The organism is Opitutaceae bacterium (assembly GCA_041395105.1).
Lineage (GTDB): Bacteria > Verrucomicrobiota > Verrucomicrobiia > Opitutales > Opitutaceae > B12-G4.
This window is the reverse complement of sequence record JAWLBB010000002.1, coordinates 1,094,091-1,151,761: the sequence shown is the minus strand read 5'-3', so window position 1 is coordinate 1,151,761 and position 57,671 is coordinate 1,094,091. Positions and strand designations below refer to the sequence as shown.

48 protein-coding genes (2 of these 48 cut by a window edge) are annotated in these 57,671 nt (G+C 60.3%); 25 read left to right on the top strand and 23 right to left on the bottom strand.

The genetic code is table 11. From position 1 onward, the window contains the following. Positions 1-1,829, top strand: the 3' portion of a protein-coding gene (locus R3F07_11540) for a hypothetical protein (GenBank protein ID MEZ5277004.1). It extends 526 nt beyond the left edge of the window; only the last 1,829 of its 2,355 coding nucleotides appear in the window; its start codon lies off the left edge, out of view; it ends in the stop codon at positions 1,827-1,829. Positions 1,830-1,894: 65 nt separating this feature from the next. On the opposite strand, the gene R3F07_11535 is transcribed toward R3F07_11540, so the two are convergent. Next, positions 1,895-2,746, bottom strand: a complete 852-nt coding sequence (locus R3F07_11535) for an AraC family transcriptional regulator (GenBank protein MEZ5277003.1) — start codon at positions 2,744-2,746, stop codon at positions 1,895-1,897. Between the two features lie 89 nt (positions 2,747-2,835). Here R3F07_11535 and R3F07_11530 point away from each other — a divergent pair, with 89 nt between their 5' ends. Continuing rightward, a complete protein-coding gene (locus tag R3F07_11530) occupies positions 2,836-3,753 on the top strand; it encodes a phytanoyl-CoA dioxygenase family protein (protein MEZ5277002.1) in 918 nt (305 codons plus the stop codon). A gap of 39 nt (positions 3,754-3,792) precedes the next feature. Here the strand turns inward: R3F07_11530 and R3F07_11525 are convergent, their stop codons facing one another. After that, a complete protein-coding gene (locus R3F07_11525; protein MEZ5277001.1) occupies positions 3,793-4,425 on the bottom strand; it encodes a TetR/AcrR family transcriptional regulator in 633 nt (210 codons plus the stop codon). Positions 4,426-4,475: 50 nt separating this feature from the next. On the opposite strand from R3F07_11525, the gene R3F07_11520 reads away from it, so the two are divergent. From R3F07_11520 to R3F07_11505, 4 genes are all read left to right on the top strand, one after another. Continuing rightward, the gene (locus R3F07_11520; GenBank protein ID MEZ5277000.1) at positions 4,476-5,501 is read left to right on the top strand and encodes an NAD(P)-dependent oxidoreductase; all 1,026 of its coding nucleotides are present in this window, start codon (positions 4,476-4,478) and stop codon (positions 5,499-5,501) included. Between the two features lie 210 nt (positions 5,502-5,711). After that, positions 5,712-7,214 (top strand): sugar ABC transporter permease, encoded by a 1,503-nt coding sequence (locus R3F07_11515; protein ID MEZ5276999.1) that lies wholly within the window; start codon positions 5,712-5,714, stop codon positions 7,212-7,214. After that, complete coding sequence (locus R3F07_11510) at positions 7,207-8,067, top strand: carbohydrate ABC transporter permease (protein ID MEZ5276998.1); 861 nt, start codon at positions 7,207-7,209, stop codon at positions 8,065-8,067. The genes R3F07_11515 and R3F07_11510 overlap by 8 nt, the downstream gene beginning before the upstream one ends. Positions 8,068-8,249: 182 nt before the next feature. Beyond that, on the top strand, positions 8,250-8,591 hold the full coding sequence (locus tag R3F07_11505; GenBank protein MEZ5276997.1) for a four helix bundle protein: 342 nt from the start codon (positions 8,250-8,252) through the stop codon (positions 8,589-8,591). A 14-nt stretch (positions 8,592-8,605) separates the two neighbouring features. Here R3F07_11505 and R3F07_11500 read toward each other — a convergent pair whose 3' ends face one another. After that, a complete protein-coding gene (locus R3F07_11500) occupies positions 8,606-11,272 on the bottom strand; it encodes an alpha/beta fold hydrolase (protein MEZ5276996.1) in 2,667 nt (888 codons plus the stop codon). Between the two features lie 167 nt (positions 11,273-11,439). On the opposite strand from R3F07_11500, the gene R3F07_11495 reads away from it, so the two are divergent. Then, positions 11,440-12,753: a hypothetical protein gene (locus tag R3F07_11495; protein MEZ5276995.1), complete on the top strand. Its 1,314-nt coding sequence runs from the start codon at positions 11,440-11,442 to the stop codon at positions 12,751-12,753. 150 nt (positions 12,754-12,903) lie between these two features. Here R3F07_11495 and R3F07_11490 read toward each other — a convergent pair whose 3' ends face one another. Continuing rightward, positions 12,904-14,142: a DegT/DnrJ/EryC1/StrS family aminotransferase gene (locus tag R3F07_11490; protein ID MEZ5276994.1), complete on the bottom strand. Its 1,239-nt coding sequence runs from the start codon at positions 14,140-14,142 to the stop codon at positions 12,904-12,906. Between the two features lie 240 nt (positions 14,143-14,382). Beyond that, on the bottom strand, positions 14,383-15,636 hold the full coding sequence (locus tag R3F07_11485; protein ID MEZ5276993.1) for an AGE family epimerase/isomerase: 1,254 nt from the start codon (positions 15,634-15,636) through the stop codon (positions 14,383-14,385). A gap of 90 nt (positions 15,637-15,726) precedes the next feature. On the opposite strand from R3F07_11485, the gene R3F07_11480 reads away from it, so the two are divergent. The 3 genes from R3F07_11480 (at position 15,727) to R3F07_11470 (ending at position 23,883) form a co-directional block, all read left to right on the top strand. After that, positions 15,727-16,986 carry a DegT/DnrJ/EryC1/StrS family aminotransferase gene (locus R3F07_11480; GenBank protein ID MEZ5276992.1) on the top strand — a complete coding sequence of 420 codons (1,260 nt, stop codon included), beginning with the start codon at positions 15,727-15,729 and terminating at the stop codon, positions 16,984-16,986. A gap of 409 nt (positions 16,987-17,395) precedes the next feature. After that, positions 17,396-17,956 (top strand): hypothetical protein, encoded by a 561-nt coding sequence (locus tag R3F07_11475; GenBank protein MEZ5276991.1) that lies wholly within the window; start codon positions 17,396-17,398, stop codon positions 17,954-17,956. 50 nt (positions 17,957-18,006) lie between these two features. Next, positions 18,007-23,883 carry an RHS repeat-associated core domain-containing protein gene (locus R3F07_11470; GenBank protein MEZ5276990.1) on the top strand — a complete coding sequence of 1,959 codons (5,877 nt, stop codon included), beginning with the start codon at positions 18,007-18,009 and terminating at the stop codon, positions 23,881-23,883. A 916-nt stretch (positions 23,884-24,799) separates the two neighbouring features. Here R3F07_11470 and R3F07_11465 read toward each other — a convergent pair. Beyond that, positions 24,800-25,144: a helix-turn-helix transcriptional regulator gene (locus tag R3F07_11465; GenBank protein ID MEZ5276989.1), complete on the bottom strand. Its 345-nt coding sequence runs from the start codon at positions 25,142-25,144 to the stop codon at positions 24,800-24,802. A 147-nt stretch (positions 25,145-25,291) separates the two neighbouring features. Here R3F07_11465 and R3F07_11460 point away from each other — a divergent pair, with 147 nt between their 5' ends. After that, positions 25,292-26,050 carry a CHC2 zinc finger domain-containing protein gene (locus R3F07_11460; protein MEZ5276988.1) on the top strand — a complete coding sequence of 253 codons (759 nt, stop codon included), beginning with the start codon at positions 25,292-25,294 and terminating at the stop codon, positions 26,048-26,050. An 11-nt stretch (positions 26,051-26,061) separates the two neighbouring features. On the opposite strand, the gene R3F07_11455 is transcribed toward R3F07_11460, so the two are convergent. Further along, positions 26,062-26,250, bottom strand: a complete 189-nt coding sequence (locus R3F07_11455; GenBank protein MEZ5276987.1) for a hypothetical protein — start codon at positions 26,248-26,250, stop codon at positions 26,062-26,064. 359 nt (positions 26,251-26,609) lie between these two features. Between R3F07_11455 and R3F07_11450 the strand changes: the two genes are divergently transcribed. The 3 genes from R3F07_11450 to R3F07_11440 are packed head-to-tail and all read left to right on the top strand — an operon-like array spanning position 26,610 to position 29,699. Then, entirely contained in the window at positions 26,610-28,214 is a 1,605-nt protein-coding gene (locus R3F07_11450; protein MEZ5276986.1) for a hypothetical protein, read from the top strand. A gap of 12 nt (positions 28,215-28,226) precedes the next feature. Further along, positions 28,227-29,261 (top strand): site-specific tyrosine recombinase XerC, encoded by a 1,035-nt coding sequence (gene xerC, locus R3F07_11445; protein MEZ5276985.1) that lies wholly within the window; start codon positions 28,227-28,229, stop codon positions 29,259-29,261. Positions 29,262-29,312: 51 nt separating this feature from the next. After that, complete coding sequence (locus R3F07_11440; GenBank protein ID MEZ5276984.1) at positions 29,313-29,699, top strand: hypothetical protein; 387 nt, start codon at positions 29,313-29,315, stop codon at positions 29,697-29,699. 327 nt (positions 29,700-30,026) lie between these two features. On the opposite strand, the gene R3F07_11435 is transcribed toward R3F07_11440, so the two are convergent. Then, positions 30,027-30,311 carry a hypothetical protein gene (locus tag R3F07_11435; GenBank protein ID MEZ5276983.1) on the bottom strand — a complete coding sequence of 95 codons (285 nt, stop codon included), beginning with the start codon at positions 30,309-30,311 and terminating at the stop codon, positions 30,027-30,029. Between the two features lie 1,237 nt (positions 30,312-31,548). After that, positions 31,549-31,686: a hypothetical protein gene (locus tag R3F07_11430; protein MEZ5276982.1), complete on the bottom strand. Its 138-nt coding sequence runs from the start codon at positions 31,684-31,686 to the stop codon at positions 31,549-31,551. Between the two features lie 150 nt (positions 31,687-31,836). Between R3F07_11430 and R3F07_11425 the strand changes: the two genes are divergently transcribed. The 6 genes from R3F07_11425 (at position 31,837) to R3F07_11400 (ending at position 36,159) form a co-directional block, all read left to right on the top strand. Beyond that, positions 31,837-33,024 (top strand): toprim domain-containing protein, encoded by a 1,188-nt coding sequence (locus tag R3F07_11425; protein MEZ5276981.1) that lies wholly within the window; start codon positions 31,837-31,839, stop codon positions 33,022-33,024. Continuing rightward, a complete protein-coding gene (locus R3F07_11420) occupies positions 33,021-33,851 on the top strand; it encodes a hypothetical protein (GenBank protein ID MEZ5276980.1) in 831 nt (276 codons plus the stop codon). The genes R3F07_11425 and R3F07_11420 overlap by 4 nt, the downstream gene beginning before the upstream one ends. 3 nt (positions 33,852-33,854) lie before the next feature. After that, positions 33,855-34,403 (top strand): hypothetical protein, encoded by a 549-nt coding sequence (locus tag R3F07_11415; protein MEZ5276979.1) that lies wholly within the window; start codon positions 33,855-33,857, stop codon positions 34,401-34,403. A gap of 306 nt (positions 34,404-34,709) precedes the next feature. Next, positions 34,710-35,060 carry a tyrosine-type recombinase/integrase gene (locus R3F07_11410; protein ID MEZ5276978.1) on the top strand — a complete coding sequence of 117 codons (351 nt, stop codon included), beginning with the start codon at positions 34,710-34,712 and terminating at the stop codon, positions 35,058-35,060. Positions 35,061-35,085: 25 nt separating this feature from the next. Further along, entirely contained in the window at positions 35,086-35,436 is a 351-nt protein-coding gene (locus R3F07_11405; GenBank protein ID MEZ5276977.1) for a tyrosine-type recombinase/integrase, read from the top strand. A gap of 51 nt (positions 35,437-35,487) precedes the next feature. Then, positions 35,488-36,159, top strand: a complete 672-nt coding sequence (locus R3F07_11400; GenBank protein ID MEZ5276976.1) for a hypothetical protein — start codon at positions 35,488-35,490, stop codon at positions 36,157-36,159. 576 nt (positions 36,160-36,735) lie between these two features. Here R3F07_11400 and R3F07_11395 read toward each other — a convergent pair. The 7 genes from R3F07_11395 to R3F07_11365 all read right to left on the bottom strand — a co-directional run bounded on the left by R3F07_11395 (position 36,736) and on the right by R3F07_11365 (position 41,552). Next, positions 36,736-38,208, bottom strand: coding sequence for an IS66 family transposase (locus tag R3F07_11395; protein ID MEZ5276975.1), 1,473 nt, complete (start codon positions 38,206-38,208; stop codon positions 36,736-36,738). A 42-nt stretch (positions 38,209-38,250) separates the two neighbouring features. Further along, a complete protein-coding gene (tnpB, locus tag R3F07_11390) occupies positions 38,251-38,595 on the bottom strand; it encodes an IS66 family insertion sequence element accessory protein TnpB (protein MEZ5276974.1) in 345 nt (114 codons plus the stop codon). Positions 38,596-38,599: 4 nt separating this feature from the next. Beyond that, complete coding sequence (locus R3F07_11385) at positions 38,600-38,953, bottom strand: hypothetical protein (protein MEZ5276973.1); 354 nt, start codon at positions 38,951-38,953, stop codon at positions 38,600-38,602. 162 nt (positions 38,954-39,115) lie between these two features. Next, positions 39,116-39,553, bottom strand: coding sequence for a type II toxin-antitoxin system VapC family toxin (locus tag R3F07_11380; protein MEZ5276972.1), 438 nt, complete (start codon positions 39,551-39,553; stop codon positions 39,116-39,118). After that, positions 39,550-39,825 (bottom strand): type II toxin-antitoxin system prevent-host-death family antitoxin, encoded by a 276-nt coding sequence (locus tag R3F07_11375; protein MEZ5276971.1) that lies wholly within the window; start codon positions 39,823-39,825, stop codon positions 39,550-39,552. The genes R3F07_11380 and R3F07_11375 overlap by 4 nt, the downstream gene beginning before the upstream one ends. Positions 39,826-39,978: 153 nt before the next feature. Then, positions 39,979-40,749: a hypothetical protein gene (locus R3F07_11370; GenBank protein MEZ5276970.1), complete on the bottom strand. Its 771-nt coding sequence runs from the start codon at positions 40,747-40,749 to the stop codon at positions 39,979-39,981. After that, positions 40,749-41,552: an amidohydrolase family protein gene (locus R3F07_11365; GenBank protein MEZ5276969.1), complete on the bottom strand. Its 804-nt coding sequence runs from the start codon at positions 41,550-41,552 to the stop codon at positions 40,749-40,751. Before R3F07_11365 ends, R3F07_11370 begins: the two co-directional genes overlap by 1 nt. A 101-nt stretch (positions 41,553-41,653) precedes the next feature. Here R3F07_11365 and R3F07_11360 point away from each other — a divergent pair, with 101 nt between their 5' ends. Together R3F07_11360 and R3F07_11355 are read left to right on the top strand one after the other, a co-directional pair. Further along, positions 41,654-42,436, top strand: coding sequence for a hypothetical protein (locus R3F07_11360; protein MEZ5276968.1), 783 nt, complete (start codon positions 41,654-41,656; stop codon positions 42,434-42,436). Positions 42,437-42,509: 73 nt separating this feature from the next. Continuing rightward, the gene (locus tag R3F07_11355; GenBank protein MEZ5276967.1) at positions 42,510-43,829 is read left to right on the top strand and encodes a ferritin-like domain-containing protein; all 1,320 of its coding nucleotides are present in this window, start codon (positions 42,510-42,512) and stop codon (positions 43,827-43,829) included. 110 nt (positions 43,830-43,939) lie between these two features. Here R3F07_11355 and R3F07_11350 read toward each other — a convergent pair whose 3' ends face one another. The 5 genes from R3F07_11350 to R3F07_11330 form a co-directional block, all read right to left on the bottom strand. Next, positions 43,940-44,326 (bottom strand): hypothetical protein, encoded by a 387-nt coding sequence (locus R3F07_11350; GenBank protein MEZ5276966.1) that lies wholly within the window; start codon positions 44,324-44,326, stop codon positions 43,940-43,942. A 72-nt stretch (positions 44,327-44,398) separates the two neighbouring features. Next, a complete protein-coding gene (locus R3F07_11345; GenBank protein ID MEZ5276965.1) occupies positions 44,399-45,784 on the bottom strand; it encodes an FAD-binding oxidoreductase in 1,386 nt (461 codons plus the stop codon). Between the two features lie 420 nt (positions 45,785-46,204). Continuing rightward, entirely contained in the window at positions 46,205-49,501 is a 3,297-nt protein-coding gene (locus R3F07_11340; GenBank protein MEZ5276964.1) for an AAA family ATPase, read from the bottom strand. A gap of 179 nt (positions 49,502-49,680) precedes the next feature. Next, positions 49,681-50,793 carry an N-acetylglucosamine-6-phosphate deacetylase gene (locus R3F07_11335; GenBank protein ID MEZ5276963.1) on the bottom strand — a complete coding sequence of 371 codons (1,113 nt, stop codon included), beginning with the start codon at positions 50,791-50,793 and terminating at the stop codon, positions 49,681-49,683. Positions 50,794-50,900: 107 nt separating this feature from the next. Next, entirely contained in the window at positions 50,901-51,686 is a 786-nt protein-coding gene (locus tag R3F07_11330) for a glucosamine-6-phosphate deaminase (GenBank protein MEZ5276962.1), read from the bottom strand. Positions 51,687-51,791: 105 nt separating this feature from the next. Between R3F07_11330 and R3F07_11325 the strand changes: the two genes are divergently transcribed. From R3F07_11325 to R3F07_11315, 3 genes are all read left to right on the top strand, one after another. Beyond that, positions 51,792-54,380: a family 78 glycoside hydrolase catalytic domain gene (locus R3F07_11325; GenBank protein MEZ5276961.1), complete on the top strand. Its 2,589-nt coding sequence runs from the start codon at positions 51,792-51,794 to the stop codon at positions 54,378-54,380. A 79-nt stretch (positions 54,381-54,459) separates the two neighbouring features. Then, positions 54,460-55,062: a hypothetical protein gene (locus tag R3F07_11320; protein MEZ5276960.1), complete on the top strand. Its 603-nt coding sequence runs from the start codon at positions 54,460-54,462 to the stop codon at positions 55,060-55,062. Positions 55,063-55,077: 15 nt separating this feature from the next. Further along, the gene (locus R3F07_11315) at positions 55,078-56,340 is read left to right on the top strand and encodes a mandelate racemase/muconate lactonizing enzyme family protein (GenBank protein MEZ5276959.1); all 1,263 of its coding nucleotides are present in this window, start codon (positions 55,078-55,080) and stop codon (positions 56,338-56,340) included. A 176-nt stretch (positions 56,341-56,516) separates the two neighbouring features. Here the strand turns inward: R3F07_11315 and R3F07_11310 are convergent, their stop codons facing one another. Both R3F07_11310 and R3F07_11305 read right to left on the bottom strand, forming a co-directional pair. Further along, the gene (locus tag R3F07_11310) at positions 56,517-56,744 is read right to left on the bottom strand and encodes a hypothetical protein (GenBank protein ID MEZ5276958.1); all 228 of its coding nucleotides are present in this window, start codon (positions 56,742-56,744) and stop codon (positions 56,517-56,519) included. A gap of 306 nt (positions 56,745-57,050) precedes the next feature. Continuing rightward, positions 57,051-57,671 carry the final stretch of a hypothetical protein gene (locus R3F07_11305; protein MEZ5276957.1) on the bottom strand. Its footprint extends 1,383 nt past the window's final position, so 621 of the gene's 2,004 nt are visible here — the last part of the coding sequence; its start codon lies beyond the right edge, outside the window; it ends in the stop codon at positions 57,051-57,053.

Below are 57,671 nucleotides of genomic sequence, written 5' to 3'. Positions count from 1 at the left end.
CGACGGCGACGGAGTTCTACCCTCAGTTCTACACCTATGCACCGGGTCTGAACCATTTTGTGGATACGGAGCTGACCCGGGGGCTCTGGCCGTCCCATTATCTCGAAGCGAATATCAACCGGGTGCGGAAACTGGCCGCCCTCGCGAGGAAATACGGTCTCAAACCGGGTCTGGTCTGCTTCGAACCCCGCAGTCTGCCCGAGAAATTCTTCGTCCGCTACCCGACCCTGCGGGGCGCCCGGGTTGATCACCCGTTCCGATCGCGCATTCCCCGCTACTGCCTGGCCCAGGACCACCCGGTCAGCCGGCGCCATTATCGCGATCTCATCCAGAACATGATGCGGCAGGTCCCGGATCTGGCCTATCTCTCGGTCTGGTCGAATGACAGCGGTTCAGGATTCGAACACACCGCCTCGCTTTACGTCGGACGCAACGGTGGTCCCTACATGATCCGGGAATGGCGCAATCACGAGAAGATCGCCCAGGTCGCCGGCGAGAGTGTCGTGCGCTATCTCCATCTCCTGCGCGATTCCGCTGCCGAGATCAACCCGGAGTTTCGGGTGCTCCTGCGGATCGAGCCCTTCAAGGTCGAGCATGACACCATCATGAAGGGTCTGGGGAACGGGGTGGACTTCGAGGCGGGTTCCCTGCTCGTGCGGGGCTACAGCCTGCCTTACGCCCATCCGCACTATCCGGAGCAGACCGGGATCGCCGGGATGTTCTTCCAGACCTGGATGGACCCGAAGGAAAAGGAGGTGCTGGCGTCGATGCGGTCGGGCGGAGTCGAGCCGGTGATCCAGTATGCGCCCGGCGGGGTCTGGAATCACGAACCCTTGCTGGGGATTCCGTTTCCCCGGATGCTTCATGCGCGCCTCAAGAGCATGGCCGAAACCGGCATCCGGCAGGTCAGCGCCTTCGGCGGTCTGCTCAATACCATCAAGGCGCCCTGGTGGCCGAACGCCGAGGTCATCCGTGCCTTTCAGTTTGAAAGGACGCGACCGGTTGAGGACATCCTCGAGTCCTGCGCGGTCCGCTGGGCGGGAGAGGTGTTCGGACCGACGGTCAGCCGGCTCTGGGCGCATTTTGAGGAGGCGCTCGGCTACCAGCCTCACGTTTTCCACTACACCGGATTCGGCTTTGTCTGGCAACGCACCTGGGACCGGCCGTTTGTCCCGGACATCGAGGCCATCCCGTCGAAGGATCGCGCCTACTACGAGCGTTTCGAGTGCGTGCAGCCCAACAATCCCGCGATCAATGATTTCGGAAGGGACGTCCTCTTTGCGCTGGTCGAGAAGGGGCCGGCCCGAAAGCAGATCGATGCCTTCGACCGGAATCTCTTCCCCCGTGTCGATGCGGTGCTCGAGGAGACCGGAGAGGCCCTGAGGCAGGCCGAGGCCGCCGATGACGCCAGGGCGGTCGCCGTTCTCGCCGACCTGCTCGATCGGCTGACCGCTTACCGGTGCTGGGCCATGACCGTCCGCAATGTCTGCGCCTGGGTGGAGGGAGTCCATGGGTATCTCGAATCCGACGACGAGGTCGAAAAACAGGCGCGGGTGAAGATCGTCCAGGATGCCATCGATCTTGAACTGGCCAATACCCGGCGACTCCTCGAACTCTGGGAGAGCGGCCGGACGGAGTTCATGATCATCTCCGATGTCGGCGAAAACGGTTTTGTCTATGGCGAGAACTTCGGTGAGCTGCTCCGGAAGAAGATCGCGCTGACCGAGCAGTACCGTCACCTCCCGCCGCGCATTGACCGCGACATCATCTGGCGGATCGAACCACTGGTCACGCTGGCAGGGAATCAGGAAACAGGGACAAGGAAGTAAGGATCGCCGGGATCCGGTGCGGCCTCGTCGTCTTCGCTCATCATTCTGAAATCCCGGTTGATGGGTTATTCGCCGGCCAGTCGCCTGCGATAGGTGGAGGGGGGCTGCCCGACGACCTGCCTGAAGGCCTTGGAGAAGTGAAATTCGTCGAAAAACCCGAGGTCTGCGGCGAGCTGCTTGAGGCTGCGCGGTCCGTGGTAGAGGGCGGCACAGGCCCGTTCGATCTTCTTCTGTTTCTGAAAGCGGGCGGGCGGAAGGCCGACTGCCCGGGCAAAGCGTTTGCGGAAGGTTTCCTCCGACAGGCCGACCCGTTGGGCGGTTTCGGCGGTGGTCAGCCACCGCCCTTCCTGCGGACCGGTCAGGAGGCCGATCGCCATGGCCATCACGGGATCTTCCTCCGGACCGGAGCGGCCGGAGGCGGGATTTCCCGCGGTTTCGAAGAGAAAGCTGAGGAAACCGCCGAGGGCCTTCATCGGATTGAGCGGGCCCTGGCGTTCCGGCGGGTCGAAGAGAGCCTTGAGCTGAGCGTAGGCGTCGACCACCGAAGGACACCGGTCAACCGGCCGGTCGCCGGAGAGGAGGCCGTGCTGGCGCAGGGTTGAGAAAACGGGGCCTTCGAAGACCACGTAGATTTCGTCCCACTCCTCCTCGGGACCGGGCCCATAAGCGTGGGGCAGCTCGGGAAAAACATGAATGACATCGCCGGGGGAGAGAAGCGCCCGCTCGCCGCGGGCGTCGCGGTAGCGACCGCTTCCGCGCAGGAGCAGAACGAGGGCATGGCTTCCCAGAATTCGCATGCGCCCGCTACCAATCCCGCGACTGTTGCGGAGCGTGCCGGCCAGCAGCAGGGTGCCCACCGGGGTCCTGAGGGGACTTTCCAGCCACGGCGTTGATTCGAAGTTTTCGGGAAGGTGCATGTCCTGACCAGATTTTACATGGGTTTTCCCATTTCCGCCATTCACTGTCCAGATTCTTATGCTAATATGAATCGTTTCTAATATCCATCATGAGCACCGCCACCTTACCCCCCATTTTCTCCTACGGACATCAGCTCGATACCGATCCCTCCGTATTCGGAATGCTCCGCGAATCGACGGATGTGGCCGACGATTTTGATGCGTTGCGGGCGCGGTTTCAGGAGGACGGTTACCTCTATCTGCCGGGTTACCTCGATCGGGAGGAGGTTCTCGAGGTCCGGAAGACCTTGACCGATCGCCTGGCGGAGCAGGGCCTGCTGCACCCGGATTACCCGACATTTGAGGGGGTGGCTCATCCGGAAAAGCGGACGGCCTTCAAGCCGGACCTGGCCCGGGAGAACGACAAGCTCAAGAAGCTGATCTATTCGGGGCGCCTGATCGATTTTTACACCGGTTTCTTCGGAGAGAGTATCCGCCACTACGATTACACCTGGTTGCGGGCCATCGGTCCGGGCAAGGGAACCAATCCCCATTGCGATCTCGTTTACATGGGGCGGGGGACCAAGCAGCACATGACCTGCTGGATCCCCTACGGCGACGTTTCCTTCGAGCTGGGTGGTCTCATGATCCTGGAGGACTCCCACAAGAAATCCGATCGCCTGAAGAACTACCTCGAGCGCGATGTGGACGAGTTCTGTGAAAATCGTCCGGACCAGGTGGAAAAGGCAAAGAACGAGCAATGGGTCTTCTCGGGTTCCCTCTCCCACAATCCCCCCGTTCTGCGGGCCAGCCTGGGAGGTCGCTGGTTGACCACGGAGTACCGGGCCGGGGATTTCCTGACCTTCGGGATGAACCTGGTCCATGCCAGCCTCGACAACCGCACCAACCGGATCCGCCTTTCAACCGACAGCCGTTATCAGCGGGCCTCGGAAGCGATCGACGAACGCTGGATCGGGGCCAACCCTCCGGGGCACGGCCTGGCCGGGAAGCGCGGCCGGATCTGCTGACTGGCAGAGGGCAGAGGTCGGAGGGCAGAGGTCGGTCTCTCAGGCCATGATCCCGTTCAGGAGCAGATCGATGGCCTGCTTCTTACCCTCGCGCAGGACCCGTGGAGAACCCAGGTCCATCCCGAGAGCCTGTGAAAGGGTGTGTCGGTTCGAGGTGTAGATCTGGCAGAGTGCGATCAGGTGGATCAGGAGGTGTCGGGCATGGATCTCCCTGCGGACCACGCCCTTGGCCTTGGCCCGCTTCAGGGCCCGATCGAGCAGGTGGAGGACCGGATTCTTGGTCAGCTGGGGTCTGGCGCTCTTCAGACCGCGCCCTTCGTTCAGGTTTTCCCAGAGGACGAGACGGGTGAAGTCGGGATTGGCCCGGAGGAAATCGAAGTAGAGGGCCACGATCTCACGGAAATTCTCCTCGATATCATCGGAGTGCCGGAAGGTCTCCACTTCGAGGAGACTGAGGCGCTTGTAGATCTCGACGAGGGCGGCCTTGTAGAGCTTCTCCTTGCTGCCGAAATAGTGGTAGACCATCCGCTTGTTCACCTCCGCGGCCTGCACGATGGCATCGACGGTGGTGCCGTGAAAACCGTGGGCGGCAAACAGGTCCATCGCGGCGGAGAGGATCCGGCCCCTGGTGTCCGTCTTCCCGGTGCGTTCAATCATATAGTGCTTGCGCATGATGCGAGGTAACTGTTTGGTTACAATCCTTTTGAGTCACCCTGAATTTCATGACGGTGCCGCTTGATTTACCTGCGGTCGAGGAGTTCCTCGCCGCGCCCACCGCCGGGGCCATCAGCGCGGTTCAAGAACGTCCCGGTGACTTCATCGTCCTGGGGGCCGGGGGCAAAATGGGCACGACCCTCGCCCTCATGTTGCGGCGGGCCCTGGATCGACTGGGCCGGACCGACCGCGTCATCGCGGTCTCCCGTTTCAGCCAGGCTTCCAGTCGGGCAAATCTTGAAGCGTTCGGGATCGAAACCCGTCCCTGCGATCTTTCGGATCGCGTCGCTTTGGCCGGCCTGCCCGACGCCCCCAATGTATTTTATCTGGCGGGAACGAAGTTCGGGACGTCGGATCGACCGGATCTGACCTGGCATGCCAATACGGTGATCCCCGGCCTGGTGGCGGAACGCTATGCCCGGGCGACCATCGTTGCCTTCTCCACGGGTTGTGTCTATCCGTTCGTCCCGGTGGCGAGCGGTGGTGCGACCGAGGATACCCCGGTGGAACCACTTGGTGAATACGGAGCCTCCTGCATCGGCCGTGAGCGCGTCTTCTCCTTTTTCTCCCACCGGTTCGGAACCCCCGTCTGCCTCTACCGGCTCAATTATTCCGTCGAGCTGCGTTATGGCGTGCTCGTTGACATCGGGACGAAGGTCCTGAAGGGGGAGCCGGTCGATATCAGTGCCGGCTACGTCAATCTGATCTGGCAGGGAGAGGCCGTCGCCCGCGCCATCCAATGCCTCGGGGTGGCCGCAAGCCCGCCGGCCGCTCTCAACGTGACCGGTCCGGATATCCTGCGGGTCCGCGACCTGGCGGAAGCTTTCGGTCGGGTCCTCGGACGGGAGCCGGTCTTTACCGGCGAAGAGAGCGATGTCTGCTGGCTGGCCAATGCCTCCCGTTCGATCGATCTGTTCGGGCCGGTCACGATCGGTGTCGATCAGATGATCGATTGGATCGCGGAATACCTTCAGCGAGGAGGGGGGCTGCTCGGCAAACCCACCCATTTTGAATCCCGTACCGGCAAGTTTTAGGGCGGCAGATCAGATGAAAGTGAACACCTTCTCCAGGCGTTGGCGGTCGCGCTGGAGCACGACCCTCCATCTGGAACCCGGTGGAGGGCGGTCCTTTTGGCTGCGCATGGCGCGGCCGGGACAGGCCCGGGCCGCCGCAGGCAGAATCCGGACGTCCCTGTCGTTGTTGCAGAACCCGGAGACTCATTTCACGCGGGCCGGAGGGCATCCGTGAACGCGGCTCCGCAAGATGCATCCGGTCTGGTCTGGCGCCGGCGCCGGCGATTGCTCGTCGGGCTGGCCTTCATCGGTCCGAACCTCGTCGGTTTCCTCGTCTTCACCCTGGCGCCACTCATCATCAGTTTCGCCTTCGCCTTCACCAATTGGGACCTGCAACTGCACAATATATTCCGCAGGGAACCCCTGGTCTTTGTCGGGCTGTCCCACTTTCGCGAGCTTCTCGGGCATCCCGAGTTCCGGCAGTTTCTCGGCAATACGCTCTTCCTGATGATGGGGATCCCGTTTGCCATCGCCGGAAGCCTGGGGGCTGCCCTTCTGCTCTCCTCGCCGATGAAGCGCCGTCCGGGCTGGCGGACCCGGCCCCTCGTGATATCGGGATCGGTGCTCCTGGTCAGCCTGGCGGTGCTCGGGCTTTCCGGCTTTTCCGTTCCCGCGATCGGATGGTTCCTTCTGCTGCTCTTCCTCAGCATCCTGGCCGGCGGCATGTTGACCGGCAATACGGTCTACCGAACCCTCTTCTACACCCCCCACTTCACGGCCGGCGTGGCCACCTATGTCCTCTGGAAGAAGCTCTACGATCCGCAGGCCGGGCCGGTCAATGCGCTCCTCGAGCCCTGCCTCCGTGGAGTCGCGTGGGTGGTCCGACGCCTGCCCGAATGGGCCTTCACCCTTGGCCCCGTCCTGCTCTTCCTGCTCGCGGCGGAAACGGTCCGGCGGTTTGTCCGCTGGAGCCTGAAGAACTGGTATGGGGGCGAAACCGGCTGGCTGGCGCTCCTCCTCTCTTCCGTCGCCTCCTCGATCATCTGCCTTTTGTCCATCCGCTGGGTTCCCGGCCCTTTCGGCTGGCTTCCCGCAGTGGGGTTTCTTGCCGGATTGTGGGTCCGCCCCGAGGCACGGGTCCGGGGGAGGCGGAGGCCCCTCGCCGATCGCGGTCTGGGCGGGACGGTCCTGCTCGGTCTTCTCACCACCGTTTCCGTCCTTGCCCTGATCGGATTGGCCCGCCTGGGGGGGGCACTTCCTTCCATGGCCTCGGACGGCCTGCAGCCCCCACTCTGGCTGGCGGACTATTACTGGGCCAAGCCCTCCATCATGATCATGGCCCTCTGGGCGGCGATCGGTTCGAACAACATGATCCTCTACCTGGCCGGACTCTCCAATGTACCGACCGAACTTTATGAGGCGGCTTCGATGGACGGGGCTTCGGGTCGGCAGCGCTTCTGGCACGTGACCTGGCCGCAATTGGCACCGGTCACCTTTTTCATCTTCATCATGAGCATCATCCAGGGACTCCAGGGCGGGTTCGAGATGGCGCGAACCATGACCCAGGGCGGACCGGCCGGGGCCACCACCACCCTGAGTTACTTTGTCTATATCGAGGGTTTCGAGACCGGGCGTCTCGGCTTTGCCTCCGCCGTGGCCTGGGCGCTCTTTGCCCTGGTTTTTGCGGTGACCGCGATCAATTTCAAGTTCGGCAGCCGCTACACCAATGACTGACGGGGACGAAATGGTGCATCCGCGCAGACCACGATCCGAGCCAGGCCAGGCCCGGTGGGCCCTGCACCATGCACTTCTCGCGTTTCTCGGACTGATCATGATGGTGCCGTTCATCTGGATGGTCCTGACCAGCCTGAAACCCCTGGCCGAGGTCGGGGCCAGCTGGTGGATTCCGCAGATCTGGCAATGGTCGAACTACGGCGAAGTCTTTTCGGTCATCCCGTTCGCCCGCTTCTTCTGGAACAGTCTCTTCGTGGCGGCCTGGGTCACCTTTCTGCAGGTCACGACCAGTTCGATGGCGGCCTTCAGCTTCGCCCGGCTCGACTGGCCGGGGCGCGACCGGGTCTTTCTCCTTTACCTCGGGACGATGATGCTGCCGGGCCTGGTCATGCTCATCCCCAACTACCAGCTGATGGTGCGTCTTGGACTGGTGGATACGCTCCCGGGCCTGATCCTGCCGGCCGCCTTCAGTGCCTTCGGCACCTTCCTCATGCGGCAGTTCATGCTGACCATCCCCCAGTCCCTCGATGAAGCGGCGGAGATCGACGGCGCCTCCAAGTGGCGGGTCTTCTGGGATGTCATCATGCCCCTCAGCCGCCCCGGACTGATTACCCTGACCATCTTCACCTTCATGGGCAATTACCACAGCTTCTTCTGGCCCCTGGTCATGCTGCGAAGTGTCGAACGTTACACCCTTCCGGTCGGGCTCCTCTTTTTCGACTCGGAGCGCGGCCAGTCGCCCCATCTGCTCATGGCTGCCGTCACCATGTCGGTGGTTCCCCTCATCATCCTCTTTGTCTTCCTCCAGCGTTACCTGGTCCGGGGAATCATGCTGGGCGGAGTCAAGGGATGAGGAAGGGGAGATGGGAGATGTGAGATGGAAGATGTGAGATGGAAGATGGGAGATGGAAGATGTGAGATGGAAGATGTGAGATGGAAGATGTGAGATGGAAGATGTGAGATGGAAGATGGAAGATGGGAGATGTTGATCGGCGACCTTGAAAGGGCATGGTTTCGGGTATGACACCTGAAGAGATGTGTGAACGAACCATGCAGTTCGCATTGCGGGTGATGCGACTGGTTGACGAACTACCCGGCACGCCTGCTGGACGGAATGTCGGTGGACAATTGGTCCGTAGCTCTTCGTCGGTCGCCTCGAATTACCGCGCAGCGCAACGCGCACGATCGCACGCGGACTTTTCCAACAAGATCGGGATCGTGCTGGAGGAAGCAGACGAATCCGGGTTCTGGCTGGAGTTGATCGAGCGGGGGAGTCTGCTCCCGGCAGAACGTCTGAAGTCCCTTCAGCTTGAAGCAGACGAACTCACGGCCATATTCGTTTCCATGAAGAAGACGGCGCGCAGCGATCGTCGGTAAATACCATCTACCATCTACCATCTACCATCTACCATCTGCCATCTGCCATCTGCCATCTGCCATCTCCCATCCAACACCTTGTCCAGTTCGCGGGCCACAATCCGGACGTCGGGTTCCCGGAAGATGGAACCGTGATCCCCCGGAACCTTGATCAATCGGAGGGAGTCACCGCAGAGTTCGCGCCAGCCCTGGTCGCCCTGGTCCCGGCGTGCTTCGGATCGGAACAGAATGATTGGTCCGGGGTAGGATTTTGCCCGGTAGCGCCGGCCCATGTAATGCGTGGACCAATACGCATAACAGCGCCGCCATGAGACCGGTGGGGAAAGACGGAGGCGGAGCATCAGTTCGTAAAGGCGGACGTATTTCATCCGCCATGACCAACGGCGCCATTCTGCCCGACCGCGCATCCACCACTTCAACGTGAAAAACCGGAGGGGGGAGGGGCGTTGGGGTCCGGGCCGGCTTTCAACGGGTCCGGGTGGGGCGTCTGATGGCCCCGAATTCCACGGGGTGACCGACGGGTGCAGACGGGGAGGGGCGGAGTCAAAGAGGATGGTCTGGACCACCTCACGGCCGGCGGCCGTCAACTGGCGCGCCAGTTCATAGACAACGGTTCCGCCAAAGGAATAGCCGGCCAGGGTCACGGGCCCCCCGGGTTGGTGGCGGCCGATGATTTCGGCGTAGTACCGGGCCACTTCCTCGATTCGGGTATGTTCGGTTCGCCGGCCGGACAGGGTGTCGGGTTCGAGGGCGAAGAGGGGGCGGGCGCACTTGAGGTGGCGGATGAGCTGCCGGCAGAAGAAGATCTCTCCGGTCATGCCGCCGACCAGAAAGAGCGGGTCTCCGATTCCATCGGGCCGGACGGCAATCAGGCCGGATCGAATAGTCCGGTCGGAACTTCGGTCGAGGTATCGGGCCAGGCTCTGGATGGTCGGGTGTTCGAAGAGAATGGACAGGGCGATCTGCCGTTGAAAGAACCGCTCCACTGAGGCCAACAGGCGGATCGCGGTCAGCGAGGTGCCTCCGAGATCGAAGAAGCCGACGTCCACGGGCACCGAGTCCCGATCAAGCACCTCAGACCAGAGTTCGGCCAGGTTTCTCTCGGTCCGGGTTTTCGCAGGTTGAGCCTCCTCCTCAGCCTGTGGGGCCGCCGTTCTCAGTGCCTTCGAGTCGATCTTGCCGTTGACGGTGCGCGGGAGGGCCTCCAGTTCGACCAGCCTCTCGGGAACCATATAGTCGGGGAGTTCCGCCAGGAGCCGGGTCCGAAGTCCGGGACCGGAAATGGGTTGATCCGGGTCGGTCACGTAGTAGGCGGCGAGGAAGACCTCCCCGGAGCTGCGGGTCAGGGCAACGGTGCAGGCCTCGCGGATCCCGGGTTGGGCGAGGAGGCGGGCGTTGACTTCCCCCGGCTCAACCCGGAAGCCCCGGACCTTGACCAGATCGTCGTTTCGACCCGCCCCGTGGAGGCAGCCGTCGGCATCGAGACGTCCGAGATCGCCGGTCCGGTAGAGCAAAGACCCGCCACCCTCCGGATCCGGGATGAATCTCTCGGCGGTCATTTCCGGCTTTTTCCAGTATCCACAGGAAAGGTAGCGACTGCGGATGCAGATCTCCCCTGTCTCTCCAGGCGTCAAGATCCGCTTCTCCGGATCCAGCAGAATCACCTCGACCCCCTCCACCGCCCTGCCGAAGGGGATCCGGCCGGTCGGCAGCTCGGTGTCCGCATCGATCGGAAAGACCCGCACCGAATTGATTTCGGTTGATCCGAGTCCACAGAGAAAGCGCTTGGAAGCTCCGAAGACCCGTCGCCCGCCCTCAATATCACGTCGATAGGCCTGTTCGCCGCCCAGGACGACAATGCGCAGGTCGGGGAATTCCTGGCCGGGTGCGACCTGGTTGATGATTTCCCTGAAGAGGGAGGTCACGCTGTGGCAGATGGTGATGCGGTGTTCGCGCAACCAGTCCGCCAAGCCGTTGAAGCCCTCAGCCTTGAAGTTTCTCGGGTGGAGGCTGGCCCCGCTGAGGAGGGCATAGGTCACCGCGGAAAGCCCGCCCATGACGCTGGCCGAGTAAAAGAGGGTGAAGGCGTCCGAAGGCCTGGTCTCGAGTATCCGGGTACGTCTCCTCGCCATGTGGGCGATGGAGCGATGGGTGTGCAGGACGCCCTTCGGCGATCCGGTCGAACCGGAAGTGTAGAGGATGACCGACGGGTCGTCCGGGGCGACGGTGGGCCGTTGCGTCCCGTGGGAGGTCTTCGCATACGCCTCTATCGGGCGGGCGTCGATCGGTCGATCGAAGAGCTCGCGCGCGGCCGCCTCAAGGTGGGGGGCGGTGATGACGAGGTGAGGATCGGCATCCTCGAGGATCAGCCGGTTGCGTTCGGATGGGTAGCGTGGATCCACCGGGATCGTCACCCAGCCGGCCTTCCACGCGCCAAAGACCACTGCAAGATGTTGAAAGGAATTGCCGAGGTAGACCATGACCCGGCCTTCGGGTTGGATTCCCTGCAGGTGTCCGGACACCCGGTCCGAGGCCTCGGCCAATTCGCGGTAGGACCAGGTCCGGCCATCCTGGCAGAGGGCGGGGCGATCGGCCATGAGCGTGACCACCCGATCGAAACGCCGGCCGATCACGAGTTCATCTTCATCGTTGGGCCAGGGGATTGGATCCGGGTAGGGCATGAACTCGATTCAGGTTATCATGGATGGATCCAGGAGGCTATCAGGGGAATCCTGATTCGTGCGCCCCGATGCCTGCGCCTCATCAACAGCATGAGATTTGTCCGAGCGCGATGAAATAGGTCGCTCGGGGTTTGGAGTCCGTGTTAGGGTTTCAGAGATTTGGAATCATGAAGTCTGAACCTGCCGGTTTTCCCATTCACGATCGGCCTTTTGCAGAGGGGCACGTTGCAGCGGGGCCCGCCCTCAGGGACCGGGAGATCCTTCGTTCTCTTGGTCGGCAGATGGCGGAGGAAGTCATGCGGCAGGATCGCGCGGCCAAGGCCGAGATGTGGCGTCGGAACAACGACCGGGATCCCGTTCGCAAGATGGTCTGGCTGACCGAGGTGCCCTGGCACGAACTGCGGCCCCATCGTCAGGAGTTGGTCTGCCTTTGCACCGAGCCCTGGTTGCGGGAACTGGAAGATGAGCTGCGCCGGACGCTCTACCAGTGGAGGCACTTTCCGGTTGATATGATCCTCGATGATCACATCCCCTGCCGCAAGGTCTGGCACAGCACCGGCATCGGCCTGGTTCCGCGCGACCGGACCCTCGCCCAGCACGATCTGGGAGGCATTCAGGCGCATCACTGGGAATCCCAGATCAGGGGGCCCGACGACATCGGGAAAATCCGGATGCCCACGGTGACCTATGATGCCGTGGAGACAGCCCGCCGTTTCCATGTGCTCTCCGGCATCTTTGAGGGAATCCTTCCGGTGAAGATCGTCGGTATCAAGCACATCTGGTTCACCCCATGGGATCGCCTCTTCTCCCTGGTGGATATGACCGAGATGATGATGGCGATGATAGAAGCCCCCGATTTCGTCAACGCACTGGTCAGTCGCTATGTCGATGCCTCCATGCACGAATTGGACCAGGTGGAGGCCCTGGGCCTCCTTGGCAATGGAGTGGACAATATCCGGGTGGGGTCGGGTGCCTATGCCTACACTGGTGATCTCACCGGGAAGGGCGCCGAAGCCGACCCTGTCCGTTGCCGGGACATCTGGGGGTGCGGGAATGCCCAGATCTTCTCGGAAGTTTCTCCGGACATGCACTGGGAGTTTTCCCTGAAGCACGAACTGCGGTGGCTGGAACGATGGGGCATGAACTACTACGGGTGTTGCGAGCAATTGCATGGAAAGATCCACCTGCTGGATCGCATCCCCAACTTGCGCAAGTTTTCCCTCAGCCCGCGGTGCGATATCCGGAAGGCGAGGGAGGCGGGCGCGGACAAATACGTCCTCTCGATCAAACCCAATCCCGCGCTTGTTGCGGTCGACGACTGGTCACCCGAGCGGGCCCGACGGCAGATCCGGGGCATTCTCGAGGCCACGGAAGGCGCCACTGCCGAATTGGTCTTCAAGGACATCTCAACCGTACGCAATGATCCTCAGCGCCTGGACGACTGGGCCCGGGTCGCGATGGAAGAAGTGGAACGTGCCTGACCCGGTAGAAGGCGCTTTGCGCCCCGACCCGACAGGATCTGTAGGAGAGGCTTTACGCCTCGATCCGACGGTTGAGTTTTTCCCGTAGGGCCGGACCTTGGTCCGTGCCGTCCTGGCTACAAATCCCGTGGAATGAGGCGTCTCTGATGCCTATTTCGCGTAATACCGCGCGACCCGTCGGATGGCCTGGCCGCACTTCGTGCCGTAGTCGTCGCTCATGGCCTCGTTGACGGGGATGATCAGGCAGGTGTCGAGAATCGCCTCCGCCTCCGGGCAGCTGACCTTCGTATAGTCCATGCCGGTCAATCCGAGTTCGCGGATCGGCCAGCGGCCGGCGAAAAAGGCGTGGTTGGCAAAAACCGGATACTTGTAGACCGGAGCCGGGATATAGCCGGCGCTGGCGCTCAAACCCTCCGCCTTGAGGGCGGCGACGAAGGTGGCCCGATCGACCTTCAGGCGGTCCGGTTCGATCCGCAGCATATAGAACCAATAGCTGTGCCAGTCACCATCAACCACCTCGGGAGGAACCACCCCGGGGGCATCGCCGATCGCCTCGGTGATCCGCGTGCCGACGGCGTTGCGCCGTTCGCAGATGTGTTTCAGTTTTCCCAATTGGGCGGCCGCGACGGCCGACTCCGGTTCACTGATCCGGTAGTTGGGGGCCAGGGCTTCGGGCATCCGGCTGCCGGTCACCCGGTCGTAGTTCTTGTCGCCCCACTTCTGGAGGCCGGGCCCCAGCTTTTCATCGTTGGTGGCGACCATGCCGCCGTCGCCGCAGCTGATGTGTTTGAAGTCGTTGAAGGAATAGCACCCGAGCGTTCCGATGGTTCCGACCGGACGACCCCGGGAGAGGGCGCCCCAGGTCTGGGCACAGTCCTCGATCACCGCGAGACCGTGCTCTCCGGCAATGGCCATCAGTTCATCCATGCGGCAAGGATTTCCGGCGAGGTGAATGGCCATGATGGCACGGGTCTTGCCGGTGATCTTCCGCCGGACATCGGCCGGATCCATATTGTAGGTGTGGGGCTCAAGGTCGGCGAAGACGGGGACGCCCTGCTGGTAGAGGACCCCGATCATCGAACCCATGTCGGTGATCGGCGACATGATGACCTCGTCGCCGGGGGCCATTTCCAGTGACGCCACCGCCATGTGCAGGGCGGCTGTTCCGGAAGAGCAGGGCGCGCAGTATTTGAGCGGGTAGTGCTTTCTGAAAGCCTCGAGCAATGCCCTGGTCTGGGGGCCATTCCAATAAAGCAGGGAGGACTGACCGATCATCGCGGTCAGATTGGCCAGCTCGGCTTCGTCCCAGCGAACGCGGGTGGGGACAGGCTCGGTCAGAATGGCGGCGCCGCCTTCAGCAACCGGGAGTTCAGATGGTGTGGTGGTCATGATGGAAGAGACAGCCTTCAGGATAAGCCGATTCGTTGGCTCAGAACTGGTATTTCCTGTTCGTAGTTTTGTCTGTTGTAGTCGCCCCAGTCTCTTGGGGCGTATCAGCGTGGGTTTGCGGCAAGAGACTGCCGCAGCGACAACTCAGGATCCCTCCCGAATATCCCTGTTATCAGGACCATTCAGAACGGCCTCTCCCGTTGGTAGGCATCCCGCGGTCGCGGGTCTGTGTCGAAGTGTTCATTTGAGATTGGCGGGTCGATTGTGCTCAATCGCCTCCAGCCACTCCAGGCAGAGCATGAGCCGCCGGGGCAGATGGTAATTGCCCATCCGGCTGACCCTGGCCGGTGGACGGCCGTTGTCGTCGGCCTCGAGCGCCCAGACCGGACCCGACCGGCCGGAAACCCTGAAGGTCTTTGTCGTGTAATCGTCGATACGGAAGAACTCCTCGAGGGCGCGGGCCTCGCCGGTCAGCGCGTAAAGCATGAGGTTGCCGATGAGAGCTTCGTCATGGTGCCAGAGGAGGCGGCCGGGCAGGGGACCATGGGATAGGCTGACGGCAGTCCGGAAGCCCCCACGGGCCTTGTCCCAGGATGCGTCGCCGTGACGACGGAAACGCTGGATGGCCGTGTCCTGGATGGACGGGTCCTTCAGCAGGGGTACGGCGTCGAGGATCATCCACATCGTCTCCATGGCGTGGCCAAGAAGGAAGAAATCTTCGTTGGCGTCGGCCGGGCGCTGCCGTTCATGATCGAGGGCCTCCGAAGTCAGCTGATGGAGGGGATGATGAAACGGACCCAGAACATGGGCCACCGCCTCGGCAAGTTCCGCCTGGAGGACCGCGTCCGGGTGATGCTGGAGCACCTGGGTGAGAAAGCGGATCCGGACCATTTCGTGCCCGAGCAGCCGGAGACCCGGATAATGGACCGGGAGGTAGTCGGGTTTGGCATTGCGGGTGGGGTCGTCGAAGAGACGCCGCGAAAGCCGGCAGGCGACGAGGGCGTTTTCCAGAACGGTCGCGTCACCGGTCGCCCGGGCCAATTCCTGCATCCCTTCGGCCACGAACATACCGGCATAGCCCATCCCGTCAGCGGGCTCGGTCGGCTCGCCGTTCGGACCGACGGAGCGGCGCCAGAGACCCTCTTCATCCCGGCCGTGAGCGAGGAGAAACTCGTAGGTCTTCCGGGCGATTTCCAGGAATCGGGAATCATGGCCGAAACACCGGTAGGCATGGGCGTAGATCCAGAGTCCGCGTCCCTGGTACCACATGTACTTCTCATCCGAGACCCGCTGCCCGTCGTAATCCAGCCAGCAGAAGAAGCCGCCGCGTTCATGGTCGACTGCGAAACGATCCCAGAAGGGAAAATACTCCTCGAACAGTTCGCGACGGTAACGCTCGCCAATGGCCGCCAGTGCGGGCGTCAGGACGGCCTTGGGCGAAATGCGATTCGTTCGAATTCGACCCTCGGGGCTTGCTCCTCTTTCTCGAGTCACGTATAAAGTAACTAAATAGTTATCAGGCGGGGGACAAGACTGCAGTCGTGCCCGGCCGCTGTGAACCGTTCGATCGAACACCACCACGTTATGCAGACACAATCGACTGTCGGCCCATTGGAGCCCCGGATCCTGCCGACGCCCGGCATGGGGCAGTGTATGATCGGAGAAGAAGAGACCGCCCTGGTCAACGAGGTCATGCGGAGCGGACTGCTTTTCCGCTATTACGGCCTTACCCCTCAGGACAAACCCGCCATGGCCGCGACCCTGGAAAGGGAGTTCCGGGAGAAGGTGGGCTCGCGCTATGCCCTGGCCGTGACCAGCGGCACCGCCGCCCTCGAATGCGCCCTCGCCGCACTCGGAGTCGGCCCCGGCGACGAAGTCATCGTTCCGGTCTGGAGCTGGATTTCCTGCGTCTCGGCCATCGTGCGGGTCGGCGGCACGCCGGTCCTGGCGGATATCGATGAGTCCATGACCATTCCGGCCTCGGAGATCGAGCGCCTGGCGACGGACCGCACCAAGGTGGCCCTGCTCGTTCATTTTCAGGGAGTCGCCTGCGACATGGATGCGATCATGGAAGTCTGCCGCCGCCGGAAGATTCTCGTCCTGGAGGATTGTGCATCCTGTGTCGGCGCCTCCCACAAGGGGCGCCGGGTCGGCTCGATCGGCGATATCGGCATCTACAGCTTTCAGTTCATGAAAGTGATGACGTCCGGCGAAGGCGGCATGGTCGTGACCAATGATGCGCGTCTCTTTGAGCGCGCGGTCCGGATGCACGACGTGGGCCAGGCCCGACCGGTTCATGCCGGACAGATCGAACCGAAGGAGATCCAGTTCTTTGGATCGAATTTCCGCATGACAGAACTGACCGCCGCGGTCGGGCTCGCCCAGTTGAGAAAGCTTGACGGGATGATCGAGAAGACCCGACACAATTACGACCGCCTGGTTGCCGGCATCCTCGACCTGCCCGGGGTGGAGGAGCGCACGATGGCGGATCCGGCCGGAGCCATCGGGCTCGAGATGTACCTGCGCCTGCCGACTCCCGAAGCGGCCAAAGCGATCACGGCCGAACTGAGCCGGCTCGGCATTCCCAGTGCCCAGCGCACCGGCACCTATGCCCAGTACGCTCGGGAATACATCATCAAGCGCCAGGCCCATCATCCGGCGGCGTCCCCGTTCAGGGAGGTGAAGGATTGGCCGGCGGTCGGCTATCGGCCGGAGGACTTCCCGGTCACCAATGACGTGACCGCCCGAAGCGTCGTCCTTCCGGTCGGGGTCCTCTACTCGGACGAAGATATTGACTTTATCATCGCCGCCTTCCGCCAGGCCCACCGCCTCGCCGGATTGTAGACGGTTCCTGGACAAGAGACGGCGCCGAGGGCATTCAATGTTCCGGCGGCACCCTCGTGGTGCTCACGTAGGGGTTTCCTCAACCCACTAACGGGCGCCATTGAGTGCGCCCGTTCGAGAGACGAAAGGGTCGTCCGATAGGTCCCCCTTAGAGAGCCGACCTCCGTGTCGGCCGCGGAAGCCCAGGCTCCGGTTTCGCTGAGTCCGATCCAAACTGGGCTGCAAAAGCGGTCCATGCTGGAAATCAGGTGCGCGAAAAAACCCATGGATGTCCTCATCTTTCTCTTGCCATCGTTCAGGGGGGGGGGGCAAAACTCATCAAATCTAATGTGAAGCGCGCAATACATTAGATTTATTTATGTCTCGAGAGATACTCGCAAATCTGCCCCCCCCCAACCCCGTTCAATCCATGAAATCCGGAATCCTGTCTGTCATTTATCTGGTAATAGCGGCCGTGGTGCCGCTTTCGATGCGGGCCGAGGATTCCTCTGCCGAGAGCGTCCCCTCGATGACGGATCTTCGCACCGGGGGACGTGAGGCCGTTCGCGAATGGATTGCCGAACGGGCGATGGCAGGACGCATCGGGACCACCCGGGATGAACGAGAGTTCCGGGCCAGTGTCGAATTGGCGGTCTGGATCTACAACGAATCTGGAGGCGATCTTGTCGAGGACGCCGTCGCTGAAGCCGAAGATCGGATTTCATCTGCGATGGACGCCGAGACAGATCGTGCGAAGAGGGCGCGATTGGCGGCGGTGCTCGGCAAGCTCTACCAGAATCTGCAGGGCGATGCGGTCCGCGCGCGGCTCTGGTACGAAAACGCCCTGCGCCTCGACCCGGATGACGAGATGGCCCGGGAGGGTCTGCAGAAACTCGCGATAGCCGACGCGGTATCCGAGCGCAAGCAGCGGGAAAACGAGCGGTTGGTCGAGCTCGAGCGGGCCATGGACCGTCCGGTCGCAAGCCCCTGAGCCCACCCAACCCTTCCCGCACACCCGCAACCCACAACCCCTGCCCACCGATGAAGCCACCGTTTCTTACCCTCGCGGCACTCTTGCCTGTCGTCGCCTGTCCCCCGGCCTTCGGGCAGGCACAGCTGGACCCGGTGACAATTCCTGTCGAAATCACAGCAGAGTATGTAACTGAAGCCAATCTCTGCTGGAATGATCCATGTGGTCCGGATCCCCGCATCGCACAGCTTCTTCTATCGCTCGGGGATCTGAGTGTTGACACGGGGGAACTCTACGGGGAGACCATAGTTGGGTACACCGGTGATCCCTACTCAAGTGAACTGTCTGGAACGGCCAACCTGAAGCCCGGAAAGAAATATCAATTGTCAATCGACCCCTACTTCCTGGCCTCCTGTGACATCCGGATCGAACTGCCATCCGGCTATTCGGTCTTTGTGGAAGGCGTCGAGCGTCTCATGATTTCTGGTACAACCTATCAATTTCTCGACTTCAGGGTCGAGTCGAATGTGACCATGGCGGCCGGTCAGGCGGTCGAACCTCGTCCAGGACGAATCGTGTGGTCGGTCGGTATGGGCCAGTTGCGCAACGGCGATCCGGCCGGGAGCATCCAGATGCGCGAGCTTATGCTGACCGCGACCACCTACACGCCGGCGGCGCTCTACTACGACCACAGCAATCCGGACATCGAGGTGCTCGAACAAAGCGGCGTCCTCCGTCATGTCTACGCCAATGAGTGTCTCGCCGACATTCAGAAAGACCCCAACGCGTATGAGGGTACGCACACTTACTGGATTCGGTTCTACGGTCGCACTGAGGTTGGCCCCAAAAACCCCAATGGCACCTACAATCAAACCGATAAGAGCCCCTTCGTTGAATACAAGGTTGAGAACCCGACCTACCCAACCATCAGCAAGCTTCGCATCACCCGCTACTGGCACCTCCCGAGTACCCGAACCTCCTGGACGGAAATCACAAAAAGTGGCAGCACGTGGACCGTGGTGCCCTGGAACAACCGGACAGTTGGAAGCGCGCCTGATGCCGAGACCAGGATCACCTATGCGAACTCGGACAAGGAGGAGACGATCGAAGTCAGAGACGGTGGGTCGAACGTCTATGCGAAATCCTTTAACGAGTACAAGGATCACCCTTGGGGAGACCGCGAGCTCTACAAGAGCATCAAGGGCTACGGGTACTCAAACCCGCTTCAGACGACTTTCGATTACGGGCAGACCAGCGGATACAGCAACTACAAGAAGGTGGTTTCCAAGGTCGAACCCGATGGGTATTGGGAGAAGTACGATTACTACAGCAATGGCCAGATCTGGAAGGTCTATCGCCCCTTCGAAGACAGCCCGACCGCTCCGGGATCAGCCACCGATTCGAATTGCGAGTTGGTCACCTACACCTATGCCACCGACTTCAGCGGAGCTTCCGTGCTCCCGGCCACCATTTTGACCCATCGCAATGGGTATCTCTCAGGCAAGACGGTCATTTCCTACGACAACACCAACGAGGATCGCAACGACATGCCGGTGGTCGTGGCGACCCGCAACGACTACTGGAACTCAGGCAGTTCGGTTGAGACGATCACCCGGACCTACCGGGCCGATGTGGCTGAAGTCATCGCCGAGGACTTCCCGACCGATCAGACCAAACAGATCGAATCGACCTATTTCCCGGGCAAGATCCACTCGATCAGCCACGCGGACGGATCCATGGAGGCCTATGTCTACCAGTGGGGGACCTACAATCCGAGCAACCGCACCTTCTCTGCAGTTTCGGGCGGAACGGAGTTTATGGTTGCTGTGATCCATGGCACGACGTCCTCGAGTGGCAACGTGGCGCTTTCCAGTTACGACGGGTACGAGATTTCGACCTCGGCCGACTACACTGCTGGAATTGGCTTCCACCTGATCCCGGACCAGTCGACGATGGAGGCGACCGTGTTTTCATCCTCTGGCACGCCCATCTGGGTCGAGAAGCGGATCTACGCCAATTCGTCTTGGCACATTGTTGACCGTGAAATCACCGCCTACCAGGGAGGTCTGGCGGCCTTTCCCTATTGGAAGTCAGCCGATTCCGGCGACCCCTACGGCAACTGGACCACCTACGACGCAACCTACGGAGAGGGCTTCCTGATCACCCAGGAGACCAACGCCGACGGCATCCAGCATGTCCATACCTACGATGAACTCGGTCGCAAGAAGAACCAGAAGCGCACCACGGTGACGGGCCAACCCGGTGGCGGAGATCTGTGGACGATGTGGACCTATGATCCCGCGGGTCAGGTGACCTCCACCTGGATCAGCAACACTTCGGGCACCTCGGCGGGTTCGTCCGACCTGGCTACCTCCTATACCTACGACAAGGCCGGTCGCGTTGCGACAAGAGTCGAGAAGGTTGTCGACGGGTCCTCCCCTGTCAACGCGGCGACCACCTACTCGTATTTCTATGGAGGCAATCCACGTGCGACCCGTGAACTGCGTCCAGATGGAAGCGACCTGATCCGGACGACCTGCTACGACCGGCGCCTGAAGAGCATCACCGGCAGCGCTGAGGTCAATAAGTACTACGACTACTGGGCGCAGTCGGACGGCCGCCTTCGCAGGCAGGAGCGCCTCTCAACGTCCGTGAGCGGAGACGGATGGCACGATACCTACTTCGACTGGCTCGGAAGGGTGAACGAGGACCTGAAACCCAGCCCGGCGGGTGGCCACGTCAAGAATCACTATCTCTACAACTCAGCGGGCCAGCTCTATTTGCGCCAGCTCAAGGACGAGGGCTGGGCTTGGATCCAGGCCGCACATCGCTGGGTCTACGACGCGCAGGGCAAACTGATCCGCGAAGGCATGGATCTGGATCAGAACAATTCCCTTGATCTTCTGGGCGTCGATCGTGTAACGACACGCGATGAGTATTTTGAGCAGATGAGTGGCGACTGGTGGAGCACGGTGACCCAGACCAAGCTAACCAGCACGACTGATTCGATTAACGGTGTCTCTTCTACGGTTCGTACGAGGTTGACTGGACGCACCTCAACACTGCGCTCCGAAACGCAGACAACGGACCCGAATGGGCAGGTGACGACGGAGATCGTGACCTTGGATCGCACCAATTGCAGGCTGACTACGACGACTACCTATCCAGGCGCCACCAACACAGCTGTTTCGATCACGGTCAATGGACTTCTCGAAAGCGAGACGAGCACGTTCAATGCGAAGATCACGTATCTCTATGACAACTACGAAAGGATCCAGAGGAAAACGACCCGACAGGACGCTTCGGTAGGAGACAATACCTACGTCGAGCTGGAGTACTACCCGGGGACGCGTCTGGCAAAGCACCGAAAGAACCTCTATCTTGGAGGAAGTGGGTTCCAGAAGACCTACTATGACAAAGCCGGTCGGGTTACAGTCGACGAGATCAGCGACAGCACTTTATGGAAGACAAAGAGATACGCGTACAACAGCCGCGGGCAGATCGAGTATCAGTGGGGCTCTGATCTCGAACCGGTTCAGTACGTCTACAACGGATACGGGTGGCGAACCGCAATGCGGACCTTCCGGGACGAAACGGTCAATTGGAACGCCGCTTCGTGGCCGGGCGGAGGTTCTTCGTATGACCAGACGACCTGGAGCTACGACATACCGGGCGATGTGAGTGGCGCCCAGCGCACCGGCGTCGTCTATTCCAAGACCGATCCTCAGAGCCGAACTGTCCAGTTTCGCTACAATAAGAGGGGTCAGGTTTCGAAGCGGACTTGGGCCAGAGGCGTCGTAACCAACTACAAATACTACGACGCGATTGGAATCGACTCGGATATCGGAGCCCAGGCGTATATGACCGGCGAGTTGAAGATGATCGACTACTCCGACTCGACTCCCGATGTGAAGTACTATTACAACGCCAGCTACGGGGCGAATGCGTGGAGAACCGGCAAGTTTAACGCGATTTCAGATGCCACTGGAGGTCGAACGTTCTCCTATCGAACGAACGACCTTCAGGAGGCATGGGAATGGTACAGTCACGGGCACTATGGGGTAACCGGAGGCTACGGGCGCGGCCTGTGGCGTTCCTACGATAGCAAAGGTCGGCTTTATTCGATGAGCGTCGGCTGGGGCAATGATACGGACGAAGCCGTCGAGTCGCGCTACTACTACGGAGGGGCTTCCGGATTTGTTCGGAACGTTGCCGGGCACAGGCCTGGAAAAATCTGGCGTTTGTTCACCTATAACTACCGGCCGGGTTCACATCTGATCAGCAAGATCTACGGGTACGATTTCGACTTTGAACGGAACATCAACCACCAGCAGTGGCGTAACCTGATCGATTCCGTCGAGAACAAGTGGGGCTCCACAAATCTGGCGACCTTTGCCTACAACTACGACTGGGCCGAGCAGAACATCAACCGGACCATCACAGGAAGCATCGCCAGTCAACGGGGCGGTTCGTCGTTGCTGGACGACTATGAGCTCAACGCAAAAGGAGAGGTGATTGGAGCCGATGCCCAGAAGGGCCTTTGGAACGGGAGTTCCTGGGTTGACCGGCTCTACGACTGGGGCTATGATGCTCAGGGCAACCGCGAGAAGGAAAAGGCCGATGGAGGCAGTTGGTCCAACAACACAATCAATTCGCTCAACCAGATCACGTATTCGGGCGCGACCCACACCTACGATCTGGATGGCAACCTCACCAATGATGGGACCTGGGCCTACTCCTACGACGCCGAGAACCGGATGATCTCGGCGATTCGCAATGACTCGTTGCTGTTTACCTTCTACACCTACGATTACATGGGGCGCCGGGTTCGAATTGAAACTAGGAACGTGACCCTGACCCTGATTGGAGACATCCGTATTGCCTATGACGGTTGGCATCCGGTGGCCGAATTTGACGCCATGCCGGGCGGGACCGCTTACCCGACCGTCCGCTCCTACATGTGGGGTCTGGACGTGACCGGGACCGTCCACGGTGGCGGCGGGGTGGGCGGCCTGCTGCTGACCACGGACGGAACCAACCACCAGATCCCCCTCTACGACGCCAATGGGAATGTGCAGGGCCTCATCGATGCCGGCGACGGCACGCTGGAGGCGGTCTATTCCTACAGCGCATTCGGGGAACTGCTGGGCTATGCCAATCCAACCGGGGGCACCTACGCTCAGGACAACCCGATCCGCTTCGCCAGCAAGTACTGTGACGAGTATACCGGGCTCTACCAGTACAACCACCGGATGTATTCCCCCAGGCTCGGACGTTTCATTACCCGAGACCCGATCGGGGAATACGGGGGACTCAATCTTTACGCCTACTGCCGGAATGGGCCCGTGGATGACTGGGATTACTTGGGACTAATGCCCGATGGTGGTTTGGGTCTGGTGTTTCCTCCTGCCGAGTTGGTCTACTTTGCCGGTTACGTTCTCAGCAAGATCTTCAGCGGTAGCCCGGACAGACCGCTTTTGAACGAACCGACCTACAGGGAGACCTGGCGGGCCTTCGAGCGATACACTTCCAGAGGGGATACGCTGGGCCGGCCGATGACCTTGCGGCATAGCGCAAAGACCGAAGGCGTTGAGGTTGAAGAGGCCCAAAGGGGGGAGTTGCGTTCTAGAATAGAGAAGGCAGTAGTTTTTGAAGGTAACCTTGAGAGTGGAATAGACCGAGTTATTGATGATCTCCTCCAGATTGGACTCTACGGTGGCGATCTAGGAAGGGCGATGATCAACAACATAATTGCTGAGGGTTTGACCATTGTCCTGGATACGGATCTTGAGGTCGCTACGGGACATCGTGGAACCCGGACACTGCAACTGAATCCGGATCATTCTTTGTATAGCCCGGGCCTTGGAATGGGCATCAGGGTCGCATTCGGGAGCCGAAATTATCGGGCACGAGCTTGGGCGTGTTACTGCAGATCAGTGATCCCATGAATGTGGCGCTCGTTCAGAATATCTTGGCAGCGAACTTCCGAGCATGGATTGAAGGGCCTCCAGAGACGGACTTACGGTGGCTATCCAGTCTACCCGGAATGGGGAGAGAGCCACATTGTGTTTAGCACGGGTGTCGGATTTCCAAGACGTATTCTAATGATGATTGGTGGGATCGATATCGAAGGGATGTTGAACGAAAGAGAGTGTTTATTGAGGAGTGGAAGGAAGAATGAAAACTGCCTTATTTTCTGTAGTCGCGTGCGTTTTGTTTGGTTGCTCAACAGGTATTACTGGAACTGTTTCGTTTTGGGATCAGAAGACCCTCGAGGTTACCCCTGAACCGAACTCAGTGGACGATCAGTTGGAAGCCCTGAGTAATAGTTGATCCGAGGAAACTGGCTACTAGTGCGTGTCAAAACGGAGATTTCCGGTTCGTCGGAGTTATGGGTGTTGAAATATCGATACCTGGCCTGACAGCGGAGGATCCACGCATTGAGCAGCATGGACTAAAGGTCATTTTCTTGGACGTCTGATGATATCGAATCAGAGATACAGGCTCGGGTTGTCGCACAGGCCGTCAAGTTTGCAGAAAGTTACAATGTTCAGTTGTTGAGGCATTTGAATCAACGAAGTGACTGAATCCGCACTATAGGAACCAACTTCTGTTTTTTCCATCGGCTGAGGTGGCATCTATTCCACCAGCCTGGGGTAGAGGACGGAGCGGAACGCCGCGCAAGCGGCGGTCCGGTTCGGGTGCTTCCCTTTAGCTTATAGCACATATCTGAACGCGGTTTTTCGACCAAATACCACTAAGGTGCTGATGAGTAGTGACTTAACGAAAAATCGGTCAATCCGGAATAATCCCCCGAAAATCCACCCTAAAACGGGGGGTCCCGGCAGACCCCCAAAATCCGCCTCAGGAGGCCTTTTCGATGGCTCCCTCGATCATGTCCAGGATCATGGCCTGTTTGGCCCTTGGAAGGCGTCCCAGACGCTCTGTGAGCTGTTCGGCTCTTGAGGTCGGTCCCCGCTTTCTTGGCTCAGCCGTGCTTGAACCGATCAAATCTGCCTCACTGCAGCCGAGGGCCTCGGCCAGTTTGGGTAGAATCGTGACCGGAAATCGCCGGAACCCTCGCTCGTAGTGACCGTATCGGCCCTCGGTGGTCCCGAGGTGTTGGGCCACCGCTGCCTGGGTCAATCCGGCAGCCTTGCGCCGCTCGGTGACGCGTCTGGGAAGCTGTTGTGCGAGATCTTTGCTCAAAATGAGAAACGGGTTCGTGGGCGGCATTATACGAAGGGTTTTCATTTTTGGGAAAATTAGAGGTTGCAAAGACTACAGAACGTAGGCTTACAAAACGTAGTTTATTTTGCAACTTCAGACTTGACGCAATTTTGAGAACACACGCCGATGGCCCGCATTCCCGAGGAGGAACTTGAGCGTCTGAAACGCGAGGTGGACCTGGCTTCGCTGGTTCGCTCGAAGAACATCGAGCTAAAAGCCCATGGCTCAAAAGACCTGATCGGGCGCTGCCCCTTCCACCAGGACGATTCCCCGTCCTTCATCGTCACGCCGTCAAAGAACCTCTTCCATTGCCTGGGCTGCGGAGCAGGCGGCAGTGTGATCGACTTCGTGATGAAACACGACGGGGTGTCCTTCCGTCACACGGTGGAGCTGCTGCGCGAATCGGGTCCCCAACTCTTCGGCGGCGCCACCGTCAAAGTCTCGACCGTGCCCAAACTGCAAAGCCCGGTCGCCTTCGATGCCGACGACCAGGCCCTCTTCAAGCAGGTGCTCGACTATTACCACGAGCGGCTTCTGCAGTCGAAACCGGCCCTGGATTACCTCCAATCACGAACCATCACGCAAGAGGCGATCGAGACCTTCCGGATCGGCCTTGCCGACCGCACCCTTGGTCTTCGCCTGCCGCAGAAGAACCGGCGCGACGGCGCTGAAGTGCGCCAACGTCTGACCAGGCTCGGCTCTACCGGCAATCCGGCCACGAACACTTCAGCAGCTGTGCCGTCTTTCCGTCTGCTCGAAAACCGGCGAGGTGACCGAGGTCTACGGTCGACGCTGTCGGCCAGCAGGCAAGCGGGGTCTACCACCTCACCTGCGGACCGCATCGGGGCCTGTTCAACCCGCAAGCCTTCGATTCGCCCGAAGTGATACTGACCGAGTCAGTCATCGACCTTGACCTTTTGGTGCGCCGGACTGCGCAACGTCGCCTGCATCTGGGGCACCGAGGGTTTTCCGAGGATCATCAGGAAGCCTTCCGTCAAAGCAAAACCCAGCGTGTGCTGCTCGCCTACGACGGGGACGAAGCCGGAGACCGTGCGGCCGAAAGAGACGCGGCCCGCCTGGTTCACTGAACATCGACTGCCATCAGGGTCGGTTTTCCCCGAGGCATGGACCCCAACGAATACGCCCGAAGATTCCAACCGGCCAGGAAATCCCTGCCGCTGGTTCTGCAGTCAGCCAAGCCTGCGCAAGGTCCGCCGAAGGCGCTGGCAGGGGATCGACCTTCCCGTATCAACAAGTCAGATACTGTACTGATACCCGACCAGCTGCTAACTCTTTAGCTGCTAAGGATAAGGAACTCGGTCGAAACGAAGGAGGCGACGCCGAGTAACCCGATCGTCGCGCAGGTCAAAGAGCACGGTGAACGTTGCTCTGGACATCAGGGACCGCTCCTGCGGGTGCCGGACTGGCCCATAACGCCGCACCCTTGAGGTTTGAAAATCAATCTGCGCGTCATGCACGAGGGCTTTTTCATGTCGACAACCTCGACCTTTACCAGGCCCGGCAGCGAAACGCCTTCATCCTGGCCGCGACCGAGGAAACAGGGCTGAAGGCCGAACTGCTCAAGCGCGACCTGGGCAAGGTATTGCTCGCTCTGGAAAACCTTCAGGAGAAGCGGCTGCGCGAGGATCTGCAGATCAAGCCGAGCGGACCCAAGCTGACCGATGACGAACGCAAGAGCGCCCTGGAGCTGCTGCGTGATCCGCACTTACTCGAACGCATCCTGTGCGACCTGGACGCCTGCGGGGTCATCGGCGAGGAAACCAACAAGCTGGCCGGTTACCTGGCGGCGGTCTCGCGCAAGCTCGATCGGCCCCTGGCCATCATCATCCAGTCGACCAGCGCGGCGGGCAAAACCAGTCTGATGGACGCGATCCTGGAGCTGATGCCGCAGGAGGAACGAACCAAATACTCGGCCATGACCGGGCAGAGTCTCTACTACCTGGGCGAGTCGGATCTGAAGCACAAGATCCTGGCCATCGTCGAGGAAGAAGGCGCGGAGAAAGCCTCCTACGCGCTGAAGCTGCTGCAGTCAGGAAGGGGAGTTGACGTAAGCACGGGCAAGGACGACAACAGGCGAAAAACCGAAAATGCCCACGTCGAAGGCCCAACCGCGATCTTCCTGACGACAACCGCCATCGACATCGACGAAGAACTGCTCAACCGCTGCCTGGTCCTGACGGTCGACGAAAGCCGGGAACAGACTCAGGCCATCCATACCCTGCAGCGCGACGCCGACACCCTGGCCGGACTCAAGCGCAAGGTGGAACAAGAGCGCATCATCCGCGCCACCGCAACGCCCAGCGGCTGCTTCGGCCTGCACGTGGTCAACCCGTTCGCACCGCGCCTGACCTTCCGCAGCGATCGTACCCGAACCCGCCGCGATCACCTCAAATACCTGACCCTGATCCGCGCCATCGCCCTGCTGCACCAGCATCAGCGATTCGTCAAAAAAGAGGCCGGACTCGAATACATCGAAGTGACCCTTGCGGACATCGCTTCCGCCAACCGCATCGCCCATGAGGTCCTGGGCCGTTCACTGGATGAACTGCCTCCGCAGACGCGTCGACTGCTCGGGCTGCTCGAGGGCATGGTGGCTGAAATCTCCCGCAAAAAAGGGATCGACCGCGACCAATGCGTCTTCACCCGCAGAGAAGTGCGCGCCTTCACCGGCTGGAGCGAGTTCCAGACCCGGACCCACCTGAGCAAGTTGCAGGACATGGAGTACGTCCTGGCCCACTATGGCCGCCGGGGGCAGAACTTCGTTTACGAGCTGACCTTCGACGGTGATGCCGAAAGCAAACGGCCCCAGTTGATCGGCCTGATCGACGTGGACCGGCTCAAGTCTGAGGGTGCGATACAAAGTACGGGCACCAAAAAGGCCGCTTCGAGCAGCCAACGAGCCCTCATCGAGCCCGCTTCGAGAAACGGCAAAACGCCTTCAAACATCAGCCCGTCAGTCGTTTGCGCCGAACCTCGTGGAAATCCTGAAAATCACAAGGCCCCCCTCGAAGCCCGGGCCGTGTCGTAGCGTAGTGGTGGGATGGCAAAAAAGGGGCAAAAGCTGGCCAAGGTCCCGGTCGGCGACACCAGCGATCCGCTGGGTTTTGCGGCCCTTCGGGACATGCACCTGGAGCACCTCGCGGTTCGCAATTACTCGGCCGTGACCGTGGCCAACAAGCAAAGTTACATCAACCACTTCATCCTCTGGGCCGAGGAGCGCAGTCTGACCCGGCCCGATCAGATCACCAAGCCGATCCTCGAGCGTTACCAGCGCTGGCTCTACACCTACCGCGACCCGAAGAGCGCAAAGAAGCTAAGCTTCCGCTCCCAGCATGCCCGATTGCTGCCGCTTCGCGCCTTCTTCAAGTGGCTGTGCCGGCGCGATCTCTTGCCGGCCAATCCGGCGGCCGACCTGGAACTGCCCAAACTCGAAAAGCGGCTTCCCCGTCATGTCCTCAATGCCCGGGAAGCCGAGTTGGTCCTGGCCCAGCCCGATGTGCTGACCCCGATGGGCCTGCGCGACCGGGCGCTTATGGAAATGCTCTACTCGACCGGCATGCGTCGCATGGAGGTGGCCGGACTGAAACTCTACGACGTGGATCCGGACCGAAGGCTGGTCTTTGTGCGGCTGGGCAAGGGCAAGAAGGACAGGATGGTGCCGATCGGGGAACGGGCATTGTCGTGGGTCAACAAATACACCGAGGAAGCCCGTCCGAGTCTGTCTTGTTCCAGGAGTGATGAGGCGCTCTTTTTGACCAACCTGGGCGAGGCCTTTACCCCCAACCGCCTGACCCAGCTGGTGCGCGATTACGTGCAGGCGGCCGACATTGGCAAGACCGGCAGCTGTCACCTCTTCCGGCATGCGGCCGCCACGCTGATGCTGGAGAATGGAGCGGACATCCGCTTCATCCAGGCCATGCTCGGGCACGCCAAGCTGGAGACGACCCAGATCTACACGCATCTGTCCATCAAGCAGCTCCAGGAAGTGCACGCGGCCACGCACCCGGCCGCCCGTCTTGAGCGACGTCGAAAGGCCAGGATCGGTAAACGCTCGAAAGTCGAGCAGGAGGCATAAAAGCAACTCGCCTTCTTCTTCCTTAGCTGCCAGTCTTCTGCCTTCAAAGCAATGGTCGCTGCCGCCCACAGAATCGAGGCCGAGCAACCCGACGTGGCTGGGGAAAACCGCGTCTGGGATTTTTTGGGCGCGTCACCGAATCGCCTCGGGCAGGCGGCCACGCAAGTCGCTGACTGCGACTGGGAAATGACCGTCCGTCTCTACGACTCGCGTCGGGGTCCCTCTTTGGCCCAAAGGGGGGACAGTGAGATTTCAACGGTCAGAGTTCAGCACACCGTGAAGACGGTGGATGAGTTGGTAGCTGATATCGAGTTCGTGCTAAAAGCGATGGATGAAGCTACCGACGGGAAATACGGGTTTTACAGTGAAGAAGCTGTTGAGCTTCTCTTGGGCACTGCTCTTCAGGAAAGTGGTGGGCTTCGATGGCGAAGCAGCTAGGTGGCGGACCTGCTCGAGGCCTTTTTCAGATGGAGGAAAAGACATACAATGACATCTGGGAGAACTTGGCTGAAATATAGGTCCGACACATAGCTAAAGTCCTTCAAGGTGCAACACCGGCGGGAGAAGACTTGGGCTTTTCGCAGATCGAATTCGACGATTTGTATGCCGCTGCGATGGCCAGACTGAAATGCTATCGCGCGAAAGGATCAATTCCAACAACACTAGAGGGCAGGCTGAGTATTGGAAGGAGCACTACAATACGCCGTTAGGTAAAGGAACAGTTGAGGAATACATTGAGAACTGGAAACGAGCTACTGAAGGAGACTAGATGAAACGAATAGTTTTTTGGTCATTGGCCTTTGGGCTGCATTTAGGGTTATCGCTCAAGTAGAAGACCTGCCGAAGCTGAAGCTTGATGAGTGAGCGATTATCAACTAGGCGATGAGAACCTACCATTTGCTTATGTCCAAGCTGCGAAGATTCTATTCCAAGCAGACGACGGCTACCCTGCTGGTTCGAATGAAACATATCTCCTTTTTTTCGATCAAGATGGCTATGTTGTGATTGCAGACTCGTTTGTGGGGCACTCGGTCCAAGTTTGATATGCATGATCTAGATGGGGATAGAGAGGGTGAACTTATCGTGTATTACGCTTCGGGTGGGAACCAAAAACTTGTTCGAGTATACCAGTTTCGGAGGGATGGTGTCGCCCTAAAGTAGAGTCAGAAGTGACTTCTAGCAACTTGGGATCGATTAATGTCAGAGATGGCTTTATCGTAGTCGAAAATCAACGACGGATATCTGAAAAGACCGCGTCTCTGATGGTAGAGAGATTTGGTCTGAAAGACGGTAGGATCGTTTTGGTTGAGGAATCTGAAGAAGTGATACGGGAGTAAGCCCGGAAGTTTGGGTGCGACCGACGAAATTACGTCTGTGGTAGTCGAGTTGTTCGGGAGGGGGCGCGGAGTCCGGTAGGACATTACTCGCCGCAGCCCCCTTGTGAGCAACTCGGCTGGGGTGCCAATTTAGGCCAATTGAACCGAAGAAGCAGACGGGACGGACCGCCGTGAAACGGCGGTCCGTCCCGTGCCTTTCTTCTTTAGCTTATGGCGCATATCTCACCGCGGTTTTCCGCCCAAATATCACTAAGCTGCTGATGAGTAGCGCCTTAACTGAAAATCGACCGATTCGGAGAAAACCCCCGAAAATCCACCCCAAACCGAGGCTCCCGGCAGACCCCCAAAAACGGCCTCAGGAGGCCTTTTCGATGGCTCCCTCGATCATGTCCAGGATCATGGCCTGTTTGGCCCTTGGAAGGCGTCCCAGACGCTCTGTGAGCTGTTCGGCTCTTGAGGTCGGTCCCCGCTTTCTTGGCTCAGCCGTGCTTGAACCGATCAAATCTGCCTCACTGCAGCCGAGGGCCTCGGCCGGATTTGGGTAGAATCGTGACCGGAAATCGCCCGGAACCCTCGCTCGTAGTGACCGTATCGGCCCTCGGTGATCCCGAGGTGTTGGGCCACCGCTGCCTGGGCCAAATCCGGCAGCCTTGCCGCCGCTCGGTGACGCGTCTGAGGCTTGTTGTGCGAATCTTTGCTCAAAATGAGAAACGGGTTCGTGGGCGGCATTATACGAGAGAGTTTTCATTTTGGGAAAATTAGAGGTTGCAAAGACTACAGAACGTAGGCTTACAAAACGTAGTTTATTTTGCAACTTCAGACTTGACGCAATTTTGAGAACACACGCCGATGGCCCGCATTCCCGAGGGAGGAACTTGAGCGTCTGAAACGCGAGGTGGACCTGGCTTCGCTGGTTCGCTCCGAAGAACATCGAGCTAAAAGCCCATGGCTCAAAAGACCTGATCGAGGCGCTGCCCCTTCCACCAGGACGATTCCCCGTCCTTCATCGTCACGCCGTCAAAGAACCTCTTCCATTGCCTGGGCTGCGGAGCAGCGGCGAAAGTGTGATCGACTTCGTGATGAAACACGACGGGGAGTGTCCTTCCGTACCACGGTGGAGCTGCTGCGCGAATCGGGTCCCCAACTCTTCGGCGGCGCCACCATCAAAGTCTCGACCGTGCCCAAACTGCAAAGGCCCGGTCGCCTTCGATGCCGACGACCAGGCCCTCTTCAAGCAGGTGCTCTATTACCACGAGCGGCTTCTGCAGTCGAAACCGGCCCTGGATTACCTCCAATCACGAACCATCACGCAAGAGGCGATCGAGACCTTCCGGATCGGCCTTGCCGACCGCACCCTTGGTCTTCGCCTGCCGCAGAAGAACCGGCGCGACGGCGCTGAAGTGCGCCAACGTCTGACCAGGCTCGGGCTCTACCGGCAATCCGGCCACGAACACTTCAACGGCTGTGCCGTCTTTCCGATCTGCTCGAAAACCGGCGAGGTGACCGAGGTCTACGGTCGACGCATCGGCCAGCAGGCAAGCGGGGTCTACCACCTCTACCTGCCCGGACCGCATCGGGGCCTGTTCAACCCGCAAGCCTTCGATTCGCCCGAAGTGATACTGACCGAGTCAGTCATCGACGCCTTGACCTTTTGGTGCGCCGGACTGCGCAACGTCGCCTGCATCTGGGGCACCGAGGGTTTTTCCGAGGATCATCAGGAAGCCTTCCGTCAAAGCAAAACCCAGCGTGTGCTGCTCGCCTACGACGGGGACGAAGCCGGAGACCGTGCGGCCGAAAGAGACGCGGCCCGCCTGGGTTCACTGGGCATCGACTGCCATCGGGTCGGTTTTCCCCGAGGCATGGACCCCAACGAATACGCCCGAAAGGTCCAACCGGCCAGGAAATCCCTGCCGCTGGTTCTGCAGTCAGCCAAGCCCGTCCTGCGCAAGTCCTCCGAAGCCTTGGCGAAGGATCGACCTTCCCGTATCAACAAGTCAGATACTGTACCCAGTACAAAACCAGCTGCTAACTCTTTAGCTGCTAAGGATGGGAACTCGGTCGAAACGAAGGAGGCGACGCCGAGTAACCCGATCGTCGCGCAGGTCAAAGAGCACGGTGAAGACGTTGCTCTGGACATCGGGGACCGCTCCTACCGGGTGCGCGGACTGGCCCGCAACGCCACCCTTGAGGTTTTGAAAATCAATCTGCGCGTCATGCACGAGGGGCTTTTTCATGTCGACAACCTCGACCTTTACCAGGCCCGGCAGCGAAACGCCTTCATCCTGGCCGCGACCGAGGAAACAGGGCTGAAGGCCGAACTGCTCAAGCGACCTGGGCAAGGTATTACTCGCTCTGGAAAACCTTCAGGAGAAGCGGCTGCGCGAGGATCTGCAGATCAAGCCGAGCGGACCCAAGCTGACCGATGACGAACGCAAGAGCGCCCTGGAGCTGCTGCGTGATCCGCACTTACTCGAACGCATCCTGTGCGACCTGGACGCCTGCCAGGTCATCGGCGAGGAAACCAGCAAGCTGGCCGGTTACCTGGCGGCGGTCTCGCGCAAGCTCCGATCGGCCCCTGGCCATCATCATCCAGTCGACCAGCGCGGCGGGCAAAACCAGTCTGATGGACGCGATCCTGGAGCTGATGCCGCAGGAGGAACGAACCAAATACTCGGCCATGACCGGGCAGAGTCTCTACTACCTGGGCGAGTCGGATCTGAAGCACAAGATCCTGGCCATCGTCGAGGAAGAAGGCGCGGAGAAAGCCTCCTACGCGCTGAAGCTGCTGCAGTCGGAAGGGGAGTTGACCATCGCCAGCACGGGCAAGGACGACAACGGGCGGCTCAAAACCGAAGAGTACCACGTCGAAGGCCCGGCCGCGATCTTCCTGACGACAACCGCCATCGACATCGACGAAGAACTGCTCAACCGCTGCCTGGTCCTGACGGTCGACGAAAGCCGGGAACAGACTCAGGCCATCCATACCCTGCAGCGCGACGCCGACACCCTGGCCGGACTCAAGCGCAAGGTGGAACAAGAGCGCATCATCCGCACCCACCGCAACGCCCAGCGGCTGCTTCGGCCCCTGCACGTGGTCAACCCGTTCGCACCGCGCCTGACCTTCCGCAGCGATCATGCCCGAACCCGCCGCGATCACCTCAAATACCTGACCCTGATCCGCGCCATCGCCCTGCTGCACCAGCATCAGCGATTCGTCAAAAAAGAGGCCGGACTCGGAGAAATACATCAGTGACCCTTGCGGACATCGCTTCCACGCCAACCGCATCACCATGCCCAGGTCCTGGGCCGTTCACTGGATGAACTGCCTCCGCAGACGCGTCGACTGCTCGGGCTGCTCGAGGGCATGGTGGCTGAAATCTCCCGCAAAAAAGGGATCGACCGCGACCAATGCGTCTTCACCCGCAGAGAAGTGCGCGCCTTCACCGGCTGGAGCGAGTTCCAGACCCGGACCCACCTGAGCAAGTTGCAGGACATGGAGTACGTCCTGGCCCACTATGGCCGCCGGGGGCAGAACTTCGTTTACGAGCTGACCTTCGACGGTGATGCCGAAAGCAAACGGCCCCAGTTGATCGGCCTGATCGACGTGGACCGGCTCAAGTCTGAGGGTGCGATAAAGAAATGCCGGGCACCAAAAAGGCCGCTTCGAGCAGCCAACAGGCCCTCATCGAGCCCGCTTCGAGAAACGGCAAGCACTAAAACATCCAGCCCGTCAGTCGTTTGCGCCGAACCTCGTGGAAATCCTGAAAATCACAAAGGCCCCCTCGAAGCCCGGGCCGTGTCGTAGCGTAGTGGTGGGATGGCAAAAAAGGGGCAAAAGCTGGCCAAGGTCCCGGTCGGCGACACCAGCGATCCGCTGGGTTTGCGGCCCTTCGGGACATGCACCTGGAGCACCTCGCGGTTCGCAATTACTCGGCCGTGACCAGCAGCCCAACAAAGCAAAGTTACATCAGCCACTTCATCCTCTGGGCCGAGGGTACCAGTCTGACCCGGCCCGATCAGATCACCAAGCCGATCCTCGAGCGTTACCAGCGCTGGCTCTACACCTACCGCGACCCGAAGAGCGCAAAGAAGCTAAGCTTCCGCTCCCAGCATGCCGGTACGCTTCGCGCCTTCTTCAAGTGGCTGTGCCGGCGCGATCTCCTACCCGACCAATCCGGCGGCCGACCTGGAACTGCCCAAACTCGAAAAGCGGCTTCCCCGTCATGTCCTCAATGCCCGGGAAGCCGAGTTGGTCCTGGCCCAGCCCGATGTGCTGACCCCGATGGGCCTGCGCGACCGGGCGCTTATGGAAATGCTCTACTCGACCGGCATGCGTCGCATGGAGGTGGCCGCTTTGAAGCTCTACGACGTGGATCCGGACCGAAGGCTGGTCTTTGTGCGGCTGGGCAAGGGCAAGAAAGACCGGATGGTGCCGATCGGGAACGCGCTTTGTCATGGGTGAACAAGTACACCGAGGAAGCCGCCGGGTGTCCTCTTCCAGGAGTGATGAGGCGCTCTTTTTGACCAACCTGGGGGAAGCCTTTACCCCCAACCGCCTGACCCAGATGGTGCGCGATTACGTGCAGGCGGCCGACATCGGCAAGACCGGCAGCTGTCACCTCTTCCGGCACGCGGCCGCAACGCTGATGCTGGAGAATGGAGCGGACATCCGCTTCATCCAGGCCATGCTCGAACAAGCTGGAACGACCCAGATCTACACGCATCTGTCCATCAAGCAGCTCCAGGAAGTGCACGCGGCCACGCACCCGGCCGCCCGTCTTGAGCGACGTCGAAAGGCCAGGATCGGCAGACATTCGGACGACGGTCAGGAGGCGTAAAAGCAACTCGCCTTCTTCTTCCTTAGCTGCCAGTCTTCCTTCTTCAAAGCAATGGTCGCCCTGACTCAGTGGATCGAAGAAAAGCAACCCGATGTGGTCGCCGGAAACCGCGTCTGGGATTTTTTGGGCGATACCCCCGGAAGTGTCCGGCAAACGGCGGCGCAAGTCGCTGACTGCGACTGGGAAAAAGGCTTGGTCGACTACGATTGGCGTCGGGTTCCCTCTTTGGCCCAAAGTGGCGAGGGTGCGAAGATCGCGATCTTGCGGGTCGATTCGGTTCTAGATTATCGTGTTAACGATAAAGGCCACGAAGGAACAAAACGGGATGTCGAATCGTTGATCGATGATCTTGATGGCAACTGGCTCAAGAACATATTTGTTAAACCTGTTCTAGATGAGAATGACTCTATATTGTATTTTCGTGTTCGAGATTTGAACGACATTGACGATGAGTATTCCGGCTATGACGCGGTATTTGTTTTTTCGCACGGAGATCTTGCCGGAAACGCAGTCATGATTGTTGGGGGGAGACCTGTTTATATGTCAGAGGAGGATTGGATTAGGGAGTTTAGAGAAATGGGAATAGATTGCAAAGGAGTTCAAGGTTGCATAAATGAAAAGGTAGTTTCGGGTACTTATGATTCCAAGGATCCTGCTACCAGATTAGATAACTCCATGAGACAAGTTAGAATATTTATCATGGTCGAACTACGGAAAAAATGAAAAGGATTGGATGAGGTTTACATTGATATTTCTTTTGTTTTCTGCCCTAGGTTGTACTAGGGATGGAGATGCCGATTTGAAGAGAGTTTTGAACGAATCTTTAGGAGTCTCTATCTCTAATATGTATGATCTCGATGAAGTGGAACGAGAGTTTTTGGCCCGATTTCCTCTGGGTACAACGAAGCAGGATTTGCTGAAGGCTCTTTCGCAATCAGATCCGGATAGCGGAGTTTCTTTTATTGACGTGGAGGATAAGATAGTCGTCCAGTGCGATGTGGCTGAGTCGGGATACGTAACGACAGCCTTCCGTTTTGAGGGGCAACGCCTTTACCGCGTTGATTCCTTTGCATCGAACCGAAACATAAAAGATAGGCCAAAGTGACGATGAACATCAGAGGCTGAGATTACTCGCAGGCATCAGCCAAGAGGTAAAAGGATTCGTCTAGGATGTTGGAATCAACGTAAGCGTCCGAGCTTCTGCCTCCCGCCGAGGCATTGATCGTAACGGATAATGCGTCTTGCTGGTCACCTATGATATGCATCAATGGTGACGGATAGTAATGCAGATAGGACGAATCAAGCCGGTTGCCAGTTGGCCGGCAGCAGCGAGGTGAAGTCATCCTGGTTGGTCATAGACGGGATGCGCCGCAGGACATCGGCGAGGTAAGCCTGGGGATCTTTACCATGGCGTTGACACGAGACAACCAGCGAGTAGATCACCGCGGAGCGCTCCCCGGCATCGGGATGTCCGATGAACAGCCAGTTTTTTTTCCCAATGGCCGAGGGGCGTATGGCCTGCTCGATCAGATTGTTGTCCAGGCGGGTTCGGCCGTATCGAAGGTGGGCGCTCAGGGGTTTCCACTGATTGAGCAGGTAGCCGCAGGCCTTGCCCAGAAGCTGGTTGGGCAAGCAGCGTTGCTGCAAAACCACCGCGAGCTGGTGGAGCCACTTGAGAGTTCGAGCGAAGTGTTTTTGCCTGAGCCGGGATCGCTCGATGGCATCGATTCCCTGTTCATCCCACTGGCGCTCCAGCTGGTAGAGCCGGCCGATGAGTCGCAGGGCGACTCTGGTGGCCTTGGGATTCTCGGATTGAGCCTCGAAGAAACCGCGCCTGGCATGGGCCCAGCAACCGACCCAGACGACCCCTTCATGGGCGCCGGCATAAGATTCATAGGCAGCGTAGCCGTCGGATTGCATCAGGCCCTCAAAATCGTCTCCAAGCAGGCGGTTGACCTCGCCATACTGGCGCGAAGGTGCCCAGACGAAGTAGACATCGGATCCGGGCCGTCCCATCACCCAAAAGTAACCCTGGAATGTTTTCCCACGTTTGAGGTCGGGGTCCCGACAACGCACCGGTGTTTCATCAATCTGCACGTATCCCCCGGCGAGCAACTGCTGGCGGATCAAATGGTAGAGAGGCATAAGCCACATGGCGACCGCCTCAATCCAGTCGGACATGCTCTGTCGGGAGATCGGAGCTTTCCAGCGTTCCAACATGCGCTGTTGGCGATAGAGAGGCAGATGGTCCACGTATTTGCTGACCGCCACATGGGCGATCAGGCCGGCCGAGGCGAACCCGCCCTCGATGGCCCGCTTGGGCGCCGGGGCCACTACCGGGGGACGCGAACGATCCATGCGATGCCGATACTTGGGCCGGATAATCTCCCGCTTGAACAACTGCGGGGGCACGATGTCCACCTCGAAGGTGCGTTCCTCGCCGATCTGCTCAAAGGCATCCGGGTCGGCCTCCACCTCTTCGGGCTCAATGACCACGGTTTCCTTCACCGGCAGGTGGGCAAACTTCTCAGCTGGGGTGGGAACCTTTTCGCGGGGTGTCCGTCGCTCGTAACTGATCTTCTGGATCTGCTCGACCTCACCGGTGAGTTTTTGAAGCTCTCCAAGCTTGAGTTGAAGCTGTGCGGGGTCGAGCTTCTCGCTCTTGCCACCGCCAAACATCTGGCGTTTGAGCCACTCAATCTGCGCCTGAAGCTCCAAGAGCCGCTGCTTGAGCTGCAGGTTTTCGGCATAGAGTTCTTCGGCGGGAGGCATTCCAAGTATCCATATATAGGATACTTGCAATAACAAGCCTTTTTATCGTTCATACCACGCTTTTTGCATGCCTTTTTTAAGGTCGATTCCGGCGATGAGCATGGTCAAGGCTTCCGGACTCATCGCAAGCTTGCCTCCCGTGCGATCCATGGGCCAGCTGAACCGTCCAGCCTCCAACCTCTTGGCCAGAACCCAGACACCGGTTCCATCCCAGTAGAGCAGCTTGAGCCGGTCACGCTTCTTGTTGGTGAAGGCAAAGACCGCTCCGCTCTTGGGATCCTCCCGCAGTTTTTCACTGGCCACCGCCCAGAGCCCGTTGAACTGCTTGCGCATATCCACCGCTTCCAACGCCAGGAAGATCCGAAGCCCCGCCGGGAACGCCAGCATCGCTTCAGCTCTCCAGCAGGCGGATCAACCGTGCCAACGATTCGACCTCGTCTCCCCGAACCACCATCCCGCAGACCAAGGTCACTTCCAGGCGAACCGCCGGGGTCGTCGGCAGCCTCGTTTCAAGAAAGCGCGGCCCGGGTTGCGCTTTTCGGCCAGCCCGCCGGTGGCGCCCAAGCTGGGCCACGAAAGTATGATACTTCACTCCTTCATGACGGGCGAACTGGGCCTGGGTCATCCCGCTGGCCTCATAGCGCTCGATCAACTCGCTCCACGCACTGGAATCCAGGATCTGGCGGCCGCGGGTATCACGCTTGGGCTCCCCGTCAGTTATCTCGGCCAATATCGTCTCTGACATCCAGCCAGACTATCCCAATCCGCCGCACTTGACTACGAGGTCTCAGAGCGGACACTTACGATCAAGTGCCTCAACTACTAACTGCAAAGCCTGACCCGTTTCGGCCTCCTCACCCGACGGACCAGGATCACCTTGCAGCGCGTCCCGTCGGTATCCCGATGCTCAATCGGGGACGACGTTGATGCCCTTCAACCCAAAATGTCGGGTGCCGGCGATCAGATGGCGATCGTTGGAATAGATCTTTGTGAAACCGTTCTCCCGGGCAGAGACGAGATGGAGGGCATCGGCGGCCCGCAGCGGGGTCTTCCGCTGCAGCTTCAGGACCGAGGCAAAGGCCGCATCGAGGAGCGATGAATCCAAGGGTAGCCATGAGATCAGTCCCTTCGAAGTGTCCAGCTCGATCAGGTTCATCCGGGCGACCAGCCCCTTTCGATCGATGGAACCTTCGCGTAACTTTCGATGGAAAACATAGGCCAGTTCCACCCGGCCATGCGCACTGCAGGCCACCGCATCGAATGAGCCCACCAGTTCCCGGACCTCCTCAGATCCGTGCTCTCTGAAGTAGAGCTTGGCAAGAAAAGCCGTATCCAGATAGATCACGACCCCACTCCGCGATCACGGTCCTCTGAAACAGCACGGGTGCTGTCGACTCCCCCCACCGCTTCGTCCACGATCGCGGCGAACTCGGGATCAAGCAGTCTTTCACGCCATCCGTGCCCGTTCGAGGGACGTTGGGTCTGATCAAGGGACTGGAGCTCGGCCACCCGTTTCCCACGATCCGTGATGATGATCCGCTGTCGCGCAGCCGCTTTCCGCACGTAATGACCGGTGCGGGCATGCAACTCACGCAACGCAATCTCGATCGTCTTCATGGGTCGATTGAGACACATGAGACTCATTTTGTCAACAAGCGGTTCAGGAAGTGAAAGGTGTCACCGTTCACCTGTTCAAGCGGAGGCCGCAGGTTGGATGCCCCCATTGTCCGTGACTCGAATTGAGCTGAGCCCGGCCCGACCGGGCGGCTTCTACAGCCCGAAGAACCGTTTGGCGTTGGCGCTGCCGATCTTGCGCATCGTGGACTTCGCGATGCCCGAGCACCTGAGATGATCGACATTGGCTTGCGTCACCATGAGCGGCGTGTGTGAGCCGAAGACGATCCGTTCCGCCGGAAGTTTGCCGAGCAACTCCTCGATCAGGTATTGCCAGTCGGCAAAGGAGAAATCGGTCAGGAAGTTCCCACATTTCTCGGCCAGCTCAAGGATCTCCGGCCGGTAGAGGCCGAGGCAGAGGTACTTGAAATCGCCGTGGCGTCGGGAGAATGACGCCAGATCCCTGACCCGGACGCCGGCAATCTTCAGGCCGAAGTACTGGTGGCGCTCATCGACCATCCGGATGTTCACCATCAGTTTCAGGTCGTGACTCCTGACATAATCGACCAGCCGGTCCATGGCGGGACCCGTCAGGGAAAAGCGGTGAAAGTTCGGAAAGACCTTAATGGCCCGGATGCCCTGTTGCTCCCGGTAGCGGTCAAGAAGATCCTCCCAACCGCGGAGAACGGGGCTGACGACGGGAATCGCGATCAGATCGTCCTGCTTGCGCAGTGCCGTGAAAAGGCGCTGGTTGCCATGATCCGGCTCCGGGTTGAAGATCGGCGCGACATGGGAAACCAGGGCGGTTCCGATTCCTGCGGCGGTCAACCGTTGACGCAGCTTCGCGGCGTTGGTGATCCCAACCGTGCCGAAGGGCCATTCACCGAAACAAACGTTGGTATCGATCAGGGGGTCGACGGACGGCATCAGTTGGTCCCTCCCAATCCGAGCCATCGGGCGGCGTTGTCGTAGAGAATCTTTGGTATGGCGCTGTCCGGGATATCCGCTGCGGTCACCCGGGCGATACAGGCACTCAATTCCCGGATGGGCAGGTCGGACCCGTAAAGGACCCGGTCGGCACCGAGCTTCTCGCAGGCAAACTCGACCAGACCGGCAAAGGGCAGGCAGGACGATGTATCGACGACCAGGTTGTCGAGACCAATCGCCTCAAGCACGCCCCGGTGTCCGATCCCGAAAAGATGGGCCATGATCACCCGGGTATTGGGATGACGCCGGGCCAATCCGCAGGTATCGATCGCATCGCTGTGGGTCTTGCGCATGCGCTGATGCTGGGTGGCCCAGGTGTGCTGGAGGACGGGAATCCCTTTTTCTTCCGCCGCCTTCATCAGCGGTTTCATCGATGGATGCGATGCGTTGTTGGCGATTTCCAGTTTGATTCCCTTGAAGCCCAGCCCGTCCACGCATCGGTCGAGTTCGGTCCGAAGCGACTTCTCCCCGAGCAGGGGATTGAGGTAACAGAAACCGATGAAGAAATCCGGATGCCGCTTCATCAGGGCATGGGTTTCATCATTGAGTTTCCGGAGCTGGGCCGCATTCGGCTTGGGACCGAACTTCAGGACGTCCCCAAGGGAGACCATCTTTTCCACTCCGAGTCCTTTGGCATGGCGGACCAGGCGGTCGATCCGCTTCATCGAGACCTCGTTCTCGAAGAAGATCGGGTGGGTATGAATGTCGATGATGCGGGCCACGATTCGAACGAAGGTAACCATTTGGTTATCTGACGCCATCAACCGGACGGCAAGGATGATCTGGCGGCGTTGGAGCGACAGTCTGGATTTGACCAGAATCCCTTTTGCCCGAAGATCCGCCCATGCCTCGCACGCTTTCCCTCAAGCCCCGCTATTACCGCTGGCACGTCGACCCGGGAGTCGACTGGACGGAAGCGAACACCACCTACAATTTCCTCGATTGGAAACTGCCGATGGAGCGGGTTGCCGTCGTCGCTCTCGACGTCTGGCAAACGCATTATCTGACCGAGACCCGCGACCGGATTCAGGCGATCACGGCGGGGCGGATCCGCCCCCTGCTCAAGGTGGTGAGGTCATCGGGGCTCAGCCTGATCCACGCGCCCGGCCCCCGGGTCGCCCTTGAGCATCCCAATTGGGTCCGCATGATCCGGGAGGACGAAGTGGAGTGGCCGGTCCATGATACCTGGCCGCCCCGGGAGTTTATCGGTCGGACGGGGGAATTCGCCGTTTACGGGCATCCGGTCGAGCCCCGGCAACCGGAACTGGATGTGCGTCTGACCCAACGCCGGTTCCATCCGTTATCCGAGCCGATCGGCGATGAGCCGGTCGTGGCCAATGGCGAGGAACTCCATCGCTACTGCAGGGCCCATGGTTTCCTCTTCCTCATCTTCTACGGGTTCAACACCAACTACTGCATGATGTTGAATGACTACGGGATGATTCACATGAACAACCGCGGATATGCGACCATCCTCCTGAGGGATTGCACGACGGGAATGGAATCCTTTGAGAGCGGTGTCCGTCACGGCCAGACCCGCATGGCCATCCAGCATCTCGAGATGAGTCAGCGCTTTTCCATCACGGCCCCGGAATTGATCGCGGCGCTGCGGCAGGGTCGAAACTGAACAGTTTCGAATCGCGCCGGATTGAAATCCGCGACTTTATGCAGTTGGGTCATAGTCGTTATCAGTAAACATCATGGTTTCCTCCACCACCCCAACCGCCACTTCATCGGAATCCTCGACCAAAGCCTCCGCCCGCATGCTCGCCGTGACGGACATGGCCCGGCTGCTGCGCCGAATCTTCGAGGTCGAACGCGAATTCCTCCGGACCGCGACCACCCTGATCTACCGGGTCGGAGAGCCCGAGCTCAAGTACATGATCTCCCAGCACACCTGGGAATCCGCCCAGCATGCCCGGTTTCTCAAGGAACGTGGACGGGAAATGGCCGGGTTCGGGTCCGGAGAAGGGGTTCGGGAAGCCATCCGCAATCTCTTTGAGGAAGCCGCCTCACCTCCCGACGGGGCCGTGGCCCTGGCCGGTTTCTACCGCGTGATCAAGCCGACGCTCCTCGAAGCCTACCGGCACTACCTTCGGGTCACCGATCACCTCGCCGATTGGCCGACCAAGCAGCTTCTCCAGGAATTCATTGCCGACGAAGAGCGCCATGGGGAGGAGATCCGCAAGTATCTGGGCAACAATGAGGAATCCCGGTGGTGTGATCACCTACGCGCGGCCGTGACCAGTATCGGGGGGCTGCTCGGACTGGGCGTGGCCACCGATTTTGACTGGAGACACCCGGCAGCCCCCTACACCCATCCCGCAACCTGTTCGCGCGGCCGTTATCCGGTAACCTCAAGCGTATTCGGCCACGATCCGGAGAGTGATCCCATCGTCCGCGAGTGGCTGGTCGATCCGGCCACTGATGCCCGGGTCCTGCGCGTCATGGTCTATGTCTGGCTGATGAACGAGATGGATGCGGTCGACTACCTTGCCACCGTCTTCTACGACACCCCGCAGGCGCCTCTCGAAATGCATTACGACATGGCGCGCCATCTCTGGGATGAGTCGCGTCACAGTCAGTTCGGTTTTCGTCAGCTCCCCAAGCTCGGGATCGACATCATGACGGTCGAGCATGCCCTCGATCTCTTCAATATCCTTGTCCAGATGCCGCCGCCTGAGCGCTATGCCATGATGACGATGGAATTCGAGGCGGGTAGTTTCCCGACCAAAGCCATCGTGATGGACCGGATACGGGAGTTGAATGATTTCGAGGCGGACACTCTTCTCGCTTTTGACCGGAACGACGAACAGAACCATGTCCGTTACGGTCACCGCTGGCTTGGAGACCTCATGAAGCTCCACGGGATCGAGACCGACGTCGGTGACTTCGTCGAGGCCACCCGGACGAAATTCACCGAATACGCCGGCATCTACGGAGGCAAGGTCGCCCACACCCTTCCGCGCGAAAAGCGGCTGACCGGGAAGAAGATCCTCCGGAAATACGGCCTCTCCTGACGTCCGAAGGTGTAGCCGCCGGAGAAGGCGACTACACCAGGGGCATGAGAGGCGAGGCAATACCTGCCCGATACCGATGGTTCGGCCTGGCGTGGGGCCGTTTGTCCGGCTCAGCCGACCAGTTGCTTCTTGAGGTGGTCCACCACGGCACAATGCTCATGCTGCGGGCTGAAGAGGACAATCTCGGCATCGGCTCCAACCCGGATCGAGTGCCCGGGCGGCCAGTAGAAGAGATCTCCTCCGACGACGGTTTCCTCCGATTTGTCTCCGTAGGAGACGGTCACTTCTCCCGTGATCATATAGCCCCAATGAGGCGACTGGCAGAGATCGGATTCCAGGCCTTTGAGCAGGGGCGCAATATCGGTGCCCATCTTGAGCGAGAAGTACTCTCCGGCAATACTTCCGTATCCGGAGGCGTCACCGAAATTGAACTCCTGACGAGCGATCGCGCCGGGAACGTTGAGTCTTTCTGGGATTTTTTCTTTCGCGATTTTCATATTTCTTTCTGGTGGATCACTCGATCGGTTCGTTGGTGGTTGCGACCCTTCAGCACATTTATGACGGCACTCTCAGGCCGGTTTGATGTTCTGGTTGAGTCGGAAGAGATTCTTCGGGTCATACTTGGCCTTGATGGACGCGAGCCGCTTGTGGTTGGGGCCGAAGGCATTGGCCACCCGGGCGGACTCCTCTGCGGTCATGAAGTTGACGTAGACACCGCCGGTGGCAAAGGGAGCGGCGGCATCGAAGAACTTCCTCGACCAATCGATGCACTTTTCGTCTTCGGCCGCCGTTTCCCAGCGGCCGTGGACATTCATGACATACCTGGCGTCGCGGTTACCGTAAGCCATGGCATCCGGGGCGACGCGGAGCGTGGCCCCACCCAGTTGGGCGATGAAGATCTCGCAGTGGGGTGAGGGGAGCTTGCTGGCGTACTCGATCGTCGTATCGATCAGGCCGTCCTTCAGTTCGGTGAAATTGTGAGACTTCCAGTAATTGCGCGCACCGGGGGTCAGCAAGGGATCGAAGGCCTGCTGCCAGCCGGCGAAGGGCATGACGCCGACCATCTCGCCGTGGGCTTTGGCGAAGCCTCGCATCGGAGCGATGAGTTTCTCGCCGTCGGCGGGATCCCCGTTGTAGCAGAATGCGAGGACGACCACGTGTTTGCCGTGGACGTCTTCAGGAAGGAACGGCAGCGGCGGCGCACCCCGTGTCACCATCCAGACGGTCAGCTCATCCGGCATGTCTTTGGTGAACTCGCGGTATTGGGTCAGGACCTTTTTGGAATCGGCGCCCGGGAAGACAATCAAACCGGCCAAAAGGTTGGGTCCGACGTCGTGCAGCTGGTACTCAAAGAGGGTCACGATACCGAAGTTGCCGCCCCCTCCACGAAGGGCCCAGAAGAGATCGGTGTTCTCATCGCTGCTGGCGCGCACCCGCTCGCCCTCGGCGGTGACAACTTCCATCGACACAACGTTGTCGGCCGTCAGCCCGTAGGACCGGCTGAGCCACCCGAATCCGCCTCCAAGCGTGAGTCCGGCAATTCCGGTGGTCGAGTTGATCCCGGTCGGCGTGGCCAGTCCATGAACAGCGGTCTCGTGATCGAGATCACCGAGGGTGGCTCCGGGACCGGCGTAGGCGCGTTTGGTCGCCGGGTCGACATGGACCGACTTCATGAGCGAAAGGTCGATCATCAATCCGTCGTCGCAGACGGCGTTTCCGGCGATATTGTGACCTCCGCCCTTTACGGCGATGACCAGGCCCTGGTCACGTCCGTAATTGACCGCCGCGATCACGTCGGCGACGCCGGTGCAGCGAACGATGACGGCGGGCTTCTTGTCGATCATCGCATTCCAGATGGAGCGGGCTTCATCATATCCGGGAGAGTCCGAGAGGAGCACTTCTCCGCGAACGGTTGCTTTCAGGGCGGGAATCGATTCGGGGCTGGGTTGCGGCATATCGATGACGAGTTGATTGTTTCGGTTTCAATACTCCCGGTGACTCAATCGAAGAGATGAACTCCCGGGATTTGATGGGTTGGACCCTACAGGCTTGAACGTTCCCCGTGCGTTCCCTCCGGCGTTCCCGAGCGGGAAATCCGAAAAAAAAGGTGCGAAAACCGGGTCTTGAGCGTTCCTTCGGGGTGAATTGGGCCGAATGGCGGGTCTGGCCGGCTTCCCGGGCCATGTTGCCACGGGTGCAGCCACTTCGCTTTGCCGAAAAGCGGGTGCCGCCTGAAGGAACGCCGGCACAGCGGTGTTGCCACACTTGGTCGGGACCGATACTCATCGATCCTTCGCGCAATCCTGTTGCAGCCCCGGTCCTTGCGGGAATGACTTCCGGTCCTCTCCCGGACGCTCTTGGCCGGTGCTCCCGTATCAGGAGCATTCGTCGAGGAAGGCCCTGGCTTCGATGAGGTCCGGAAAGTCGAATCCCTCGGTGAACCCATCGGCGACTTCGCGCACCAATGCGTGGGCCTTCGCTTTGTTTCTTTTGTTCTTCGAGAGCCGGAACCGGCCCAGACTCAGGGCCGCCCGCAGTTCCAGGGATCTGGCGCCCTGTATGCGCGCGACCTCGAGTGCCTGCCCGAAAGCCGCCTCGATCTCCTCGCTCTGGCCTTTGCCGGCGGCCAGCAATTCACCCCGGATCCGATGGATTTCGGCCAGGTAATGACGTTCATCAATCGTCTCAAGCAATTCATACGCTTCCTGGATAGTCGCGAGCCCTGAGCCAATGTCGGCGGTGCTCAGGTAAGCGCGGGCGATGTAGCACAGGAAATGGGAGAAACAGACAAAACATCGGTCCTTGTCGTAGGCCGCCATGGCCTCACGCATCCCGGTGACGCATTCCGCCGCAGGGCGATCCCCCAACGACAGAAAATGACGCAGAACCCTGCCGCGATGATCCCAGAAGGCCATCGGATGATCCGCCAGGATTACTTCAAGAGAATCCAGTAGAGCGAGTGCCGATTCTTTCCTGCCCATATCGGTGAGGGCTTGGGCTCCGAAGCAGAGCGCATAACCTTCGGTATGGGGATGGTGGAGGGACCGTGCGACCTGGACCGCCTGGTTGATGGCATCGGCAGCCTGGTCCGGATAGCCGAGAAACCAAAGGCTCCATCCGAGCCGGACGAGGCAGACGGCTTTCGGATCCTGGGCGAAGAGGGTGATATGTCTGGCGCGGTCGGCCGGATCGTAGTTCGCGAGGGAGGTTTCCAGGTGTTGCCGTGCCCGGGCGAAATTGCCCAACCAGTGGTGGGTCACCCCGAGGATATACTCTCCTTCGACCATCGTCATTTTCGCCTTTGTCTGGTCAAAGACCCTGAGAAACTCCTCCCCAAGGCGTCGGGCCCGCGTCAGGTCCCCGATAGTGAGACTGGCGATGGCGAGCACCCGGAGAATGGGCAGGTCCGTGGGACGACCGAGCTCTTCGCAAAGCTCGACCGCCCGATCGTAGATTCCCCATACCGCGGGGGCCGGGTAACCGTAGGTCTCAACCAGGCAGGCAACCAGTTTCGAGTTCAGGACGATCTCCATTTCGCTCCGGTCAGAGGTTGCGGGCAGTGCCTTAAGCGCCGAAAGAGCTCTTCCGAACAGGCGGATCGCCTCTTCGTTGGCGTAGACCTGCCGGGCCGCATCGGCCGCCCGATGATAGGCTTCGATCGCCTGGCCGGGCAACCCGGCTGCCTCGAAGTGCGCACCGAGCTGGGCGCTGACCGGACCAAGATCGGCGAAATGTATGGTTTCGAGTGCATCGGCCGCCCGTCGATGGAGCATCCGACGACGGGGAGAGATCATATCCGCATAGGCCACCTCGCGGATCTTGTCGTGGGTGAAATCATAGACGCCCGCTTCGTGCTCAAACATGATCCGCTTCTGCCAGAGTTCATCCAGAACCGGAAAAAGCTCCTCCTCACTTTGTCCGCAGACCTGGATCAGGACCTCAATGGGGAATTCCCTTCCGATGACCGCAGCGACGCCGGTGATCTCGCGGGCGTCCGCCGAGAGTTGGGCCAGGCGCATGGTGATGACGGCATGCACTTTCGGGGGGACGGCCAGGGTTCCGATCTTCCAGTCGACCGAAGCTGCCGTCTGGGGCAGAATACTGGGGCCCCGTTCCCGAAGTCCGGCGCGGATGCTTTCGACGACATAAAGAGGGTTGCCTTCCGTCGCCGTCCACAACCGGGCGACTTCCTGTGGCGTAAGGGCCCGCCCCGCGAGTTGAGCGGCAATGGAAGCCGTCTCGTCTTTTGAAAGCGGACCGATACCCAGTTGGGTAAGCTGACCGTCTCGTTCCAGATCGAGAAGCAGCCTTTGAACCGGATGGTCCGGAGGAAGTTCTTCAACCCGGATCGTTCCGACGATCAGGAGTCTGGCCTCCCGTGCGTGGCGGAGCAGGTAGCGAAGCCAGTCAAGGGTCTCCTGGTCGGTCCATTGCAGGTCATCAAGCACGAGCAGAAGGGGCTCTGTGCTCGCAAGAAATGCTCTGGAGAGTGCTTCCAGCAGGTGTTGTTGATGCCAGCTCTCACGCGGAGCCTCGAGTTCGGCAAGATCCTTGAGTTCCTGGCGCAGTTCGGGGAGGAGACGTGCGATCTCCATCTTCCAGACCGGTTCCAGGTTTCGCAGGCCGGATTGCAGCGCCGGCGATCTCAGCCATTGCGTGGCTGGTGCATAAGGCAGGCGTCCCTCGGCAGCATAGGAGCGGGTGCGGGAGGCCCTTCCCCCGGAATTGCCAACCCAGGTCAGAAGTTCCTCGGCGAGGCGGGTCTTGCCGATTCCGGCTTCCCCGACCAGGACGGTCAGGTGGGCCGAACCCTGCGACGCACGTTCCCAAGTCGTCTTGAGTTCGGACCATTCCCGGTCCCGACCCTGCATGGCCAGTTCGGGCCCCCCGGCCCGGAGTGGTGGTCTCCGTCGGTCACGGGTTTCCTCTCCGACGAGCAAGCGTTCGTGCAGCTCACGGATGGCTTGGGAGGGGCCGACCGATAATTCGCGCTCGAGGATGCCCACACATTCCCGATAAGCCTGGAGTCCGGCAGCACGGTCTCCGTTGGCCATGTGGAGCTTGATGAGGAGGGCGTGCCAGGATTCCCGGGTGGGCTCATGGCGGAGCAGGCGGCGGGCCTGGCGAATCGCCTTGGAGTAGTCACGGCGTTCGTCGAACAGCCGGACCAGACGCTCGGCCCCTTGGGCGAAGGTCTCCCGTAAACTCTCTCTTTCCTCTGAAATCCAATCGGCTTCGGTTCCGGGCAGAAGATCCCCGGAGTAGAGCGAAAGCGCCCGTTCGAGTGCGGCGATTTCCGCCGCCGTGTCCCGAGACCGGGCGGCGATGCCGGCTTCCACCAGTGCGGATCTGAAATCCGTAACATCGACGGTGGCGGACGCATCCTGGCTCCATCGAAGGGATTTGCCGCTCGTTTCAATGATGGCATTGGCTCCGGGCAGGTTGGCCTTCAATTCGTGGAGAAGGTGCCGCAAATTGGTCAGGGCCTGCTTTTCGGTCGAATCGGGCCAGAACAGGAAGGCGATCTTGGAGCGCACCTGGGGAACGCCCGGACGCAGGGCGAGATAGGTCAGCAGCATCCGCAAACGCGGGGTGTCCACCGAAGTCAGTGGCTCACCATCGAGACTCAGGCTGAAGTCCCCGAGCAGATGAATCTGGAGATGGGATGGCACGAAGAAGTGACGCGCTGCCGGTCGCAACGGGCCATTAACAGTTCTTTTGCCTCAGATAAGCGGATCTGGAAAGGAAAGTTTTTCCCCATCCCTTTGTTGGGACTGGAAGAAAGGGGGCACCTTCGCCCATTCCGGTCGGGCTCGGAACGATCTGGAAAGGACCGTGCTGCCGTGCTCAGTCACCCAAATCCAGACAAGCTGACCGTCCCGTCCGGGGCGAGGAGGCAGAACTCGGCGGGGGATCCAGGCTGGATGGACAGCGGCAGGTCGATGAAGCGGGCGGGTTGATCGGAGAAGAAGCCCCAGACTTCGTGCAGGGGTTTCCCCAGCATGGCGGCGGCGCGGCGGACGCCCTCCAGCGGGGCGAGGCTGGAGCCGGCGTAATTGGGCTTTCCTGGCTCGCGCACGATGCCGTCTTTGCCGACTTCGAGGGTCAGGCGGCCCAGGCGGTAGGTCCCGGGTCCGGCTCCGGCCGCCGAAATGCAGTCCGTCGTGTAGGCGATCCGGTCGGGCCCGAGAACCTGATGCAGAATGCGAAAAAGCAGCGGGGACACGTGAATCCGATCCGGGATCAGACTCGCGCGAAGTCCGGTTTCTTCCATGACCCGGAAGACAATATTGTCATGCCGGTGCAATTCGGCGGGGCAGCCGTTGCTGAGATGGGTGAAGCCTTCGGCCCCGGCTTTGACGGCGGCAGCCAGTTGAGCGGCCGTGGCATCGGTGTGCCCGAGCCAGACTTTCATCCCGAGGGAACGGGCCTGCCGGATGGCGTCCGGGGCCTCCGGCCATTCCGGGGCGATGGTCAGAAGGACGGGATCGCTTCCGGCGTGTTCACGGATGGCACGGATCCGCTCGGGTGTGGGTGCGATCATGTGCTCGGCGGGATGGGCGCCGGCGAACCCGGGGATCGGGCTCATGAAGGGGCCTTCAAGGTGCCAGCCGGCGATCCGACGGGCAAGGAGCGGGGATTCAAGCCGGGCCTGGCGGTAGCGTTCGAGGCGGGCCAGCATCCGGTCGAACCGGTCGGTCACCAGGGTGAGCAGAAAACGGCTGCAGGCCGCTTCAGCCAGTCCCCGCGCGGCGATCTCAAGGTTGGCCCGACCGGTGGTGTCGTTCTGGAAGTCGATACCCGCGTAGCCGTTGACCTGGATGTCGACCAGTGGGGGCATCAACCGGGGCAGGGGATGCCCCGGGGCATCGATCGCATCGATCGACTGGATGATGCCGTCGGCGTGGGTCAGGCGAACCGGGGAGCCGGTGCGGTGATCAAGGGCGTCGACGGAGGTGGCCATGGTGAGGAAGGGTTTTTCACACCCGCTTCGCTTCCGGCTCTTCGATGATGCGCCGGGACAAGCAAGGAACGGAAGGAACGGAAGGGGGTAAGGGCTCTCGCCTCAACTCAGGTCCGCGGACTGAGCAGGCTCGCCGAGTCGGCATCGAGGTAGAGGGTGGCGTGGGGCTGGCGGCGCAGGTGGCTGGCCGGGCAGGCGGTTTCGATCGGGCCCTCCAGGGCGGCCTTGACCGCCTCGGCCTTGCGGCGTTCGGGGACGACTGCGACCATCCGGCCGACCTTGCAGAGGGTGGGAACCGTCACGGTTATGGCGTAGGCGGGGACGGCGTGGAGGTTGGGAAAGTGACCTTCCCCGACCTGCTGGAGGCGGCACTTTTCGTCCAGTTTGACGATCTTGATCGGCTCCGGGTCGTCGAAATCGGCGACTTCAGGGTCATTGAAGGCGATATGGCCGTTTTCCCCGATGCCGAGACAGCAGAGGTCGACGGGCGCGGCCGCGAGTGCCTCCGCGTAGGCACGGATGGCCTTGAGGGGTTCGAGGGCATCGCCTTCGAGGTAGTGGGAGGCGGCCGGATTGACCACATTGAAGACGCGCTCCCTGAGGTAGCGGCGGAAAGAGGCGGGGTGGTCCATCGACATGCCGAGGTACTCGTCCATGTGGAAGAGTTCGACCTTGCTCCAGTCGATTCCCTGAAGACGGGTCAGGCATTCAAGGAAAACATCCTGGGAATTGCCGGTCGCGATGATGGCGCGGGCGCGGCCTCGTTGGTGGATCGCGTCCTTGAGGACATTGGCGGCGTCATCGGCGGCGGCGGTCGCCAGATTCTCGGTGGTCGGAAAACGGCGGACCTTGAGGGCATCCACCTGGTAGGATTCTTCGGTCGTGTGGCTCATTTTTTCAGGTCGGGCACACCCGGTCTTGCCGGAAGGGGCCAGACAGGTAACCATTTGGTTATCCGCCGCCTTTTCAACGGAAAACCGCCAGACTGCCCCTTGCTTATGAGACCCCATGGACTTCGCTGCGAATACTTCCGGAACCCTTTGGGCATCGAGAACCGGTGTCCCCGCCTGAGTTGGCTGATCGATTCCGGGAAGGCGGGAGAGCGACAGACCGCCTGGCAGGTCAAGGTCTACGGCGATCCGGCGTCGATCGGCCGGAAGACAGAGGTCGTCCTCTGGAACAGCGGACGGGTGCCTTCGTCCGAGTCCCACCTGATCCGTTATGCCGGCCAAACGCTTCGCTCGAGGCAGCGTTGCTGGTGGCAGGTGCGGGTCTGGAACGGGGACGATGAGGTCTCCGAATGGAGCGAACTGGCGGTCTGGGAGATGGGACTGCTTGAGCCATCCGATTGGCAGGCCCGCTGGGTGACGGCACCACCTCCGGAAGGGCGAAAGCTCGAGGGATGGACGATTTACCTTCGCCGGGAGTTCCTCCTGGAGGGCCGGCCCCTCGGGGCGAGGTTGTATCTGACGGCCCGTGGGCTTTACCAGTTGCGGGTCAACGGCCGGCCGATCGGCGATCTGGCCATCACCCCGGATTGGAGCGATTACCGGAGCAGGCAGTTCTACCAGACCTATGACCTGACCGAACAACTCCAATCCGGCCGCAACACTCTCGCCGTCATCCTGAGCGGAGGATGGTATGCGGGTTCCATCGGGTTCTTCGCCCAGCGGTTCCATTACGGGAAGCTTCCCTGGCTGCTGGGTCAACTGGAGATGGACGGCGCGGATGGTCTTCGGCGGTCCATTCTGACCGACGGTGAATGGCTGGCGGCGCCGGGTCCCGTCGAGAGTTCCGACCTGATGCAGGGGGAAATCTATGATCCCTCGTGCGAGAGAGTCGGTTGGGACCGCAGTGGATGCGATCCTTCAGGCTGGGTGCCGGTGACGACTGAGGCACGGGACGAGGTCGGACTTCGGATCTCGTCGTCCCCGCCGCTTCGCAGGACGGGGGAGGTATCGGCGCGGTCGGTGACGCGTTCGGGCGACGGATGGCTGGTTGATTTCGGTCAGAACCTGACCGGATGGGTCCGGGCGAAGGTGAATGGCCTGCCGGGAGGCGAGATTACCTTTCGCCATGGTGAAGTGCTCGACGAAGCAGGTGAACTCTACACGGAGAATCTGCGCGACGCTGTCCAGGTCGATCGGATACGTCCTAAGGATGCCGACCCGGTCGTTTACGAACCTTCCTTCAGTCTGCACGGATTCCGTTACCTCAAGGTGGACGGTCTGGCCGGGGAGCCGAAGGCGGGCGATTTTGCCGCGCAGGTCGTGCACAGCGATCTCCCGGTGACGGGCGGGTTTCGATCGTCCGATCCGGAATTGAACCGGGTTTGGGAGATGACGCTCTGGGGCCAGCGCAGCAACTTCGTCTGTGTTCCGACCGACTGTCCGCAGCGCGATGAACGACTCGGGTGGACGGGGGACGCCCAGCTGTTCGCCCCGCTGGCCTGCTACAACATGGAGTGTGCGGGTTTCTTCCGGAAGTTCCTGACCGACCTCGCCGATGGCCAATCGATGGAGGGCGGGCTCCCGGAGGTCGGGCCGCGCATCTCGACGTTTCTCGACGCGGCGCCGGTCTGGGGCGATGCCTTCATCATCATCCCGTGGCTGCTCTACCAGATGTATGGTGATGTAGAGACGATGGCGCTGCATTATGATTCGATGGAGCGCTGGATGGATTACATCGGGCGGGCCAATCCCGATGGCGTGCGACGGAATCGCCTCAACGGGAATTACGGGGACTGGGTTTGTCTCGGGCCGGAGACGGACAAGGTCCTCGTCGCCACGGTCTACTGGGTGGAGTGCGCGCGACTGATGGAAAAGATGGCGGGGGTTCTCGGGAAAGCGGGGCGGGCGGAGTTCCATGCCGATGTCAGGCGACGGGTGGGGGAAGCCTTTCGGCGGGAGTTCATCCGTGGGGATCGACTGAGTTCGGACACCCAGACCGCGTATGTTCTCGCCCTGCGGTTCGGAGAGATCACCGATGCGGAAAGGAGCTTGTACCAGCGACGACTGATCGAGTTGCTGGAGGCGAACTCGGGGGCCCTGGATACCGGGATTGTCGGCTCGGCCCATCTCCTCGAAGTGCTGAGCGAGGCGGGCCGGGTGGATCTGGCCTATGGGCTGATGAACCGCCCGGATTGTCCGTCGTTGCGCTTCATGGTGCGGAGCGGAGCGACCACGGTCTGGGAGCGGTGGGATGCCTGGAAACCGGATGTCGGCTTCCAGAATCCCGGGATGAATTCGTTCAACCACGTGGCCCTCGGATCGATGGCGGTCTTTCTCTACCGCTGGATGGGGGGCATCCAGGTCGACGAGAGGCATCCCGGTTTTTCACGCTTTCGTCTCGCGCCTCGTCCGGGTGGCGATCTCGAATGGGTCGAAGTGACCTACGACTCGGTTCGGGGCCGGATTCTCTCGCGTTGGGAGCGGGACGGGGAACGCATCCGTTTCCTTTTTGAGGTTCCGTCCAATACCGAGGCGGTCGTGGATCTTCCGGGACAATCCCTTGACGAAGGCGATGGTCCGATCGTGGTCGGTGGCGGCCGACACCGGTTTGAGCGTCTGGTCCCGGGCGGTGAGTGATCCGCAGGCCCGGGAGGCAAGGTGCCTGAATTGCCGCTGGACGGGGATCCGGTCGGCGGATTCAATCGCGGGAAATTGCATGGCTCCGGTGCCCCTTCAATGCCTGTTCAGCGGGTCCTTCTACCCGGATTGTCTTCGAACCATCAGCGGATCGAAGATATTTGCGTGGCTGGCTCTCTTCCTGGGCTTTGCCGCGACGACCGCGCCGCTCCGGGCATTTCAATACGAGGCGATCAAGGATCCGTTTCGCGAGCGCTTCACCCTCCACCTCAATGGACTATCCTCTCATTTTGGCGGGAGCTCCAATGATCTGAACGAGGTAAACTGGGGACTCGGGGCCGGCTATGATCTCGGACGATTGGGCAGCGAGAGCAGGATCCTAAACGGTGCGGTCGTCTCGCTGTCGGTGGATTTCTACTCCGACTCTTTCAGTGAACCGGGCTATGCCTTCGGGGTTGCGCTGCAGAACAAACTGGCCGGCCCGATCGATCTCGGCTTTCAGGTGGGGTTGATTCACGAGGACAACCTCATGGATAAAGGGAGTTGGTACCTCACGCCTTTCTTGGTTCCCTATTTGGAGACCACCTTCGATTTTCCGGTGAATCTGCGGATGTCCCTGATACCGCCCATCGGCGATCTGACCAAAGGTGTCCTGACCCTTCAGGCGTTGATTCGATTCTAGAGAAAGATTCATGGAATGACCCCCAAACCCTATCTCCCTGCGGTGCCCCTGGATGACTGCGCCCACCGCATCGTAAAGATCGAAACATCGATCCCGGGGGATCTGATGCCCAACCTCCTGCTCGTCCGCATCCACACGGACACCGGTTTGATCGGTCATGGGGAGACCTATTATGCGCCGCATGCGGTGGCCGCGATGCTGCATGACTGGATGGCCGCCCGACTCCTCGGCGGCGATGCCCAGGCCATCGAGTCCCACTGGCGCTTTCTCTACGAACGGGCGGCCAACTTCGGTGTGCGCGGAGCGGAGCTCCGGGCGCTCTCAGCGGTGGATCTGGCGCTCTGGGATATTCTGGGTCAGATCACCCGGCAGCCGATATACCGGCTGCTCGGCGGGCCGGTCCGCAACAGTGTGGCTGTTTACAACAGCCTGGGGCATCCCGGATACGGATCCCGTCGGGACGGTGTCCAGACCTGGCCCGGCTACGGCTCGGTCGGTCAAGCGGGACCTCTGCAGGACTGCTACAATTTCTTCCACCATCCGGAAGAGCTCGCTCATGACCTGATCGAGTCCGGCTACACCGCATTCAAGACCTGGGCCTTTGACGCGGCCGCCCACCAGGATGGCGGCATGCGGATCAGCCGGGCCTTCATCGAGACGGCGCTTGAGCCGATGCGTCGTATCCGCAGCGCGGTCGGATCCAAGCTCGAGATCATGGTGGACGGGCACGGCTTCTTCATGTTGCCCGCGGCCATCCGGATAGCGGAAGCACTCAAGGAGATCGAACCACTCTGGATCGAAGACATTCTCAAGACAGACAACATCGAAACATTGGCCAACTTCCGGGCCAAGTGTCCGGTTCCGGTATCCGCCAGCGAGATGCTCCTGTCCCGGGCGGATTTCCTTGAGCTGCTGATCAAACGCGGGGCCGACTACGTGATGATCGATCCGACCTGGGTCGGGGGCATTTCAGAATCGGTCCGCCTTGCCCATCTGGCCCAGGGATTCAATGTTCCGGTCACCCTGCATGATTGCACCGGGCCGCTCACCCTGATGGCGGGGATCCATGTGAATGCGGCGGTACCGGGTTGCTGTTTTCAGGAGACGGTGCGGGCCCAGATCGCGACGGTCTACAGGGACTTGATTGATGAGCAGCCCGTGATTCGGGATGGCCAGATGGCCTTGCCCAAGGGATCGGGCCTGGGAGTCAGGCTCAACCCGGACCTCTTTGATCCGAAGCGGGGCGGTTATCGATCGAGTCAATCGGCCGCCAAGTGATTCGGGATCCCGGCCGACCGGGGAGGAGCGGGCGTCAGTTTCCGCGAGCGCGGAGGGTGGCTTCGGCGGTGTTGACGGCGGGTTGATCGTCGTCGCGTGCCCGGAAATTGCTGATCGACGTCCCATCTTGCGGCGTGAGCCGACGGAAGGCGATCGTTGACGGTGGTGAACTGGAGCTAGGTGATGAACCTCTGAAGGAAACTCAGGCAGAGGATGAGGATGACGGGACTCCCGGGGTTGATCAGAGAGTAGGCCGCGATCAATCCGCCGAGAAGCATTGTGTTCCACCGGAGGGCGGATCGGTCACCCGTGCGTTTCAGGATCGATGCGGAAAACACCTTCATGAGGACGGCGACCAGCCAGGTCAGGACACTTCGGACCTTGGGTGCGGGTTGCGATGGCATGGGTGACGGAATGCGACTGCGACCGGTGGATCATCGAGTCGAACCGTTTACTGTCAGATGCGAATGGCACCAAGATAAGCAGATTCTTTGGCTCAGAACCGGCATTTCTTGTTGGTGTATTTGTCTGGTGTAGTCGCCCCAGTCTCTTGGGGCGTGTCAACGTGGATACGCGGCAAGAGACTGCCGCGGCTACATCTCGTGATCCCTCCTGAATACCCCTTGGGTTAGTGCCATTCCTGTCAGATGCGCCATGAAGCGCAATCCCTGCGATGGGCGATCGCCGGTGACCGCTGCCGGACGCTGGGATCAGTTCGAATCCGGACCCCCGTCGAAAGGCATCCTCCAGCCCCGTGCGTGCGTTGAGGAATGAATGTGGACTCCTGAATCGGTCACGGTGACCTCCAGCCGGTCCGGGCCGATCGTGCCGATATCCGCCTGATCCTCCCGGTTCCAGATACGGGCCCGGGGACCGGGTTGAACGGCAAAGAGGGTCAGGAAGCGGCAGGAATCGCTGTGGGTCAGAAGCTCGAAATACGGGCATATCCGGTCGGGAAGGATCCCGCCAAACTGGTCCTTGTTCCACGGCTCCCGGTAGTTTTGATTGCCGATCCGGTGATGGGAGGAACCTTCCTGCAGATTCAGGACCCGGGCGGCCAGACCCACGGTCTCGTGCTGAAGCAGGAATCCGTCGTCCCCGACCGGGGTCGGCTCCACTGCGGTGTTCCAGCGCAGGGAGATCGACTCCGGCTCGTCCAGGCGGGCTTCGTCGAGCACGACGACAAAGCCGGGGAGGACATGCAGGACAGTGCGCAGGCAGGAGCGGACGCCGCTCCAGGCCTCTGTCGTATCCAATTTCCAGATACCTCCCCAGTTGTCGTCGAAGGCTGAGGAGAGCACCCTGCCCTGGGCGAGCAGTGCTCTTTTCCC

Excerpts from the sequence above, each read along its gene's own strand:
- R3F07_11535 (MEZ5277003.1), bottom strand. The coding sequence starts at position 2,746 with ATGCACCTTCCCGAAAACTTCGAATCAACGCCGTGGCTGGAAAGTCCC.
- R3F07_11530 (MEZ5277002.1), top strand. The coding sequence starts at position 2,836 with ATGAGCACCGCCACCTTACCCCCCATTTTCTCCTACGGACATCAGCTC.
- R3F07_11525 (MEZ5277001.1), bottom strand. The coding sequence starts at position 4,425 with ATGCGCAAGCACTATATGATTGAACGCACCGGGAAGACGGACACCAGG.
- R3F07_11520 (MEZ5277000.1), top strand. The coding sequence starts at position 4,476 with ATGACGGTGCCGCTTGATTTACCTGCGGTCGAGGAGTTCCTCGCCGCG.
- R3F07_11510 (MEZ5276998.1), top strand. The coding sequence starts at position 7,207 with ATGACTGACGGGGACGAAATGGTGCATCCGCGCAGACCACGATCCGAG.
- R3F07_11505 (MEZ5276997.1), top strand. The coding sequence starts at position 8,250 with ATGTGTGAACGAACCATGCAGTTCGCATTGCGGGTGATGCGACTGGTT.
- R3F07_11500 (MEZ5276996.1), bottom strand. The coding sequence starts at position 11,272 with ATGCCCTACCCGGATCCAATCCCCTGGCCCAACGATGAAGATGAACTC.
- R3F07_11495 (MEZ5276995.1), top strand. The coding sequence starts at position 11,440 with ATGAAGTCTGAACCTGCCGGTTTTCCCATTCACGATCGGCCTTTTGCA.
- R3F07_11490 (MEZ5276994.1), bottom strand. The coding sequence starts at position 14,142 with ATGACCACCACACCATCTGAACTCCCGGTTGCTGAAGGCGGCGCCGCC.
- R3F07_11480 (MEZ5276992.1), top strand. The coding sequence starts at position 15,727 with ATGCAGACACAATCGACTGTCGGCCCATTGGAGCCCCGGATCCTGCCG.
- R3F07_11475 (MEZ5276991.1), top strand. The coding sequence starts at position 17,396 with ATGAAATCCGGAATCCTGTCTGTCATTTATCTGGTAATAGCGGCCGTG.
- R3F07_11470 (MEZ5276990.1), top strand. The coding sequence starts at position 18,007 with ATGAAGCCACCGTTTCTTACCCTCGCGGCACTCTTGCCTGTCGTCGCC.
- R3F07_11460 (MEZ5276988.1), top strand. The coding sequence starts at position 25,292 with ATGGCCCGCATTCCCGAGGAGGAACTTGAGCGTCTGAAACGCGAGGTG.
- xerC (MEZ5276985.1), top strand. The coding sequence starts at position 28,227 with ATGGCAAAAAAGGGGCAAAAGCTGGCCAAGGTCCCGGTCGGCGACACC.
- R3F07_11440 (MEZ5276984.1), top strand. The coding sequence starts at position 29,313 with ATGGTCGCTGCCGCCCACAGAATCGAGGCCGAGCAACCCGACGTGGCT.
- R3F07_11435 (MEZ5276983.1), bottom strand. The coding sequence starts at position 30,311 with ATGCATATCAAACTTGGACCGAGTGCCCCACAAACGAGTCTGCAATCA.
- R3F07_11420 (MEZ5276980.1), top strand. The coding sequence starts at position 33,021 with ATGACGAACGCAAGAGCGCCCTGGAGCTGCTGCGTGATCCGCACTTAC.
- R3F07_11410 (MEZ5276978.1), top strand. The coding sequence starts at position 34,710 with ATGCCGGTACGCTTCGCGCCTTCTTCAAGTGGCTGTGCCGGCGCGATC.
- R3F07_11400 (MEZ5276976.1), top strand. The coding sequence starts at position 35,488 with ATGGTCGCCCTGACTCAGTGGATCGAAGAAAAGCAACCCGATGTGGTC.
- R3F07_11395 (MEZ5276975.1), bottom strand. The coding sequence starts at position 38,208 with ATGCCTCCCGCCGAAGAACTCTATGCCGAAAACCTGCAGCTCAAGCAG.
- tnpB (MEZ5276974.1), bottom strand. The coding sequence starts at position 38,595 with ATGCTGGCGTTCCCGGCGGGGCTTCGGATCTTCCTGGCGTTGGAAGCG.
- R3F07_11385 (MEZ5276973.1), bottom strand. The coding sequence starts at position 38,953 with ATGTCAGAGACGATATTGGCCGAGATAACTGACGGGGAGCCCAAGCGT.
- R3F07_11375 (MEZ5276971.1), bottom strand. The coding sequence starts at position 39,825 with ATGAAGACGATCGAGATTGCGTTGCGTGAGTTGCATGCCCGCACCGGT.
- R3F07_11370 (MEZ5276970.1), bottom strand. The coding sequence starts at position 40,749 with ATGCCGTCCGTCGACCCCCTGATCGATACCAACGTTTGTTTCGGTGAA.
- R3F07_11365 (MEZ5276969.1), bottom strand. The coding sequence starts at position 41,552 with ATGGTTACCTTCGTTCGAATCGTGGCCCGCATCATCGACATTCATACC.
- R3F07_11360 (MEZ5276968.1), top strand. The coding sequence starts at position 41,654 with ATGCCTCGCACGCTTTCCCTCAAGCCCCGCTATTACCGCTGGCACGTC.
- R3F07_11355 (MEZ5276967.1), top strand. The coding sequence starts at position 42,510 with ATGGTTTCCTCCACCACCCCAACCGCCACTTCATCGGAATCCTCGACC.
- R3F07_11350 (MEZ5276966.1), bottom strand. The coding sequence starts at position 44,326 with ATGAAAATCGCGAAAGAAAAAATCCCAGAAAGACTCAACGTTCCCGGC.
- R3F07_11345 (MEZ5276965.1), bottom strand. The coding sequence starts at position 45,784 with ATGCCGCAACCCAGCCCCGAATCGATTCCCGCCCTGAAAGCAACCGTT.
- R3F07_11335 (MEZ5276963.1), bottom strand. The coding sequence starts at position 50,793 with ATGGCCACCTCCGTCGACGCCCTTGATCACCGCACCGGCTCCCCGGTT.
- R3F07_11330 (MEZ5276962.1), bottom strand. The coding sequence starts at position 51,686 with ATGAGCCACACGACCGAAGAATCCTACCAGGTGGATGCCCTCAAGGTC.
- R3F07_11325 (MEZ5276961.1), top strand. The coding sequence starts at position 51,792 with ATGAGACCCCATGGACTTCGCTGCGAATACTTCCGGAACCCTTTGGGC.
- R3F07_11320 (MEZ5276960.1), top strand. The coding sequence starts at position 54,460 with ATGGCTCCGGTGCCCCTTCAATGCCTGTTCAGCGGGTCCTTCTACCCG.
- R3F07_11315 (MEZ5276959.1), top strand. The coding sequence starts at position 55,078 with ATGACCCCCAAACCCTATCTCCCTGCGGTGCCCCTGGATGACTGCGCC.
- R3F07_11310 (MEZ5276958.1), bottom strand. The coding sequence starts at position 56,744 with ATGCCATCGCAACCCGCACCCAAGGTCCGAAGTGTCCTGACCTGGCTG.